The 55,423-nt window shown below is 69.4% G+C and carries 56 protein-coding genes (2 of these 56 only partly in view); 16 read left to right on the top strand and 40 right to left on the bottom strand.

All coding sequences use genetic code 11. The features are described from left to right. A protein-coding gene (gene ctaD, locus BJ988_RS05530) for an aa3-type cytochrome oxidase subunit I (protein WP_179657099.1) crosses the window boundary here: on the bottom strand, window positions 1-1,223 show its 5' portion. 460 nt of this gene lie to the left of the window's left edge; 1,223 of the gene's 1,683 nt are visible here — the first part of the coding sequence; its start codon is at window positions 1,221-1,223; the stop codon falls past the left edge of the window. After that, complete coding sequence (gene ctaC, locus BJ988_RS05525; protein ID WP_179657098.1) at window positions 1,220-2,113, bottom strand: aa3-type cytochrome oxidase subunit II; 894 nt, start codon at window positions 2,111-2,113, stop codon at window positions 1,220-1,222. The genes ctaD and ctaC overlap by 4 nt, the downstream gene beginning before the upstream one ends. Window positions 2,114-2,288: 175 nt before the next feature. On the opposite strand from ctaC, the gene BJ988_RS05520 reads away from it, so the two are divergent. After that, entirely contained in the window at window positions 2,289-3,398 is a 1,110-nt protein-coding gene (locus tag BJ988_RS05520; protein WP_343051482.1) for a cysteine desulfurase family protein, read from the top strand. A gap of 79 nt (window positions 3,399-3,477) precedes the next feature. Beyond that, the gene (locus BJ988_RS05515; protein ID WP_179657096.1) at window positions 3,478-3,714 is read left to right on the top strand and encodes a sulfurtransferase TusA family protein; all 237 of its coding nucleotides are present in this window, start codon (window positions 3,478-3,480) and stop codon (window positions 3,712-3,714) included. Between the two features lie 86 nt (window positions 3,715-3,800). Here the strand turns inward: BJ988_RS05515 and BJ988_RS05510 are convergent, their stop codons facing one another. Continuing rightward, the gene (locus tag BJ988_RS05510; RefSeq protein WP_179657095.1) at window positions 3,801-4,784 is read right to left on the bottom strand and encodes a carbohydrate kinase family protein; all 984 of its coding nucleotides are present in this window, start codon (window positions 4,782-4,784) and stop codon (window positions 3,801-3,803) included. A gap of 118 nt (window positions 4,785-4,902) precedes the next feature. On the opposite strand from BJ988_RS05510, the gene BJ988_RS05505 reads away from it, so the two are divergent. Beyond that, entirely contained in the window at window positions 4,903-5,118 is a 216-nt protein-coding gene (locus tag BJ988_RS05505) for a hypothetical protein (protein WP_179657094.1), read from the top strand. A 92-nt stretch (window positions 5,119-5,210) separates the two neighbouring features. Here BJ988_RS05505 and erpA read toward each other — a convergent pair whose 3' ends face one another. Both erpA and BJ988_RS05495 read right to left on the bottom strand, forming a co-directional pair. After that, a complete protein-coding gene (gene erpA, locus BJ988_RS05500) occupies window positions 5,211-5,564 on the bottom strand; it encodes an iron-sulfur cluster insertion protein ErpA (protein ID WP_179657093.1) in 354 nt (117 codons plus the stop codon). Between the two features lie 65 nt (window positions 5,565-5,629). Then, window positions 5,630-6,715: a glycerate kinase family protein gene (locus BJ988_RS05495; protein WP_179657092.1), complete on the bottom strand. Its 1,086-nt coding sequence runs from the start codon at window positions 6,713-6,715 to the stop codon at window positions 5,630-5,632. Between the two features lie 93 nt (window positions 6,716-6,808). On the opposite strand from BJ988_RS05495, the gene BJ988_RS31265 reads away from it, so the two are divergent. Both BJ988_RS31265 and nadA read left to right on the top strand, forming a co-directional pair. Then, window positions 6,809-7,858: a DUF695 domain-containing protein gene (locus BJ988_RS31265; RefSeq protein ID WP_179657091.1), complete on the top strand. Its 1,050-nt coding sequence runs from the start codon at window positions 6,809-6,811 to the stop codon at window positions 7,856-7,858. Between the two features lie 63 nt (window positions 7,859-7,921). Continuing rightward, on the top strand, window positions 7,922-9,106 hold the full coding sequence (gene nadA, locus BJ988_RS05485) for a quinolinate synthase NadA (protein WP_179657090.1): 1,185 nt from the start codon (window positions 7,922-7,924) through the stop codon (window positions 9,104-9,106). A 184-nt stretch (window positions 9,107-9,290) separates the two neighbouring features. Here nadA and BJ988_RS05480 read toward each other — a convergent pair whose 3' ends face one another. The 11 genes from BJ988_RS05480 to BJ988_RS05430 all read right to left on the bottom strand — a co-directional run bounded on the left by BJ988_RS05480 (window position 9,291) and on the right by BJ988_RS05430 (window position 19,073). Then, the gene (locus BJ988_RS05480) at window positions 9,291-9,932 is read right to left on the bottom strand and encodes a LuxR C-terminal-related transcriptional regulator (protein WP_179661342.1); all 642 of its coding nucleotides are present in this window, start codon (window positions 9,930-9,932) and stop codon (window positions 9,291-9,293) included. Further along, complete coding sequence (locus BJ988_RS05475) at window positions 9,929-11,161, bottom strand: sensor histidine kinase (protein ID WP_179657089.1); 1,233 nt, start codon at window positions 11,159-11,161, stop codon at window positions 9,929-9,931. Before BJ988_RS05475 ends, BJ988_RS05480 begins: the two co-directional genes overlap by 4 nt. Before the next feature lie 17 nt (window positions 11,162-11,178). Continuing rightward, window positions 11,179-12,528, bottom strand: a complete 1,350-nt coding sequence (locus BJ988_RS05470) for an FtsX-like permease family protein (protein ID WP_179657088.1) — start codon at window positions 12,526-12,528, stop codon at window positions 11,179-11,181. Further along, window positions 12,528-13,307 carry an ABC transporter ATP-binding protein gene (locus BJ988_RS05465; RefSeq protein ID WP_179657087.1) on the bottom strand — a complete coding sequence of 260 codons (780 nt, stop codon included), beginning with the start codon at window positions 13,305-13,307 and terminating at the stop codon, window positions 12,528-12,530. Before BJ988_RS05465 ends, BJ988_RS05470 begins: the two co-directional genes overlap by 1 nt. A 110-nt stretch (window positions 13,308-13,417) precedes the next feature. Continuing rightward, window positions 13,418-14,878 (bottom strand): sensor histidine kinase, encoded by a 1,461-nt coding sequence (locus BJ988_RS05460; protein WP_343051481.1) that lies wholly within the window; start codon window positions 14,876-14,878, stop codon window positions 13,418-13,420. Further along, complete coding sequence (locus BJ988_RS05455; protein ID WP_281365468.1) at window positions 14,875-15,600, bottom strand: response regulator transcription factor; 726 nt, start codon at window positions 15,598-15,600, stop codon at window positions 14,875-14,877. The genes BJ988_RS05460 and BJ988_RS05455 overlap by 4 nt, the downstream gene beginning before the upstream one ends. Before the next feature lie 100 nt (window positions 15,601-15,700). Further along, window positions 15,701-16,474: a class I SAM-dependent methyltransferase gene (locus BJ988_RS05450; RefSeq protein ID WP_179657086.1), complete on the bottom strand. Its 774-nt coding sequence runs from the start codon at window positions 16,472-16,474 to the stop codon at window positions 15,701-15,703. A 28-nt stretch (window positions 16,475-16,502) separates the two neighbouring features. Next, window positions 16,503-17,090, bottom strand: a complete 588-nt coding sequence (gene pspAB / locus BJ988_RS05445) for a PspA-associated protein PspAB (protein WP_179657085.1) — start codon at window positions 17,088-17,090, stop codon at window positions 16,503-16,505. A gap of 17 nt (window positions 17,091-17,107) precedes the next feature. After that, complete coding sequence (htpX, locus tag BJ988_RS05440; protein ID WP_179657084.1) at window positions 17,108-18,016, bottom strand: zinc metalloprotease HtpX; 909 nt, start codon at window positions 18,014-18,016, stop codon at window positions 17,108-17,110. Then, window positions 18,016-18,294 (bottom strand): PspA-associated protein PspAA, encoded by a 279-nt coding sequence (pspAA, locus tag BJ988_RS05435; protein ID WP_179657083.1) that lies wholly within the window; start codon window positions 18,292-18,294, stop codon window positions 18,016-18,018. The genes htpX and pspAA overlap by 1 nt, the downstream gene beginning before the upstream one ends. Further along, window positions 18,291-19,073: a PspA/IM30 family protein gene (locus BJ988_RS05430; protein ID WP_179657082.1), complete on the bottom strand. Its 783-nt coding sequence runs from the start codon at window positions 19,071-19,073 to the stop codon at window positions 18,291-18,293. Before BJ988_RS05430 ends, pspAA begins: the two co-directional genes overlap by 4 nt. 250 nt (window positions 19,074-19,323) lie before the next feature. Here BJ988_RS05430 and BJ988_RS05425 point away from each other — a divergent pair, with 250 nt between their 5' ends. Further along, window positions 19,324-19,908 (top strand): DUF3043 domain-containing protein, encoded by a 585-nt coding sequence (locus BJ988_RS05425; RefSeq protein WP_179657081.1) that lies wholly within the window; start codon window positions 19,324-19,326, stop codon window positions 19,906-19,908. Window positions 19,909-19,915: 7 nt separating this feature from the next. Here the strand turns inward: BJ988_RS05425 and BJ988_RS05420 are convergent, their stop codons facing one another. Both BJ988_RS05420 and BJ988_RS05415 read right to left on the bottom strand, forming a co-directional pair. Then, on the bottom strand, window positions 19,916-20,305 hold the full coding sequence (locus tag BJ988_RS05420; RefSeq protein WP_179657080.1) for a hypothetical protein: 390 nt from the start codon (window positions 20,303-20,305) through the stop codon (window positions 19,916-19,918). Further along, a complete protein-coding gene (locus BJ988_RS05415; protein ID WP_179657079.1) occupies window positions 20,305-20,649 on the bottom strand; it encodes an STAS domain-containing protein in 345 nt (114 codons plus the stop codon). The genes BJ988_RS05420 and BJ988_RS05415 overlap by 1 nt, the downstream gene beginning before the upstream one ends. A 115-nt stretch (window positions 20,650-20,764) precedes the next feature. On the opposite strand from BJ988_RS05415, the gene BJ988_RS05410 reads away from it, so the two are divergent. Genes BJ988_RS05410 through BJ988_RS05400 form a run of 3 tightly spaced genes read left to right on the top strand, consistent with a single transcriptional unit; the run spans window position 20,765 to window position 23,531 of the window. After that, window positions 20,765-21,499 carry a response regulator transcription factor gene (locus BJ988_RS05410; protein WP_179657078.1) on the top strand — a complete coding sequence of 245 codons (735 nt, stop codon included), beginning with the start codon at window positions 20,765-20,767 and terminating at the stop codon, window positions 21,497-21,499. After that, window positions 21,496-22,884, top strand: coding sequence for a sensor histidine kinase (locus BJ988_RS05405; protein ID WP_179657077.1), 1,389 nt, complete (start codon window positions 21,496-21,498; stop codon window positions 22,882-22,884). Before BJ988_RS05410 ends, BJ988_RS05405 begins: the two co-directional genes overlap by 4 nt. Next, entirely contained in the window at window positions 22,881-23,531 is a 651-nt protein-coding gene (locus BJ988_RS05400; protein WP_179657076.1) for a GerMN domain-containing protein, read from the top strand. The genes BJ988_RS05405 and BJ988_RS05400 overlap by 4 nt, the downstream gene beginning before the upstream one ends. A 36-nt stretch (window positions 23,532-23,567) precedes the next feature. On the opposite strand, the gene dapB is transcribed toward BJ988_RS05400, so the two are convergent. Continuing rightward, the gene (dapB, locus tag BJ988_RS05395) at window positions 23,568-24,314 is read right to left on the bottom strand and encodes a 4-hydroxy-tetrahydrodipicolinate reductase (RefSeq protein WP_179657075.1); all 747 of its coding nucleotides are present in this window, start codon (window positions 24,312-24,314) and stop codon (window positions 23,568-23,570) included. Between the two features lie 193 nt (window positions 24,315-24,507). On the opposite strand from dapB, the gene BJ988_RS05390 reads away from it, so the two are divergent. Then, window positions 24,508-24,975 (top strand): class I SAM-dependent methyltransferase, encoded by a 468-nt coding sequence (locus BJ988_RS05390; RefSeq protein ID WP_246321406.1) that lies wholly within the window; start codon window positions 24,508-24,510, stop codon window positions 24,973-24,975. A gap of 123 nt (window positions 24,976-25,098) precedes the next feature. Here BJ988_RS05390 and BJ988_RS05385 read toward each other — a convergent pair whose 3' ends face one another. The 7 genes from BJ988_RS05385 to BJ988_RS05355 all read right to left on the bottom strand — a co-directional run bounded on the left by BJ988_RS05385 (window position 25,099) and on the right by BJ988_RS05355 (window position 33,311). Beyond that, window positions 25,099-26,460: an insulinase family protein gene (locus tag BJ988_RS05385; RefSeq protein ID WP_179657073.1), complete on the bottom strand. Its 1,362-nt coding sequence runs from the start codon at window positions 26,458-26,460 to the stop codon at window positions 25,099-25,101. 5 nt (window positions 26,461-26,465) lie between these two features. Beyond that, a complete protein-coding gene (locus BJ988_RS05380) occupies window positions 26,466-28,727 on the bottom strand; it encodes a polyribonucleotide nucleotidyltransferase (RefSeq protein WP_179657072.1) in 2,262 nt (753 codons plus the stop codon). A gap of 481 nt (window positions 28,728-29,208) precedes the next feature. Continuing rightward, on the bottom strand, window positions 29,209-29,484 hold the full coding sequence (gene rpsO, locus BJ988_RS05375; protein ID WP_179657071.1) for a 30S ribosomal protein S15: 276 nt from the start codon (window positions 29,482-29,484) through the stop codon (window positions 29,209-29,211). Window positions 29,485-29,785: 301 nt separating this feature from the next. Further along, complete coding sequence (locus BJ988_RS05370) at window positions 29,786-30,964, bottom strand: HAAS signaling domain-containing protein (protein ID WP_179657070.1); 1,179 nt, start codon at window positions 30,962-30,964, stop codon at window positions 29,786-29,788. 79 nt (window positions 30,965-31,043) lie between these two features. After that, window positions 31,044-31,370: a PadR family transcriptional regulator gene (locus BJ988_RS05365; RefSeq protein WP_179657069.1), complete on the bottom strand. Its 327-nt coding sequence runs from the start codon at window positions 31,368-31,370 to the stop codon at window positions 31,044-31,046. 103 nt (window positions 31,371-31,473) lie between these two features. After that, entirely contained in the window at window positions 31,474-32,313 is an 840-nt protein-coding gene (locus BJ988_RS05360; RefSeq protein WP_179657068.1) for a hypothetical protein, read from the bottom strand. Window positions 32,314-32,375: 62 nt separating this feature from the next. Continuing rightward, window positions 32,376-33,311 (bottom strand): bifunctional riboflavin kinase/FAD synthetase, encoded by a 936-nt coding sequence (locus BJ988_RS05355; RefSeq protein WP_343051479.1) that lies wholly within the window; start codon window positions 33,309-33,311, stop codon window positions 32,376-32,378. Between the two features lie 122 nt (window positions 33,312-33,433). On the opposite strand from BJ988_RS05355, the gene BJ988_RS05350 reads away from it, so the two are divergent. Continuing rightward, window positions 33,434-35,818, top strand: coding sequence for a penicillin acylase family protein (locus tag BJ988_RS05350; protein WP_246321405.1), 2,385 nt, complete (start codon window positions 33,434-33,436; stop codon window positions 35,816-35,818). A gap of 110 nt (window positions 35,819-35,928) precedes the next feature. Here BJ988_RS05350 and truB read toward each other — a convergent pair whose 3' ends face one another. The 7 genes from truB to rimP all read right to left on the bottom strand — a co-directional run bounded on the left by truB (window position 35,929) and on the right by rimP (window position 43,144). Continuing rightward, window positions 35,929-36,801 carry a tRNA pseudouridine(55) synthase TruB gene (gene truB, locus BJ988_RS05345; protein ID WP_179657066.1) on the bottom strand — a complete coding sequence of 291 codons (873 nt, stop codon included), beginning with the start codon at window positions 36,799-36,801 and terminating at the stop codon, window positions 35,929-35,931. Then, entirely contained in the window at window positions 36,798-37,253 is a 456-nt protein-coding gene (gene rbfA, locus BJ988_RS05340) for a 30S ribosome-binding factor RbfA (protein ID WP_179657065.1), read from the bottom strand. Before rbfA ends, truB begins: the two co-directional genes overlap by 4 nt. An 82-nt stretch (window positions 37,254-37,335) precedes the next feature. Further along, window positions 37,336-40,275: a translation initiation factor IF-2 gene (gene infB / locus BJ988_RS30890; RefSeq protein ID WP_179657064.1), complete on the bottom strand. Its 2,940-nt coding sequence runs from the start codon at window positions 40,273-40,275 to the stop codon at window positions 37,336-37,338. A 92-nt stretch (window positions 40,276-40,367) separates the two neighbouring features. Beyond that, the gene (locus tag BJ988_RS05330; RefSeq protein ID WP_179657063.1) at window positions 40,368-40,730 is read right to left on the bottom strand and encodes a DUF448 domain-containing protein; all 363 of its coding nucleotides are present in this window, start codon (window positions 40,728-40,730) and stop codon (window positions 40,368-40,370) included. 77 nt (window positions 40,731-40,807) lie between these two features. After that, the gene (locus BJ988_RS05325; RefSeq protein WP_179657062.1) at window positions 40,808-41,653 is read right to left on the bottom strand and encodes an alpha/beta fold hydrolase; all 846 of its coding nucleotides are present in this window, start codon (window positions 41,651-41,653) and stop codon (window positions 40,808-40,810) included. Window positions 41,654-41,680: 27 nt separating this feature from the next. Beyond that, a complete protein-coding gene (nusA, locus tag BJ988_RS05320; protein WP_179657061.1) occupies window positions 41,681-42,658 on the bottom strand; it encodes a transcription termination factor NusA in 978 nt (325 codons plus the stop codon). Window positions 42,659-42,661: 3 nt separating this feature from the next. After that, complete coding sequence (gene rimP, locus BJ988_RS05315; protein WP_246321404.1) at window positions 42,662-43,144, bottom strand: ribosome maturation factor RimP; 483 nt, start codon at window positions 43,142-43,144, stop codon at window positions 42,662-42,664. Between the two features lie 181 nt (window positions 43,145-43,325). Between rimP and BJ988_RS05310 the strand changes: the two genes are divergently transcribed. Beyond that, on the top strand, window positions 43,326-43,748 hold the full coding sequence (locus BJ988_RS05310; protein ID WP_179657059.1) for a hypothetical protein: 423 nt from the start codon (window positions 43,326-43,328) through the stop codon (window positions 43,746-43,748). After that, window positions 43,745-44,176 (top strand): DUF4439 domain-containing protein, encoded by a 432-nt coding sequence (locus BJ988_RS05305; RefSeq protein ID WP_179657058.1) that lies wholly within the window; start codon window positions 43,745-43,747, stop codon window positions 44,174-44,176. Before BJ988_RS05310 ends, BJ988_RS05305 begins: the two co-directional genes overlap by 4 nt. A gap of 365 nt (window positions 44,177-44,541) precedes the next feature. Here BJ988_RS05305 and scpC read toward each other — a convergent pair whose 3' ends face one another. Both scpC and BJ988_RS05295 read right to left on the bottom strand, forming a co-directional pair. Continuing rightward, on the bottom strand, window positions 44,542-46,053 hold the full coding sequence (gene scpC, locus BJ988_RS05300; protein WP_179657057.1) for a succinyl-CoA:acetate CoA-transferase ScpC: 1,512 nt from the start codon (window positions 46,051-46,053) through the stop codon (window positions 44,542-44,544). 132 nt (window positions 46,054-46,185) lie between these two features. Beyond that, entirely contained in the window at window positions 46,186-47,946 is a 1,761-nt protein-coding gene (locus BJ988_RS05295) for a proline--tRNA ligase (RefSeq protein WP_179657056.1), read from the bottom strand. Between the two features lie 89 nt (window positions 47,947-48,035). On the opposite strand from BJ988_RS05295, the gene BJ988_RS05290 reads away from it, so the two are divergent. Continuing rightward, a complete protein-coding gene (locus BJ988_RS05290; protein ID WP_179657055.1) occupies window positions 48,036-49,040 on the top strand; it encodes a hypothetical protein in 1,005 nt (334 codons plus the stop codon). A 25-nt stretch (window positions 49,041-49,065) separates the two neighbouring features. Here the strand turns inward: BJ988_RS05290 and BJ988_RS05285 are convergent, their stop codons facing one another. The 4 genes from BJ988_RS05285 to BJ988_RS05270 form a co-directional block, all read right to left on the bottom strand. After that, entirely contained in the window at window positions 49,066-49,911 is an 846-nt protein-coding gene (locus BJ988_RS05285; protein ID WP_179657054.1) for a GNAT family N-acetyltransferase, read from the bottom strand. A gap of 56 nt (window positions 49,912-49,967) precedes the next feature. Then, on the bottom strand, window positions 49,968-50,627 hold the full coding sequence (locus BJ988_RS05280) for a hypothetical protein (protein ID WP_179657053.1): 660 nt from the start codon (window positions 50,625-50,627) through the stop codon (window positions 49,968-49,970). 121 nt (window positions 50,628-50,748) lie between these two features. Then, on the bottom strand, window positions 50,749-51,531 hold the full coding sequence (locus BJ988_RS05275) for an SDR family NAD(P)-dependent oxidoreductase (RefSeq protein ID WP_179657052.1): 783 nt from the start codon (window positions 51,529-51,531) through the stop codon (window positions 50,749-50,751). Beyond that, complete coding sequence (locus tag BJ988_RS05270) at window positions 51,515-53,554, bottom strand: P-loop NTPase family protein (protein WP_179657051.1); 2,040 nt, start codon at window positions 53,552-53,554, stop codon at window positions 51,515-51,517. The genes BJ988_RS05275 and BJ988_RS05270 overlap by 17 nt, the downstream gene beginning before the upstream one ends. A gap of 222 nt (window positions 53,555-53,776) precedes the next feature. On the opposite strand from BJ988_RS05270, the gene BJ988_RS05265 reads away from it, so the two are divergent. Then, window positions 53,777-53,929 (top strand): hypothetical protein, encoded by a 153-nt coding sequence (locus BJ988_RS05265; protein ID WP_179657050.1) that lies wholly within the window; start codon window positions 53,777-53,779, stop codon window positions 53,927-53,929. Then, window positions 53,926-54,336 carry a hypothetical protein gene (locus tag BJ988_RS05260; RefSeq protein ID WP_179657049.1) on the top strand — a complete coding sequence of 137 codons (411 nt, stop codon included), beginning with the start codon at window positions 53,926-53,928 and terminating at the stop codon, window positions 54,334-54,336. Before BJ988_RS05265 ends, BJ988_RS05260 begins: the two co-directional genes overlap by 4 nt. A gap of 95 nt (window positions 54,337-54,431) precedes the next feature. Here BJ988_RS05260 and ispG read toward each other — a convergent pair whose 3' ends face one another. Continuing rightward, window positions 54,432-55,423: the 3' portion of a flavodoxin-dependent (E)-4-hydroxy-3-methylbut-2-enyl-diphosphate synthase gene (gene ispG, locus BJ988_RS05255; RefSeq protein WP_179657048.1), read on the bottom strand. It continues 163 nt past the right edge of the window; only the last 992 of its 1,155 coding nucleotides appear in the window; the start codon falls outside the window, past its right edge — the gene reads right to left on this strand; its stop codon occupies window positions 54,432-54,434.

The raw sequence follows: 55,423 nt of genomic DNA, 5'->3' as shown, positions 1-55,423 counted from the left end.
AAGTAGAACCCGGCGAACATCGCGAACACGACGGTCCCGAAGACCACGTAGTGGAAGTGCGCGACCACGAAGTAGGAGTCGGAGACCTGGAAGTCGAGCGGCGGGCTCGCCAGGATGATGCCGGTCAGACCACCGAAGAGGAAGGTCGTCAGGAAGCCGATCGACCACAGCATCGGGGTGTCGAAGCTGACCGACCCGCCCCACATCGTGCCGATCCAGTTGAAGAACTTCACGCCTGTCGGCACCGCGATCAGGAACGTCATCCCGGAGAAGAACGGCAGGTTGACCGCACCGGTCACGAACATGTGGTGCGCCCAGACCGCCACCGAGAGGATCGCGATGCCGAGGGTCGCGGCCACCAGACCGACGTAGCCGAAGATCGGCTTGCGGCTGAAGACCGGGAGGATCTCGGAGATGATGCCGAAGAACGGCAGCGCGATGATGTAGACCTCGGGGTGGCCGAAGAACCAGAACAGGTGCTGCCACAGGATCGGTCCGCCGTGAGAGGCGTCGAAGACGTGGGACCCGAACTGCCGGTCGGACTCGAGCATCAGCAGCGCGGCGGCGAGGATCGGGAACGCGATCAGCGCGAGCAGCGCCGTGATCAGGGTGTTCCACGTGAAGATCGGCATCCGGAACATGGTCATGCCCGGCGCGCGCATGCAGATGATCGTGGTGATGAAGTTGACCGAGCCGAGGATCGTGCCCAGACCGGCCATGTAGAGACCCATGATCCACAGGTCGCCACCGACGCCCGGCGAGTACTGCGCGCTGGAGAGCGGTGTGTAGGCGAACCAGCCGAAGTCGGCCGCGCCGGTCGGGGTGAGGAAGCCGCTGGCGGCGATCAGGCTGCCGAAGAGGTAGAGCCAGTAGCTGAACATGTTGAGCCGCGGGAAGGCGACGTCAGGTGCGCCGATCTGCAGCGGCATGATCACGTTGGAGAAGCCGAAGAACAGCGGCGTCGCGAAGAGCAGCAGCATGATCGTGCCGTGCATCGTGAACAGCTGGTTGAACAGCTCGTCGTTGACGACCTGCTGTCCCGGGAACGCCAGCTCCGAACGCATCAGCAGCGCCATCAGGCCGCCGATCAGGAACCAGACGAACGACGTGACCAGGTACATCTTCCCGATCAGCTTGTGATCGGTGGTGGTCAGCAGCTGGTAGATCTGCTTGCCGAGCGGCTTGGGGCCCCCGGCGACCGGGCGCGCAGCGGTGGCGGTCACTCGCCCTCCTCCTCGTTGTGGCTGGCGATGTCGTCGGTGCTGCGGGTGGACTTGCCGCCACCGAGCAGCGGGCGCTCGGCCTCGAAGCCGTTCTGCGCCAACGTGTCGACGTAGGACTTGTAGTCGTCCTCGGAGACGATCGCGACCTTGAAGATCATCCGGGCGTGGTAGACGCCGCAGAGCTCGTAGCAGGCGCCACGGAAGGTGGTGCCGTCGATCAGGTCCTCGGCGTTCGGGTCGAAGGTGGCCGTGGCCTCCTTCGTGGTGATCGAGTAGTGGTTCACCCGACCCGGGACGACGTCCATCCTCATGCCGAAGTCCGGGACACCGAAGTTGTGGATGACATCGGCCGAACGCAGGTTGAACCGCGTGGTGGTCTTCTCTGGGAGGACCAGCGTCGGGATGTGCGAGCCGGTGCCCACGACGTAGCCGTAGCGGTCGTAGGGGTACTCGTCGTCGACGAGGTTCTCGTCCGCGCTGACGTCGGGCTCACCGATGCCGTGGTTGAAGGTCCACTGCCACTGCTGGCCGGTCACCTCGACCACGTTCGTCGGGTTGCCGTTGTCCAGCATCTCGTTCTGGACCGTGACGGTGTGGTCGAAGAACACAATCACCATCATGACCGGGGCGATCGTGTAGAAGATCTCCAACGGCAGGTTGTAACGCGTCTGGACCGGGATGTCGGCGTCGCTGCGGCGCCGGTAGCGCCAGATCGCCCAGAAGATGAGCCCCCAGGTCAGAACACCTGTGATCAATGCGGCCCACCACGCTCCCTGCCACAGGGCGAGGTTGTGCTCCCCCTGCTCAGAACGTGGCTCGGGGAAGCCGAAACGCGCCGCCTCGTCCGAACAGCCACTCAGCAGGAGGGCGCCGGCCGTCAGCGTCGCCACCAGCGCACCACGTCGGGCGCGGGCGTGGGACGGATTCGATCCGTTCCCTGGCAAGTGCAGACCCACTACGAGCCTCTCTCTCATGCGAACACTCAGATGTCGGCAGACTACCGCGAGCGCCTTCGGTTTCATCTTCAGGGGTTCCTCATGTCGCGCTTGGCTACCGTTGTCTTCCGTGACCGAACCCTTCACCTACCTCGACGCCGCATCGGCCGAACCACTCCATCCCGCCGCGCGGGAAGTGCTTCTGGCCGCGGCTGATCAGGGGTATGCCGACCCCCGCCGTCTGCACCGGCCGGCGCGCAACGCGGGGCTGCTGCTCTCGAACGCCCGCGAGGTCGTGGCCGAGGCGTTGGGAGTGCGCCGAGATGAGGTGCTTTTCACATCTTCGGGGACCGCCGCCGTGCACGCGGGCCTGCTGGGTCTCGGATCCCGTGGCATCGGTCACACTGCCGTCGAGCACCAGGCTGTCGTCGACGCCGCGAGCTGGTCTCGGCGCTCCCCCGTCACCGAGCTCGCCGTCGACGACGAGGCACGAGTCGATGTCAGCGCCGTGCAGGACGCGGTCCGCGCCGGGGACGTCGACGCGATCGCCGTCCAGCAGGCCAACCACGAGGTGGGCACGCTTCAGCCTCTCGACGAGGTCGCCGCAGCCGCCGGCCCGGTGCCGCTCTTCGTCGACGCCTGCGCCTCCATGGGGCGGCTGCCCCTGCCCCCGGTCGGCGACGCGGTCGCCGGCTCTGCCCGCAAGTGGGGCGGCCCCGGCGGTGTGGGGGTGCTGGTCGTGCGCAGGGCCGCGCGGTGGCGCTGGCCGTTCCCGGGCGACGAGTGGTCTCGTACGGACCAGGGGTTCTCCAACATCCCCGGAGCGCTGGCCGCCGCGGCGGCGCTCCAAGCGGTGGTCGCCGAGCGGGAGGAGGTCAACGCCCGCCAGCACGAGCTGATCTCACTGGTCAGGGAGCGCGTTCAGGCGGAGATCCCGGACGTGGACGTGGCCGGGCCCGCCGATGGACGGCTCCCCCACCTGGTGACGTTCTCGGCGCTGTACGTCGACGGCGAGGCGCTGGTGACCGCGCTGGACCGCTTCGGCGCCGGTGTCGCGAGCGGCTCCGCCTGCACCTCCGACACTCGCGAGCCGTCTCGCGTGCTCGCTGCCATGGGAGCGTTGACACACGGTAACGTTCGGCTGTCGCTGACCCGCGACACGACGCGAGAGGATGTGGAGCGCGTGCTCGATGCACTGCCCGGAATCGTCAAGGACCTACGCGCCGAGGCGGGATTATGAGCGAGCGACAGCGAGTGAACCATCAAGACAACACACGACGGCGCTCGTATCCTGGCGCCTGCGCTACGGGCGTGGTCGTGTGAGCGCGCCGAACCTCACCCTCGACTGTCGTGGCCAGGCCTGCCCGCGACCCATCATCGAGCTCGGCCGACACCTCGGTGACGTCGAGGTCGGCGAGGTGATCGCGGTAGCCGCCGACGACGTCGCCGCCCACCACGACGTGCCCGCCTGGGCCCGGATGCGCGGTCAGGAGTTCGTCGGCGAGGTGGAAGCAGAAGACGGCGTACCCGTCTATCGGATACGCCGCCTGAGCTGAGCCTGAAGGAATACCCGGTTAACCGGTTATTGCTGCACTTCTCAGGTGTTGCATTGCCTGAGAAGTGCAGCAATTGCCAGAGAAGTTCAGCTCTTGAGGTGCGGAGCGATCTGGTCCGCGGCGGTGTCGCCGTAGGACTCGCGGACTCGAGCCACGAACCCCTCCGCGGTGAAGGAGTACTCCTGCGGCCCGACGGTCTCGACGCAGTAGGCGGCCAGGACACAGCCGACCTCGGCGGCCTGCTCCAGCTCGCAGTCCCAGGCCAGGGCGGCCAGGAAGCCGGCCCGGAAGGCGTCGCCGACGCCGGTGGGCTCGACGGCGTTCACGTTCTTCGCGGCCGGCACCTCGATGGCGTCCTCGCCCTTGCGCTGGATGCGCGCGCCGTCCTTGCCGAGGGTGGTGACCTGGGTGCCGACGCGGGCCAGGACCTCCTCGGCCGACCAGCCGGTCTTCTGCTCGAGGACGTGGGACTCGTACTCGTTGGTGAACAGGTAGGCGGCGCCGTCGACGAGCTCGCGGATGAGCTCACCGTCGCCGAAGGCGAGCTGCTGGCTCGGGTCGGAGATGAAGGTGTAGCCGCGCTGGCGCGCCTCCTGGGTGTGGCGCTTCATCGCGTCGGGGTCGTCGGGCGCGACCAGCACGAACGACGGCTCGCCGACCTTCTCCGCGATCGGGCCGAGCTCGATCTCGCGGGCCTCGGCCATCGCGCCCGGGTAGAAGCTGGCGAACTGCGCCATCGCGGTGTCCGTGGTGCACACGAAACGCGCGGTGTGCAGCGTCTCCGAGACCCGCAGGTGGTCGCAGTTGACGCCGTGGCGCTCGAGCCAGGAACGGTAGTCGGCGAAGTCCTCGCCGACCGCCCCGACCAGCACAGGGTCGAGACCGAGGTTGGCCAGGCCGAAGGAGATGTTGGCCCCGACACCACCGCGGCGGATCTCGAGGTCGTTGACCAGGAAGCTCACCGAGAGCTTGTCGAGCTGGTCGGCGACCAGCGAGTCGGCGAACTTTCCACCGAAACTCATCAGGTGGTCGGTGGCGATGGAGCCTGCGATCAGGAGTGAACCGGACATGCGCGGAACCCTACCGGCGAGACCTCGGACGATGTTAAGACTCGGCCGTGGACGGGAGATGAATATTACCGCTGAGTCGGCCTTCTGCTACCGGTTGGTAGTGCTTACCGTCGTTTGTATGACAGAAACGCGCGTTCCGTACGACGACCTCGACAGCCCGGCGCAGCTCTGCGTCGACTGTGCCGCCGCCGACAGCGCGTTGAGCCTGCCCGCGCCGAGAGTGCGTGCGGCCGAGCGGCCGGCGCCGACGGTCCGGATGCAGGCTCGCGAGCCGGGCGACACCGCGATGCTCGCGGCCTGCGAGCACGCCGCCGACGACCTCGCCCTGATCTGATCGAACTCGGCCTCCCTCACCGAGGAGGCCACAGATGCCAGCAGCCCCTGCCTACGCGGCAGGGGCTGCTGACGTACTGGACCAGGTTCGGCTCAGTGGAAGGAGTCTCCACAGGCGCAAGACCCTGTGGCGTTGGGGTTGTCGATGGTGAACCCCTGCTTCTCGATGCTGTCCACGAAGTCGATCATGGCGCCGTTGAGGTAGGGAACGCTCATCCGGTCGACGACGACGGACACGCCGTCGAAGTCGGTGACCTCGTCACCGTCGAGGGTGCGCTCGTCGAAGAAGAGCTGGTAGCGCAGGCCGGAGCAGCCACCAGGCTGCACGGAGATGCGCAGGCTCAGGTCGTCGCGGCCTTCCTGCTCCAGGAGGCTCTTCACCTTCGCGGCGGCGACGTCGCTCAGGTTGATGGAGTCGGCGCGGCGTTCGGTCGTCTGCTCGGTCATGTAGCTGGGCTCCCTGTGCGTGGGTGCGGGTTGTGTCTTAAGGCTCAATCGTCGCACATCCTCGGTTATTCCCGATGGTCGGCGGACCAGGTCCGGGCCACCCGGGCGGCGACCTGAACCAAGGAGTCGTACGCCTCGGCGAGCGCCCGCTCCTCGCCGACGCTGTCGACGAGGGAGTAGGCGGCGTCGATGCCGAGCGTCCGCAGCTCCCGTCCGCTCATGCTGGCCTTCCCTGCCAGCACGATGCAGGGCCTCAGCGACTGCTCGGCCAGGCGCGCCACCCCGACCGGAACCTTTCCGGCGGTGCTCTGCGGGTCGAAAGACCCCTCGCCGGTGATCACCAGGTCGGCCCAGGAGGCCAGCTCGGGCAGCCCGAGCAGATCGGCGACGACCTCGAACCCCGGCCGCCGCGTGCCTCCGAGGAGCAGCAGCGCGAAGCCCATGCCGCCGGCCGCTCCGGCGCCCTTCTCGGTCGCGGTCTTGCGCGAGGTGGCGGCTGCCAGGTCCTGGAGCACACCGTCCCAGCGGGGCATGGCCTCCTCCATCAGCCCCTTCTGCTCCCCGTAGACCTTGATCGCACCGAAGAGACCGGTCAGTGGGTTGTCGACGTCGCTGGCGATCACGATCTCGAGACCGAGCGGCTCGGGCAGCGTGACCTCGGTGACGCCCTCGAGCCCGACGAGGCCGGCGTCGAGCGGCCGGTCCGCGGTGGCACCCAGCGCTGCGAGCAGGCCCGCTCCCCCGTCGCTCGTGCCCGAGCCACCGAGGCCGACCACGACCTTGCTGGCTCCGGCTTCGCGAGCAGCGAGGATCAGCTGCCCCACGCCGTACGAGGTCGCCTGCTCGACGCCCTTCCCGCCGGTCAGGTGCAGACCGGCTGCCTGAGCTGACTCGACATAGGCGGTCCCGCCCTCGACCAGGACCTGTGCGGCCACGGGCTCGCCGTGCGGGCCACTGACCTCGAGCTGGCGGAGGTCACCGCCGAGGGACTCGTGCAGCAGCGCGAGGAACCCCGGTCCCCCGTCCGCCATCGGCACCAGCGAGAGCTCGTCGCGTGGAGCCGTACGCCGCCAGCCCTCCGCGATCGCGGCGGCCGCCTGGGAGGCGGAGAGCGTGCCTGCGTACTTGTCGGGGGCGATCAGGACTCGCATGGCCGCAACCTACCCGCGCGCCGAAGGGTCCGGGCTTCCCACCGCCTCTTCAAAGCCACGACCATTGCGGATGCGTCGGGTTAAGGTCGTTTCGTGCGGTTCTTCCGACGGCGCGCGGCCAGCGACCCAGAGACCAGGCGGATCCGTGGCTTCTGGACCTGGTGGGCGCAGAAGGGTGCGCTCGCCTGTGGTGCCGCGCTCGATGCCGACGATCAGGACGCTCTGGTCGGTCTGCTGGCCAGACGGGTCGACGCGATCGAGACGGGTCTGAGCTGGGAGGTCGGCCCCGGGCCGCTGGGCGGACGGCTGCTGGTCGTCTCGGCCGGCAGCAACCCGGACCATCGCGCGCTGGCTCGCCGCTGGCTGCTCGCCGCCCCCGAGCCCGACGAGGTCTCGCCGTGGGAGTTCAGCGACCAGCGGCCGCCGGTCGACGATCCGGTCCAGACGGTGCTCACCACCTCCGGCGGAGCCACGATCCGGCTGGCCGACGTGCTGGTGAGCGGCCGGCAGAGCGGCGCTCACTTCGACATCAAGCTCTTCCATCCCGCTTTCCCGGAGCTCGTCGACGACGCTCGGTTGCAGGTCGCCTTCCACGCCCTCGACACCACGCTGGGCGAGTCCAGCACCGAGCTGTGGATCGGCGAGGTCGAGACGACCACGGCCCGCCCTCGCAACGGCTTCGGCCTCGACGGGCTGCGCACCGCCGTACGCAACCTCCGCAAGGAGTACGTCGACCCCGACGGCAACCCGGCCTGGGTGCTGCTCCGCGGGGAGAGCCCGCAGGGCCCGGTGGAGGCGAGCGCGGTCGTCCCCCTGCACCCGGTCATGGCCCCCAACCTGACCCAGCATGTCGGCGTGATGATCCCCTACGTCGGCTTCGCCGAGCGTGGGCTCCCCTCGGCCGACGCCCTGCGCGACCTCGGCCGGCTCGAGGACCGTCTGGCCTCGACCCTCGGGCCTGACGGCCGCGTCGTCGCCCACGAGACCACCAACGGCGTACGTCTTCTGCACGCCTATGTCGACCCGACCACCTCGGCCCCGCAGCGGCTGGAGGAGACGGTCGGCGACTGGGCCCACGGCGACGTCGTCACCCGGGTCGACACCGACCCGGCCTGGGAGGCCGTCCGACCGCTCCGCGCCTGAGGACGACCACCATGTGACGTACGCCACCGGATCGGGCAGCCCAAGACATGTATTATCGTCATCATGACGACTGTCGACCTCCCGCTGCTCCCCCTCGGGCGCGGCACCGACCTGAACTCCGAGCGTGGCGTCGAGTGTCCCGGCGACCTGCCGGCCGCCTCCGACCCCGACCTGGTCGAGCGCGCGCTCGCCGCCAAGGAGAAGCTCGGCGAACGCGTGTTCGTCCTCGGACACCACTACCAGCGCGACGAGGTCGTCCAGTTCGCCGACGTGATGGGCGACTCCTTCAAGCTCGCCCGCGACGCGGCCGCGCGGCCGGACGCGGAGTACATCGTCTTCTGCGGCGTGCACTTCATGGCCGAGTCGGCCGACATCCTCACCTCGCCGTCGCAGGCGGTCATCCTTCCGGACCTCGCCGCCGGGTGCTCGATGGCCGACATGGCGCGGCTGGGCCAGGTCGAGAAGGCCTGGGAGGCGCTCGCCGAGGCCGGCGTGGCCGAGCAGGTCGTACCGGTGACGTACATGAACTCCTCCGCCGACATCAAGGCGTTCTGTGGGCGCCACGACGGCGTCGTGTGCACCTCCTCCAACGCGCAGGCCGTGCTGGAGTGGGCCTTCGACCAGAAGGCTGATTCAGAGGGGGGCGCCAAGGTCCTCTTCTTCCCCGACCAGCACCTCGGCCGCAACACCGCGGTCCTGAAGCTCGGGCTGTCGCTGGACGACTGCATCGTCTGGGACCCGCACCAGCCCGGTGGCGGCGTGAGCGCCGAGGAGCTCCGGGCGGCGAAGGTGATCCTGTGGAAGGGCCACTGCTCGGTCCACGGCCGCTTCTCCCCCGACACCATCGACGAGCTGCGGGCCGAGATCCCGGGTGTGCAGATCCTGGTTCACCCCGAGTGCCAGCACGAGGTCGTCCTCAAGGCCGATCTGGTCGGCTCGACCGAGTTCATCATCTCGACCATCGAGGCCGCCCCTTCCGGGTCCGCCTGGGCGATCGGCACCGAGCTCAACCTGGTCAAGCGGCTCGCCGCCGCCCACCCCGACAAGCGGATCGCCTTCCTCGACCGCACCGTCTGCTACTGCTCGACGATGAACCGCATCGACCTGCCCCACCTCGTCTGGGCCCTGGAGTCCCTCGTCGACGGCCAGGTCGTCAACCGCATCGAGGTCGACCCCGACACCGCGCACTACGCCGAGCTCGCCCTCCAGCGAATGCTCGACCTCCCGGGCAAGACACAGGACGACTGACCCTCCTCGCCGAGGCGTCACCCCCGTCGGGCGAGGCGTCACCCCCGTCGGGCGAGGCGTCACCCCGGTCGGCCGAGTTGGCACCGGCGTGACGTCTCGGCCGACGTACATGACGTCTCGGCCGACGTACATGACGTCTCGGCCGACGTACGTGACGCCTCGGCCGACGGGAGTGACGCCTCGCTCAGGTGTCGTTGAGCCAGGTCAGGACGGCGAGTACGCGGCGGTTGTCATCGCTCGCCTGAGGCAGGTCGAGCTTGGTGAAGATCGAGCTGATGTGCTTGCCGACCGCCTTCTCCGTGACGAAGAGCCGGGCGGCGATCGCGGCGTTCGAGCGCCCTTCGGCGATCAGGGTCATCACCTCGCGCTCCCGCTCGGTCAACCGATCGAGCGGGCGTTCGCGGCGGGTGATGAGGGCGGCGACGACCTCCGGGTCGAGAACGGTCCCGCCGCCCGCGACTTGGCCGACCGCTCCGAGGAAGGCGTCGACGTCGGCGACGCGGTCCTTGAGCAGATAACCGACCGCGCCCTCTCCCCCGGCGAGCAGGTCGCGCGCGTAGAGCGGCTCGACGTACTGGCTCAGCACCAGCACAGGAAACCCCGGTCGCACCCGTCTGACCTCGATCGCGGCGGTGAGGCCCTCGGTGGTGAAGGACGGCGGAAGACGTACGTCGACCACCGCTGCGTCCACATCCGGCCGGACCAGCGCCCGCGCCAGCGCGGGTGCGTTGTCGACTGCCTCGACGACCTCGATCCCGCCCGCTTCGAGGATCCGGGTGAGGCCGACGCGGAGCAGCGCCTGGTCCTCGGCCAGAACCACCCTCAGATCCGGCAAGGCACCTCCAACGTGATCAGGGTCGGTCCGCCGGACGGACTATCGACCTCGACGGTGCCGTCGAAGGCGGCCAGTCGGGTCGCGATCCCGGCGAGCCCGTGTCCGGTGGCATCGGCACCGCCGCGGCCACTGTCGCCGACCACGATCCGCAGCCGTTGCCCGTTGTGGCTGCCGCGTACGAACGCCCGGTCGGCACCGGAGTGCTTGACCGTGTTGGCCAGGCACTCGGCCACCGCGAAGTAGGCCGCCGACTCGACCGGGTCGGGCAGACGACCGGGCAGCTCGATGGCGACGGTGACCGGCAGCGGCAGTCCGGCAGTGAGGGCTTCGACGGCCCCCACGAGACCACGGTCGGCGAGCACGGGCGGCAGGATGCCGCGTACGACTCCACGCAGGTCCTCCAGCGCGGACACCGTGGTCTCGCGGGCCTCCCGCAGCAGCGCGGCGGCGGCATCGGGGTCGGTCGCCATCAGCTTCTCGGCCAGCCCGACGCTCATCCCGACGGCGGCGATCCGGGCTTGGGCGCCGTCGTGGAGGTCACGCTCGATCCGACGCAGCTCGGCCGCCGAATGGTCCAGCGTCTCGGCGCGGGTCGACTCGACCGTCTCGACCCTGGCGGTCAGTTCGGCGACCTGTCCCTGACCGAAGATGCCGCGCTCGGCCAGCGCCCGTGCTCGGACGAGGGCTGGGGTGGTCACCCACCAGGCCAGGAGCAGCGGACCGGTGAGCAGGATCAGTAGCCAGGCGACCCAGCCGATGCCGGTGAGGGCCAGGATCAGCCAGGTCAGCGGCACGGTCAGGAACGCCGCGGGGAGCAGGGAGAGCACGAAGCCACCGGTCGCGGAGAAACAGCAGAGGGAGAAGTCGCGCCACCGTGCCTTCTCCCTGACCCACCGGAACGGCCGACCGAGGACCGGCAGGGCACTCAGGTCCGCGTACGTCTCGAAGATGGTCTCCCCGAGAAGCCTCCCGCTCACCCGGCGGTGCACACCGGCGACGGCCTGGGTGGCCGGCACCACGCCCAGAGCGACCCCGACGCCGACCCCGAAGACCAGCCCGAGGGGGATCGAGAGCACGGTGAGGATGGCCAGCACCAGGGCTGGCGCCATCATCAGGGCATAGCCCAGCGACAGTCCGGTCAGCCGGAGCCGCTCGACGAGCGCCTGCCCGCTGAACGGCTCCGGTCGCACGGTCCGGATCGGTGCATCCCACTCGGCCATCAGGAGTGAGTGTGACATCAGCGGGTGCCGGACGTCGTGCGTAATGCTCGACTCGTCGCGCCGACCGCGGAGGCCAGCGTCAGTGCCACAGCTCCGCCGAGCAGCAGGGGCGGCAGCCAGAGCTGCTCGTCGGGAAGCAGACCCTCGCCCCGGACGAAGGCGAACGGGACGATCGTCGCCTGGGCGGCGATCAGACCGACGAAGTTGCCGACCGCGGCGACGATGCCGGCCTCGGCGAGGACGGAGCCGCGCACCTGACCGGGAGTGGCGCCCAGCAGCATCAGCCTGCGTAGCTCCAGGCGCCGGTCGGCGAGGACGGCGGCGAAGGCGTTGACGACCATGATCGCCGCGAACGCGCAGATCATCGCGGTGACCACGTTGTTGAGCAGGTTGATCGTCTCGAACTCCTCGGCGATCTCCGGGGACAGACCGACGGGCATCGTTCGCTCGTCGATCCCGACCAGCATCAGGATGCTGACCGCGGCCGCCGAGAGCACCATCACCGGCGCGAGCACCCCGGCGAGCAGGTGAGACCTCCGTGAGGTGTTGTACGCCGCCAGGTGACCGCTCGTCCCGACCAGGAGCGGTCGCAGCAGCCAGCTGCCGGCCCGCAGCAGCAGCGGTGCCAGTGCCGCGAGCCCCACCGCGAGCAGGAGACCAAGAGAACCGGTCATCGCCATCGCGTCGTAGGGGTTGGCAGCGTCCTTGCCCGTGGCCATCGTCATCGCGACCATGGTCGCCGTCTGGCCGACTGCGACCAGGGCCACCGCCCAACGCCACCAGGCGATCCGTCCGGAGCCCGCCCGGCCTTCGGCGGGGGCGACCGTCGCCGGTCCTCGGGAGGCGCGCGACCCGGCCATCCCGGCCGCCGCCAGGGAGACGAGCAGGAGCAGGACGACGGTCGCGGCGAGCGCGACCCAGCCGCCCGAGTGGGAGACCTGTTCGCCCACGACGCCACCGGACTGCAGCAGGTCGAGGAGCGCCCGGCTGGTCAGGCTCGCCACGAGGGCGCCGAGAGTCGCGGCCACGAGCGCGACCACGAGCGTCTCCGCCCGTACCAGCGTACGGACCTGACGAGGCTCGGCGCCGACCGTGCGAAGCAGACCGATCTCGACCTCACGCTGTCGCACGGTGACCCCGACGGTCGAGACGATCGAGAATAGCGCGATGACGGTGCCCCAGGCGCCGACCACTCCCCCGAGGACGAGCAGGGTCTCCTGCTCGGCGGCCGGCGTGCCGGGTTCGAGCGCGACCTGGATCAGCGGCGTGAACGAACCCATCACCGCCGTGCCGAGCAGGATCGCGACGAAGGTCGCGGTCATGGCGGTGGCGCGGTGTCGCAGCGAGCGCAGTGCCAAGCTGAACATCACACCATCTCCCGCTCGGCCCGGGCTGCGAGCTCGTCGGTGAGCTCGTCGAGATGTGCCATCTGGCCGGCGACGGCCTCGGCGTCGGGATTGTCCATCCGCCCCACGGCGCGGCCGTCGACGAGGAAGACCACGCTGTCCGAGTACGCAGCCGCAACCGGGTCGTGGGTCACCATCACGACCGTCGCGCCGAGATCGCGGACGAGGCTCCGGAGCAGGGTGAGCACCGAGGCGGCAGTGCGGGAATCGAGAGCCCCCGTGGGTTCGTCGGCGAGGACGATGTCGGGGCCGGTCACCAGCGCGCGGGCGATCGCGACCCGCTGCTGCTGGCCGCCGGAGAGCTGTGCCGGCAGATGGCCGGCGCGCTCACCCAGGTCGACGCGGTCGAGGAGATCACGGACCCGACGGCGGGCCGCCGAGTCGATCCGGTGCCCGGCCAGCCGTAGCGGGAGCGCGACGTTCTGCTCGGCGGTGAGGTAGGGCAGCAGGTGAAAGCTCTGGAAGACGAACCCGATCCGCTCGCGGCGCATCCTGGTCCGGCGTGCCTCGGACAGCTCCGTGACATCCTGCCCCGCGATGACGACCCGGCCGCCGGTCGGCTGCTCCAGCGCTCCGGCGCAGGTCAGAAAGGTGGACTTGCCGGAGCCGGAGGGCCCCATCACGGCGGTGAACGTGCCCGGCGCGCACGTCAGATCGAGGCCGTCGAGCGCGGCCATGGAGGCCGCTCCCGTGCCGTAGGTCCTGGTGAGGCCGGTGACCTCGAGGGCGTGGGTGGTCATGGGGTGGCTCCTGGGGTTTCGGGTGGCTGATGTCACCCTTCGACGCTAGGGAACGCGTCGCTTGGCCACGATGGGCTCAAGGAGCCGACCCGGGTAGGGAAAACCCCACCTCACCTGTCGGAGGAGCGCGGGAGGCGTACGGCGATCGTGGTGTCGCCGGGGACGCTGGTCAGCTTCACGGCGCCGCCGTGGGCGGTGACGATGGCGTGGACCAGGGCCAGCCCCAGGCCTGCGCCGCCGTCGCGCTGACGGGCCTCGTCGGCGCGGGTGAAGCGCTCGAAGGCGCGTGGGACGAGGTCCGGCGGGAAGCCCGGTCCGTCGTCGTGGACGTCGAAACCGTCACGACGTACGCGGACGGTGACCGTGGTGCCGGCGGGCGTGTGCCGGCGCTCGTTGGTGAGCAGGTTGCTGATCACCTGGTGGAGTCGCTGGTCGTCGCCGGTCACGATCACCTCGGCGGCGTCGGAGTCGGCGTCGACGTCGGCCGGCAGCTCGAGCCGCCAACTGTGCGACGGGGCGACGACCCGGGCGTCGTCGACGGCCTCGAGGAGCAGCCGGGTCAGGTCGACCGGCTCTCGGGCGAGCGGGCGGCCCTGGTCTAGGCGGGCGAGCAGGAGCAGATCCTCGACCAGCGTGGTCATCCGCAGCGACTCCTCCTCCACCTTGCCGAGCGCCATCGGGACCGCTTCGGGCCGCTGCTGGGCCAGCTCGGTGTAGCCGCGGATGGTGGTCAACGGCGTGCGCAGCTCGTGGGAGGCGTCGGCGACGAACTGGCGTACCTGCTGCTCGCTGCGGTGACGCTCGGCCAGGGAGGTCTCGACGTGGTCGAGCAGCGAGTTGAGCGCGGCCCCGACCTGGCCGACCTCGGTGTCCTCGTCGGTGAGCCGTTCGGGTACCCGTTCGGTCACCGAGACCTCGCCGGAGGACATGGGGAGGCCGGCGACGGCATGCGCGGTGGCGGCGACCTCTCGCAACGGGCTGAGCTGGCGGCGTACGACGATGTAGCCCACGCCCGCGGCGGCCAGCACGCCGAGCAGGGTCAGCAGTGCCTCCCAGAAGATCAGGCTCCCGATGGTCTTCTCGACCTCACCTGTGGAGTGACCTGTGACGACGATAACCGTCTGGCCGGTGCTCGTGTTGAGGACGGCCTGGGCGATCACCCGGTAGGTGCCGTGATCGGGCAGCTCGACGTAGTGGGCGCGGGCGTCGACGCTCACCTTCTGCAGCGTCTCGAGGTCGGCCACGGTGAGCGGCTCCACCTCGTCCGGGTCGAAGTCGCCGAGGGTGCCTCGAGCCTCGCCATTCTCGGGGAACTCCGCGAAGACCGAGTCCGGGGCCAGGTTCAACCGGACGGCCGGCCCCGGCCCGGCGACACCTCGTGCCATGTCGCGTACGTCCCTGTCGAGGCGGTCCAACAAGGTCTCGCGCAGCGCGATCGTGGCCACGGTGGCGATCAGCAGCGAGACGACCAGCACCAGGGAGACCGCGGTGATGACCAGCCGCGAGGTGAGCGGCGCGACCAGTCGGCCGAGCCGGTTGGACCGGCGGGTCACTCGCTGGCGCTCGTTCACTCAGCGGCCTTCAGCACGTAGCCCGCGCCGCGCATCGTGTGGATCATCGGCTTCCGGCCGGCGTCGATCTTCTTGCGCAGGTAGGAGATGTAGAGCTCGACGACGTTGGCCTGACCACCAAAGTCGTAGGACCAGACCCGATCGAGGATCTGAGCCTTCGAGAGCACCCGGCGCGGGTTGCGCATCAGGTAGCGGAGCAGCTCGAACTCGGTCGCGGTGAGCATGATCTCGTCCCCCGCACGGTGCACCTCACGCGAGTCCTCGTCCATCGACAGGTCGCCGACGCGGATCACCGAGTGCTCCTCGACCCGGGTCGCCCCGGCCCGGCGCATCAAGCCTCGCAGCCGCGCGACGAGCTCCTCGAGAGAGAACGGCTTGGTCACATAGTCGTCACCGCCCGCGGTCAGCCCGGCGACCCGGTCCTCGACCGCGTCCTTGGCGGTGAGGAACAGGACGGGTACGACCGGCTGGGTGCTGCGTACCCGACGCAGGACCTCCAGCCCGTCGAAGTCGGGCAGCATCCAGTCGAGCACGATCGCGTCGGGCGAGGTCTCCTTCGCCGCGCTGACGGCCTTGGAACCGGAGTGGGCCATGGTGACCTCCCAGCCCTCGAACCGCAGCGCCATCGCGATCAGCTCGGCGATGTTCACCTCGTCATCGACGACGAGCACCCGCAGCGGCGACCCGTCGGGACGGGTCAGGTCCTGTGCTCCAGCAGTCATGACTCCATCATGCGGCTGTTTGCTGTGTGTTGCTTGTGAAGCCGCTGAAGCGTGTCGATGTCTTCGCCGACGAGCCGCCGTCTGGACGGCTCCGCCCCGCTCAGACGCTGACGTCGACTCGGCGTGCGGTGTGCACCATCAGGTCCGCACGTACCTTGACCTGGTCCGGGAGAGCTCCTGCCAAGTCGGCGAAGAGGGCAGACCGGTCGGCGGCCGGGAGGATCCGGATCGCTGAGATGGTGTCGAGGTGGCGCAGGTAGTCATCGCGAGCGAAGGTGAACCGGCGCGGCACCTCGCGCTCGCGCACGTCGATCAGTCGATCGTCGGCGAGCATCTCGTCCCCGGGAAACAGCATCGGCGCATCCGCCGCGGACGGCGGCGGGATGTGGCGACCCGCCGGGGCGTACGCCGCGACCATCCCTTCCTCGACGGCAGCGAGCTTGTCGTCGGCCAGCACGAACGGGCCGCCGAAGAACGCCACGGCTCCCCCGAGGCGGACCAGGGCGGTGGCACGGTCCCACCGAGTCGCCGGCGCGGTCCAGTGCCAGGCGGCGGCAGCGAAGAGCAGGTCGAATGGCTCGTACGCCGCCGGATCGAGCTCCTCCACGGTGGCGCGCACAGTGGTCACCGGCAGGCCCGCACACTCGCGCCGGAGAACGGCGAGCATGTCGGCATCGGGATCGGTCGCGACCACGTCGATCCCGGCCGCGGCGAACACCCGGGTCGCCTTTCCGGTCCCGGCACCGATCTCGATTGCCCGTCGCACCGAGCCCTCGGCGACTTCGCTCACCAGCGCGACCAGGTCGTCTGGATAGCCGGGACGGTAGCGCTCGTAGTCCTCCGCGACCGCGCCGAAGCTCAATGCCCGTTCCATGTCGGTCTCACAATCTCTCGGATCGACCTCAGAGCCCCGGAGCGCCCCAGACCGCGAGCCAGCGGGAGAGGTCCTTCTCGACCGGGAGATCGCCCTCGATCGCGGTGCGGACGTTGATCTCGAGAAGGTTGTCACGCTGCTGCGGACCGGTCGGGACGAAGGGGTAGAAGGTGCCCTGCTTGTAGAGGTAGATCAGGCCCACGCTGCGCCCGTCGGCACCCTCGAAGCCGATCAGCGAGCAGAGCAGCCCCGGCCCGAAGCCGTTCATCTCCAACGTGGTGTTGACCGCGTGGAGGTCGGTGACCAGACCGGTGATGTCGGGGTTGGCCGGGTCCAGGGGCTCGTGGTCGACGCTGAGCCAGGTGAAGCCGAACTCGTCGACGCTCGTGGACACCTTCGGCGCTGCCTCGGAGGCCCCGAGCAGCTCGACGACGTCGTCCTGCGTGCCGGCGAACCCTGCCCCTGCGGCGGCGCGGTAGCAGACCGCCCCGTCCCCCGTCGGGACCAGCCCGAGCGAGGTCTGCATGGTGAGTGCGGCGGTCGGCACTGCGAACAGCGCGTCGAGGTTGGCCTGCTTCGGTCGCGTACGACCCGTGATGACATCCCAGAAACCCACAGAGCGACCTTACGTCGTCACTGCGCCGGACGGCCGAGCTCGGCCTCGATCCGGGCGAGCTGCTCCAGGCGCTGCTCCAGCGAGGGGTGCGTCGAGGTCAGCGTACGCAGCGACTGACCGCTGATCGCCGGTGCGATGAAGAACGCGTTCATCGCCTGCGAGGATCGCAGGTCCCGGCTCGGGATCGCGGAGATCTCGCCGGTGATCTTCTGCAGCGCGCTGGCCAGCGCGCCCGGCTTCATGGTCAGGTGCGCGCCGGCACGGTCGGCGGCCAGCTCGCGGTAGCGCGACAGCATCCGCAGCAGCACCCATGACACGGCGTAGACGGCCAGCGACACCAGCAGCACCACCAGCCACACCGGGAGAGCGTTGTTGCCGTCGCGGCGGCCGCCACCCGCGTACGCGCCGTACTGGGAGCCCCGGCTCAGCATCCCGGCCACGATGCCTGCCGAGGAGGCGACCGTCATCACGAGCACGTCGCGGTGGGCGACATGAGAGAGCTCGTGAGCGAGCACGCCCTCCAGCTCCTCGGCGCTCAGCCGCTGCATGATGCCGGTGGTCACCACGACCGCGGAGCGCTTGGGCGAGCGGCCGGTGGCGAAGGCGTTGGGCATGTCGGTGTGGGCGATCCCAACCCGAGGCTTCGGCATGTCGGCCAGGGTGCACAGCCGGTCGATCATCGCGTGCAGCTCGGGCGCCTCCTGGACCGACACCTCGCGCGCGCCCATGGCGCGCATCGCGAGGGTGTCGGAGGAGTACCACTGCCACCAGGCGATGCCGAGACCGATGATGCCGATGATCGGCGCCCACTGCGCCGGCATCACGAACATCAGCGCCACGATGAGCCCGACGAACAGCGCGCCGAGCAGGAACATCACCGTGGTCATCCGGACGGTCAGCCCGGCATCCCCCTGGAAGCGTGACATCAGCCGGGGATGAGGCCCTCGTCGCCCAGCATCTCGGAGACCTCGGCGAGCGTGGAGCCGGGTCCGGGGAGGATCAGGTCGGAGGAGTCGATCGCGTCGACCGGGTGGGCGGTGCCCATTGACCGTACGCCATCGAGCAACGCGGCCAGGGCCGCGTCGAAGACGTCCTCGTCGGTGCCCTTGCAGGCAGCTTCGACCGCGGCGTCGAGCTCGTTGAGCTTGTCGACAGAGGCCTCGTCGAGGTCGTACTGGCCCTCGCCCATGATGCGTACGATCACTGCTCGGCCTTCTTCTCGGTCGACTCCACGTCGATGACCGGCGCGTTGGCGTCGGCACTGGGCAGCGCCTGCGTCTGCTGCGGGGAGCTGAGGCCCTTGAGCGCGGCGAGCTCCGCCTCGACGTCGTTGGTCGAGCTGAGCGCGTCGAGCTGGCGGGTGATGTCGTCGGTGGGACCGGCGGTGAGGTCGTCGAGAGCACCGGAGGCGAGCAGCTCGTCGACGGCACCGGCGCGAGCCTGCATCTCCAGGGTCTTGTCCTCGGCACGCTGCATGGCCATGCCGACGTCGCCCATCTCCTCGCCGATGCCGGAGATCGCCTCGTTGATCCGGGTCTGCGCCTCGGCAGCGGTGTAGGTCGCCTTGATGGTCTCCTTCTTGGTGCGGAAGGACTCCACCTTGGCCTGCAGCCGCTGCTGCGCGAGGGTGAGCTTCTCCTCCTCGCCCTGAAGGGTCCCCAGCTGGGTGTTGAGGTCGTTCATCTGCTGGGTGAGGCCGCTCTTGCGCGTGAGGGCCTCGCGGGCAAGATCCTCACGGTTCATCTCGATGGCCTTCTGGGCCTGCGTGGTGAGCTTGTCGGACTGCTGCTTGAGCCCGTTGATCTGCAGCTCGACGCGCTTGCGGCTGGTCGCGACGTCCGCGACGCCACGACGCACCTGCTGCAGCATCTGAAGCTGCTTCTGGTAGCTGTAGTCGAGCACCTCCCGTGGGTCCTCGGCCTTGTCGAGCGCCTTGTTTGCCTTCGCCTTGAAGACCAGGCTCAGCCGCTTCATCACACTCATCGGTTCCCTTTACGCCTCTCATATGCGGCCGACCGCCGGCCGCCCCGCGTCGTCGCTTGCCGCTGGACTCTCGCCGTCCTGGGACAAGTGTTGCCTCTCACCTTAGGCCGGGTCCACAAAACTCGTAGTCCGGGTCCCTCGGGATATCCTGTACGTGTCCTAGCCAACACTGTTTTTGCTTCGGGCTCCGCTCAGCAAGACTCAGTTGCTTCGGGCTCCCGCTTCAGCAGATACGTAAGAGGTCCCTTCGTTGTTCGGTCGCAAGTCCCCCGCCCAGCAGGTCGTCGAGCCCGAGACCCCGGTCAAAGAGACCGGCAAGGGTCGCCCGACCCCATCGCGCAAGGAAGCCGAAGCGGCTCGCAAGGCGCGTCTCAAGCAACCGCGTTCGCGCAAGGAGATCAACGCCGCCAACCGCGCCCAGCGCGCCGAGCACGGCGACAAGATGCGCCAGGCGATGAAGACCGGCGACGAGCGCTACCTGCCGCTGCGCGACAAGGGCCCGGTCAAGCGCTTCATCCGTGATTGGATCGACGCCCGGTTCACCTTCGCCGAGATTGTGCTCCCGGTGCTGATCATCGCGTTGGTGGTGCCCTACATCAGCCTCCAGCTGGCGATGTACTCCCAGCTCTTCACGCTCGTCGTGATGGCCACCGTGATCATCAACCTGATCACGCTGCGTTTCCTGCTCCGCAAGGAGCTCAAGCGCCGCTTCCCCGACAACGACCTCAAGGGCACCACCTACTACGCGATCATGCGGGCCATCCAGATCCGCCCGCTGCGTATGCCCAAGCCGCAGGTCAAGATCGGCTCGCAGCTCTCCGACGACTACCGCTGAGTCCGGGCTAGGCCTCGTCGGGCCTCGGCGGGTCCTCGACCTCGCAGACGAGGCTGGCCCCGCCGACACGCTCGTGGAAGCTCCATGAGCCGGCCAGGTCGGTGAGCTTCTCGGCGACGTAGGGCTCGGGCGCGGACGCCGGCATCGAGGTGAGCGTCCAGATCGTGGAGAGCTCGATCCGGGTCGGCGTACGCCACGCCAGCTTCACCCAGATCTCGCCGGGGAGGTTCGAGAGGGCCACGTGGATGCCGAATGCGGCGAGGACCTCGAGCCGGTTGGCGGCGCGGTCGCCGACGACCCGTGAGTCGGTCCACGCCCGCACCTGGTTCATCGCCTGGTCCGGCGTCAGCAGATCGAACGTCTGCTCGCGTTCCGTCTCGTGGACGTGGTTGCTCATCAGTTGGCCTTTCGGGTGGGGGTGGATGCGGCCGGAGCCGTCTGGATGTCCCAGATGGTGTCGAGACCGGCTCGGCGGAGCTGACCGGCGAGCGCCGGATCGGCGTTCCGGAGACGGAGCGGCACGCCCCTCGACCCGCAGCGACGCTTGGCCCACAGCAGCGCCGCGACGGTCGTCGAGGAGAACCCGGTCAGACCCGCGAGGTCGACCACGACCGCCTCGGGACCGCCCACGAGCATCTCGGCCAACCGCCATCGCAGGTTGTGGATCGCCCGCAGGCAGGTCGCGTCCGAGAACGGCACGATGATGGTCTCGTCCACCGGGTAGAACTCCGCCTCGCTCATGCCGTCCACCCTGCCTACGGTGTGTGGAGGTCCTTTCGCAGTTTCATGTCAGTCTCGTGTCACTTCCGGCCGGCGGCCCGCGACGGCTCTGTTTCCCGACCGTTCGGGTGAGACGATGCGGGACGTGCAAGAGGCAGCCAAGCGAGTGCTCATCCTGGAGGACGACTACGGGCTGCGTACGTCCCTTCGGCTCTTCCTCGAGCAGGAGGGGTACGCGGTCGGCGAAGCCGACGACGCCGAGATCGCCCTCGATCTCGACGCCCAGGAGCCGTTCGACGTGATGCTCGTCGACCTGATGCTCGGTGGCATCGACGGGTTCACCTTCATCCGGAGCGTGCGCCCCCGAACGACCGCGCCGATCATCGTGATCAGCGCCCGAGACGGCGCCAAGGACGTGGTCACCGCGCTCGAGGCGGGGGCCGACGACTACGTGCGCAAGCCGTTCGACGTGGCGGAGGTCAGGGCCCGGATCCGGGCCGCGCTGCGGCGCCCCGACTTTCCCCTCGTCCCTGTCCAGGGCGGCTACACCCCTGCCAGCGGCATCGTGCTCGACTCGACCGACGGCCCGCTGGTCTTCGACCCGGAGGCCGCGACCCTCCGCCGGGGCGCTGAGGACCTGCACCTGACCAGCACGGAGTTCAAGCTCCTGCTCGCGCTGACGAACAGCCCCGGCAGGGTGATGACCCGCGAGAACCTGGTCAACCAGATGTGGCCCGAGGGCCATCACGGCGACGTCCGGGTCGTCGACGTGCACGTCAGCCGCCTGCGCAACAAGGTCGACACGGACCCGGAGGCAGGCGGCGTCATCTCCACCGTCCGCGGCCTGGGCTATCGGCTGGACCCGCGATGAACCGGAGACCGAGCCGGCGCGGTCTCCGCGCCAACGTCGTGGCGGCGTTCGCGGCCGGCGCGCTGATGATCAGCCTGATCCTCGCCTTCAGCACCTACTTCTCGGCACGTCACTACCTGATCGCGCAGCGCGAGCGGAACGCACTGCAGCAGGCCTACATCGACGCCGCTCTCGTCAAGGAGCGGCTGCGCACGAACGGGGTCAACGTCGCCGAGGTTCTCGCCGAGATCGCCCAACCGAGCCGCACCACGGTGTTCGTCCACAAGGACGGTCAGTGGTACTCCTCCGACCTCACCACCCAGGTCCACGACGCCACCAGCGACGTCGCCTCGAGCGTCCGGGCCGGAGACGTCGCGCTGACCTGGACCGACACCGGCGACCGGCCAAACATCGTCGTCGGGATCCCGCTCGAGGGGGTGGGTGCCGACTACTACGAGGTCACCTACGCCAAGGAGCTCAGCGAGACCCTCGACACGATGGGCTACGCCCTCGCCATCTCGGCGGCGGTCACCACCATCGCCGGCGGCGTGCTCGGCTGGTACGCCGCCCGGCGGGTCCTGCGGCCGCTGCGCCAGGTCGCCCTGGCCGCGGCGCGGATCTCCGCCGGCGAGCTCGACACCCGGGTCGAGGCAACCGACGACCCCGACCTGGCGACCCTGACCGGGTCGTTCAACACCATGGTCGACACCGTGGTCGAGCGGCTCGACCACGATGCCCGCTTCGCAGCCGACGTCAGTCACGAGCTTCGTACGCCGGTGGCCACCCTCACCACCAGCCTCGGTGTCCTGCAGGGCGACAAGCACCTCTCCCCCAGCTCCGCGACCGCAGTGGACCTGATGGCCGGCGAGCTGGAACGGTTCCGCGGGGCGCTCGAAGACCTCATCGCGCTGGGGCGTCTCGACGCGGGCGTGCGGGAGTCGGAGTGGGAGGTGCTGAGAGTCGCCGACCTAGTCACGGCGACTCTCGCGGACAACGGCATCGACGACGTGGTCATCGAGGTCCCCGACGACCTGGAGATCTACGGCGACCGGCTCCAGCTCCACCGAGCCTTGGCCAACCTGGTCCGCAACGCCCAGACCCATGGCGGCGGCCTCACCTCGGTGCGTGCCATCGCGCGCCGCGGTGACGCCGAGATCCACGTCGCGGACTCCGGGCCCGGGGTGCCCGTCGAGTCGCGCGAGCACATCTTCGACCGGTTCTCCCGGATGGGGGCGCGGGGCGCGACGACCGGGAGCGGGCTGGGCCTGAGCATCGTGGAGCGGACCGCTCAGCTGCACGACGGGTCGGTCTGGTGTCGCGATGCGGACCCGAGCGGCGCGGACTTCGTGCTCTCGCTCCCCCTCGCTCCCACGGCGCGGACCGCATCGGGCCGGGAGGTGACATGAGGACGGCGCGTACGTCATGGGCGGCGGTGCTCTCCGGCCTGCTGCTGGCCGGCGCGGCGGCGTGCGGAGTCCCGAGCAGCGACGATGTGCGGACCGTCGATCCCGCCGAGGTTCCCTACCATCTGCTCGACGACGCCTCCGCCGTCGCTCCGGGCGCAGCGCAGGGCGCCACCGGGCCGCGGCTCTACTGGGTCAACGGCGAGGACCGTCTCGTCAGTCGCCCCACCGCCAGCTTCTGCTCCAAGACCGTCGACGGGGTCGCGGAGCACATCCTCGACCAGCTCGGCGACGGTCCGTCGGAGGTCGACCTGGCCTCAGGTCTCGGCACTGCCCTGCCGCCGGAGGGATGGCTGGAGCTCCTGGAGATCACCGACCGCACCGCCCACCTCCGCATCGCCACCGACGACACGATCGCCACCAACCGGGTCGTGCTCGCCACCGCGCAGACCGTGCTGTCGCTGACCTCGATCCCCGGCGTGGACCGGGTGAAGATGGAGTACGACGCCGAGCCGCTGCAGGTGCCGAAGTCCTCGGGCGAGCTCGCGGACGGGCCGTTGCGCCACGACGACTACCGCAGCCTGCTGGCCGACCCGACCGAGCCGCCCAAGGATGAACGGCTACGCCGCCGGGACCTCTGCCCCAGCTGAGCCCGCCCAGCAGTCCTGAGCAGCTCTGAGGAGTCCTCAGCCGAGCCCGAGGACGTCCTCCAGGCCGACCGTGAGCCCAGGGCGCGAGCCGATGCCGCGGATCGCGGCGAGCACGCCGTGAGCGAAGGAGGCGTGCGAGAGCGAGTCGTGGCGGATGGTCAAGAGCTCGCCGACACCGCCGAGGACGACCTCCTGGTGGGCGACCGAGCCGGCCATCCGCAGGGAGTGGACCGGGATGCCCTCCACAGCGGCGCCACGGGCGCCCTGGAGGGCCGACGTGGTCGCGTCCGGCGCCGGGGCCACCCCGGCCTCCCGGCGCGCGGCAGCGACGAGCTCAGCGGTCCTGCGGGCGGTGCCCGAAGGCGCGTCAGCCTTCCGCTCGTGGTGGGTCTCGACGATCTCCACGGACGGGAAGTGGGCGGCCGCGAGCTCGGCGAAACGCATCATCAGCACAGCGCCGACCGAGAAGTTGGGGACCACCATCGCGCCGACCCCCGGAGCCTCGGCCAGCCAGGCCCCGAGCTGCTCGACGCGGTCGGGACCGAACCCCGAGGTGCCGATCACGGTGTGCACGCCGTGGGACAGGCAGAACTCCGCGTTGCCCATCACCGCCTCGAGAGTGGTGACGTCGACAGCCACCTCGGCGCCGGCGTCGGTGATCGTCGAAAGCACGTCGCCGCGCCCGATCCGCGCCACCAGCTCCAGGTCGTCGGCGGACTCGACCGCCTCGCAGACCGCCGAACCGAGCTTGCCACCTGCACCGAGAACAGCCACCTTGATCATGGCGAGCAACCTTATGCGAAGCGGCCCGGGACGAAGCGACCGACCGCATAGATCACGCTCCAGCAACGATCTACCACTATCCGGTGAACACTGTCCGGCGAGGGCTGTGAGCGGAACCGTATGGGGATCTGGCAGTCTTGGACCCATGGTGGTGCAGACGATCCCTGCTCGGATCCGTTGGGCCGTTGATTTCATGGACATTCAACCGAACGATCATGTCCTTGAGATCGGCTGTGGCCCGGGGGCTGGTGCCGAGCTGATCTGTAGCCGGCTGGAGACCGGAAAACTATTTGCGATCGATCGCTCGGAGTCGGGCGTCGATCGTACGAAGCGACGGTGCGCGCAGTATCTGGAGGCAGGACGCCTCACGGTCCGTCAGATCGATCTCGCGACGCTGCGGGTCCCGGTCAAGCGGCTGACGAAGGTCTTCGCGTTCAACGTCAACCTGTTCTGGGTGCGTGACGCATCCGCCGAGATCGCCCTGCTCCACGAGCGCGTGCTCCCCGGCGGCACCGTCAACCTCTTCTACGAGGCCACCCAGCGCGAGCAGGTCCCCGAGATCATCGAGAAGGCGAGCAAGGCCCTGGCCGACGGCGGTTTCCGGGTCTCCATCGTCGACTCCAAGGTCCCGGCCGCCGTCGGGATCATCGGTAAGCGCTGACCCCCAGCATCCACATGGTGGGATGCGTCCGGGAACTGGACGGGGAGTTCTTGGGGTTGTGGGGTGTTTCAGTGCCCGTCAACCCCAGGGATACCCGGTCGACCGGGTATCCCTGGAGCAACGTCAGGCCGGCCCCACGACCGCGAGGATCTCGGGTCGGCTGAGGATCTCGGCCGCGACCTCACGGCACTCCTCGAGGGTGACCCCGTCGATCCGGGCGAGGACCTCGTCGATCGAGTAGAGCTCGCGATGGACCAGCTCGGCACGGCCGATGCGGGACATCCGGGAGGCAGAGTCCTCGAGGCCGAGCACGAGGCCACCACGCAACTGCCCCTTGCCGAGCTCGAGCTCCTCGGCGGTGATGCCGTCGCGTGCGACGGCGGCCAGCTCGGAGCGTACGACCTCGAGCACCTCGCCGAGCTTGGCCGGCAGGCAGCCGACCTGGACTCCGAAGAGACCCGTCTCGGCGTGGCTGTAGGCGTAGGAATAGACCGAGTAGGCCAGGCCCCGGTGCTCGCGGACCTCCTGGAAGAGCCGCGAGGAGGTCGCGCCGCCGACGGCGGTGTTGACCACCTCGAACGCGAAGCGACGGTCATCGCCACGCTGCAGACCCTGGCGGGCCAGGATCACGTTGACCTGCTCCAGCGGGCGCTCGGCTCTGGTCTCGCCGGGCACGACGTCGATCGGCGACCCCTCGCGAGGAGGCACCGGAGCGGCGGAGGCCCCTAGGAAGCCCGACCCGGAGAACGCCTTCTCCACCATCGCCACGACCTCGTCGTGCTCGATGTTGCCGGCTACCGCGACGACCATCCTGGGCGCCACGTAGTGGGCCTTGTAGAACTCGTCGATCTCGTCGCGGGTCAAGGCGGCGATCGACTCCTCCGTGCCGGCGATGCCCCGTCCCAGCGGCGTCTCTGCGCCCCATGCCTGCGCGGCGACGAGGTTGTGGATGACATCGTCGGGATCGTCGTCGTGCATCGCGATCTCGTCGAGGATGACGTCCCGCTCGGCCTCGACGTCCTCCTCCGTGACCAGCGAGGAGGTCAGCATGTCGCCCATGACGTCGACCGCCAGCGGCAGGTCGTCGTCGAGCACGCGCGCGTGGAAGCACGTGTACTCCTTGGCCGTGTAGGCGTTGAACTCCCCGCCCACACGGTCCAGCGAGGAGGAGATCTCCAAGGCCGTACGCGACGGGGTGCCCTTGAACAGCAGGTGCTCGAGGAAGTGGGAGCAGCCGTGCTGACGCGCGGTCTCGTCCCGGGAACCGACGCCGATGAAGACGCCGATCGTCGCTGAGCGAACCCCGGCCATCTGCTCGGTCACGATCCGCAGGCCGGACGGGTGGACCGTACGACGCACCAACGACGTCACCGCGCCGTTGACCTCGGTCTGCTCGAGCGTGACGGTGGTGCCAGGCTCCTGGTCATAGCCGGAGGACCGGCCGACACCTTCGTGTCGACCGGTCCCCCGGGTGTTGGGTGACACCAAGGTCACTCCTCGTCTGCAGCCTCGGTGGCGGTCTCCGCAGGAGCCTCCTCGGAGGAGGCCTCCTCCTCGAGCACCGGGGCGAGCGAGAGCTTGCCGCGGTCGTCGATCTCGGCGATCTCGACCTGGATCTTCTGGCCGACCTCGACGACGTCATCCACCGACTCGACCCGCTTGCCGCCATTGAGGGCGCGCAGCTTGGTGATGTGGAGCAGGCCGTCCTTGCCCGGGAGCAGGGCGACGAACGCACCGAAGTTGGTCGTCTTCACGACCGTGCCGAGGTAGCGCTCGCCGACCTCGGGCATGGTCGGGTTGGCGATCGCGTTGACCGCCGCACGGGCGGCCTCGGCCGCGCCGCCTTCGGTCGCGCCGATGAGCACGGTGCCGTCGTCCTCGATGGAGATCTGGGCGCCGGTGTCGTCCTGGATCTGGTTGATGACCTTGCCCTTGGGCCCGATCAGCTCGCCGATCTTGTCGACGGGCACCTTCACGGTGATGATCCGGGGTGCGGTCGGAGCCATCTCCTCGACACCGCCGATGGCCTCGTGCATGACGTCCAGGATGGTCGTACGCGCGTCCTTGGCCTGGTTGAGGGCCTGGGCGAGGACCTCGGCCGGGATGCCGTCGAGCTTGGTGTCGAGCTGCAGCGCGGTCACGAACTCCGAGGTGCCGGCGACCTTGAAGTCCATGTCGCCGAAGGCGTCCTCGGCACCGAGGATGTCGGTGAGCGCGACGTACTTCGTCTCGCCGTCGATCTCACCGGAGATCAGACCCATCGCGATACCGGCGACCGGGGCCTTCAGCGGCACACCGGCGTTGAGCAGCGACATGGTCGAGGCGCAGACCGAACCCATCGAGGTGGAGCCGTTCGACCCCATCGCCTCGGAGAGCTGGCGGATCGCGTAGGGGAACTCCTCGCGGCTCGGCAGCACCGGCAGGAGCGCGCGGCGGGCGAGCGCACCGTGGCCGACCTCGCGGCGCTTGGGCGAGCCGACCCGGCCGGTCTCACCGGTGGAGAACGGCGGGAAGATGTACTTGTGGATGTAGCGGCGGTGCTTCTCCGGGGAGAGCGTGTCGAGCTGCTGCTCCATCTTGAGCATGTCGAGGGTGGTGACACCCAGGATCTGGGTCTCGCCGCGCTCGAACAGCGCCGAGCCGTGGACCCGCGGGATCACACCGACCTCGGAGTGCAGCGGACGGAGGTCGGCCAGGCCGCGACCGTCGATGCGGACCTGGTCGCGCAGGACCTGCTCGCGGATGGCCTTCTTGGTCAGAGCGCGGAAGGCAGCGCCGATCTCACCCTCGCGGCCCTCGAACTGCGGGCCGAGCTTCTCGAGCAGCGCAGCCTTGATCCGGTCGGCCTCTTCGTCGCGCTCCTGCTTGCCGAGCGTGCGCTCGCGCTTGCCACCGACGGTGTAGAGGTCGGTGATGTCAGCGCCGACGGTGGCCTCGACGGCCTCGTAGACGTCGTCCTGGTAGTCCAGGAAGATCGGGAAGTCCTGGACCGGCTTGGCGGCCAGCTTGGCCAGCTCGGCCTGGGCCTCGACAAGCTGCTTGATGAACGGCTTGGCAGCGTCCAGACCGCCGGCCACGATCGGCTCGGTCGGCGCCTGGGCGCCGGAGGCGACCAGGTCCCAGGTCTGCTCGGTGGACTCGGCCTCGACCATCATGATGGCGACGTCGCCGGAGTCGGTGACGCGGCCGGCGACGACCATGTCGAAGACGGCGTTCTCGAGCTGGCTGTGGCTCGGGAAGGCGACCCACTGGCCTTCGATCAGGGCGACGCGAACGGCGCCGACCGGGCCGGAGAACGGCAGGCCGGAGAGCTGGGTGGACATCGACGCGGCGTTGATCGCGAGCACGTCGTAGGGCTGGTCGGGGTCGAGCGCCATGACGGTGATGACGACCTGGACCTCGTTGCGCAGACCCTTCTTGAAGGTCGGGCGCAGCGGGCGGTCGATCAGACGGCAGGTGAGGATCGCGTCCTCGCCCGGGCGACCCTCGGAACGGAAGAAGGAGCCGGGGATCTTGCCCGCGGCGTACATCCGCTCCTCGACGTCGACGGTCAGCGGGAAGAAGTCGAGGTGCTCCTTCGGGTGCTTCGAGGCGGTGGTCGCAGACAGCAGCATCGTCTCGTCATCGAGGTAGGCGGTCACGGAACCCGCGGCCTGCCGGGCGAGCAGCCCGGTCTCGAACTTGACGGTGCGGGTGCCGAACTTGCCGTTGTCGATGGTCGTCTCGACGGCAGTGATGACTGGTTCGGTCAAGGAATTCGTCCTTAGTCTTTATCGCGGAGCGTCCCCGCGCCGGGCGTGTGCGCTCGCTGCGCACAGGGCCGGTCTTCGATCGAGACCCTCAGGTCACGACGGACCTGGGAATCACTACCGAGGACCGAGCCGGACGGGCGGGCCGCTCCTGGTGATGTGTTTCGTTTTACGAGTGCCTGCGCGGCTGGCGCTAGCACTCATCCCTCAGCCTATCCGTCCCTTGCCCGAAATGCGGAACGGAGGCACGCGCGTGCCGCCCGCGCCCGGACCGGAGCCCACCCCGTCACGCCGGACTGCGCGTCCCGTCAGGGCCGCGATCCAGCTTCAGGAGGCACCGGCGCTGGTTGGTACGTCACCGCGTCGACAAGCGCGGGACGGGGTCACCGCTTCCGTGCGGTGACGCCGACCGCACAGCGACAAATGGCGAACGGGCCGCCTCCCAAGTGGGAGGCGACCCGTTGCGTACGCGTTGAGAACCAGATCAGCGACGAAGGCCGAGCTTCTCGATGATCGAGCGGTAGCGCTCGATGTCCTTCTTCTGAAGGTAGTTGAGAAGGCGGCGGCGCTGGCCGACGAGCAGCAGCAGACCACGACGGCTGTGGTGGTCGTGCTTGTGCTCCTTGAGGTGGTCGGTCAGGTGGGAGATACGGTGCGACAGCAGCGCGATCTGCACCTCCGGCGAGCCGGTGTCACCCTCGGTCGTGGCGTGCTCGGCGATGATCTTCTTCTTGGTCTCCGCGTCAGTTCCAACTGCCATGCGAAGGCTCCCTTCCGGCCCGTGGGCCTAACTCGTTGCGCGGCGCGCCCGGGCCTGTTCACCGGGGCACTCTTGATCCGCGGCCGATTTCACGGCTTGAGCTGCCGATCCCCATGGACCGACAACCCGAGAAGATTAACAGCGAGCCGGCATACCCCCCGAATCGTCGCCGGATCAGGCCACGAGCACGAGCCGTGCCACCCGCCGACGCAACCTCCACCAGAACTTCATCGCTCTCCCCCTCGACTCTCTCGTCATCGAGTAAGACGTTGTGGAGCCGGGTCCGGTTGCATCGGTCAGCTCACGGCGTCTCAGGAGCGCTCGGCGAGGCGGACGGCGAGACTGTCGGCGAGGCGCTCGGCGAGCTCGCCGCGATCCCGGGCAGCGAGACCTTCGGCACGGTCGCCAGGGGCGGCTCCTGGATCGTCGGCGCGTCCTCGCCCCCGTCCGCGAACGCGTTCGGGTCGAGCGTGGTGTCCGGCTGGACCCGGCTGGGCAGCGGGAAGACGTTGTAGAGCTGCGCGGCGCCGTTGGACCACGGGTAGAAGATCCGCGGCTGCACCGGCTCCCCCGTACGCTCGTCCAGGCACACCTCGGAGAGGATCCCGTCCTCGTCGGCCACAGCCGGCGGGAGCGGGTCGGCGACAGTCGAGGTGCAGTCAGGCTGAGCGGCCACGTCGATCGGCTTCCCGTCCTGGTCGAAGAGCTGCACCCCGGTCAGCGGCTTACCCGAGGTGTCGTACGGGTAGATGTTGGTGACCGTCTTGCCGCCCGCATAGATGCCGGCCTGCTCACCGACCGGGCCACCATCATTGGTCGCCCCGACCACCTCGTTGTAGCCGTCCTGCCAGCCTTGGTCGTACTCCATGCTGCTCCCGACGACGCCGTTCGCCCAGCTCATGAAGAGCGCGAACCCGGCGAAGGCGTTCAGGCCGAGGAGCACGACGCGTGCGCCGGTCCCCCGCTCGCCGCCCGGCCAGACCCGGCCGGCGCCGACGAACATGCTGATCGCCACCGCGACGATGAGCAGCAGGACCGACGGCGCGCTCGACATCGTCCAGCCGAACATCGCCGAGACCAGCCAGACCGCGGCCCAGGCACGCACGATCCACCACAGCGGCCGCAGCCAGGCGACCACAGGCCTCAGATCCGTACGCAGCAGCTCACCGGCCTTGGCGACCGTCCGGTCGAACCGGTCGTGACCGGCGTCCAGGAGCCCGTCGACCTGCGCAGCTAGACCGCGGTGCGGCTTCGGCCCTGCCGGTATCCCGGCCGCGGCGCGGAGCTCCTTGGCGTACTCGACCGGGTCGCCGAGCGCATCGGGCCCACGCTCCTCGACCAGCTCGGCGAAGTCGGCCTCGAGCCCGTCGGTGATGTCGCTGAGCACCTCGGGGTCGAGGTCTGCGAGTTCGCGGCGCACCCGAGCCAGGAAGAGCCGCACCTCCGGTGCGACGTTCGGCTCTGCATCTGTGGTCGTCATGCCGCCACCTCCGTAGCGCAAGCGCCAGAATACGGACGCGACGGCATGATGTTCTCGTTGTTCGCTCGCTGACGCTCGCTCATGCGCGCACCCCTTGGAGGATCTCGGTGACAGTGGTGGAGAAGTGGGACCAGTCCTCGCTCTGTTGCTTGAGCTGGCCTTGCCCGGCAGGCGTGATGCCGTAGTACTTGCGGTGGGGGCCGGACTCTGACGGCACGACGTAGGAGGTCAGGGCGCCTGCGGCGTACAGCCGCCGCAAGGTGCCGTAGACCGAAGCGTCCCCGACGTCCGTGAGCCCGCTGTCGCGGAGCTTGCGGACGATGTCATAGCCGTACGCGTCCTCGCCGTCGACGACGGCCAGGACGGTCAGGTCGAGCACCCCTTTGAGCAGCTGGGTGGTATCCATGCTTCGCACACTACTACGCAGTGCGCACTACTCGCTACAGCATTGCACCGCGCGCCGCCGAGGATGTCGGCAGGCGACGAGCAGCCGGCTCAGGACCGACCGGTCAGGACCGGCCGCGCACGTCCCGTACGAAGTCCTTCCAGGCGGCCGTGTCGCCGGCCGGCCCGGAGGCACGAGCGGGCCCGGTGAAGGTGCGGACCTGGACGGGCTGGGCGGGCCGCCCCGACGGCGAGGCGGACACCAGCCTGGTCTGGGCGGTCGGCACGGCGACACTCGAGCGCAGCTGCTGACCGTAGCCGCCGGGCGCGCCCCCGGAGCTGCCCTGGATGAGCGCCGACATCGGCGCGTACTCGTCCACCACCTCGGGCCTCTTTCCCGGCACCGCGAGCCAGATCAGCGCGATCAGGAACCCGGTCGCCCATCCATAGGTCAGCCCGTACGCAGCGCCCGACTCGAGCACGTCGCCCAGCGTCGCCACCAGCCAGCCGGAGCGGCCGTCGGAGAGGTAGGCGTAGAGGCTCTCGGCGACCTGGCCGACGGCCGTGGCGACGATCGCGGCGAACCAGCACCCGAGGAACACCGGCCAGAACGCCCTCGGCCAGATGCCGATGGTGCCGAGCCAGGTCAGCAGCCAGGTCAGCACGAAGACGGTCGCGGTGAGGATGACGGAGTGCACCAGGGCGTCACCGGAGAAGAGGTCACCGAAGGAGCCGTTGCCGAAGTAGGCGAGCCGGTCCCCCAGCAGCGCGGGCAGCCAGCCCGCCGAGTTGGTGCCGTTCTCGTCGGCCCAGGTGGACAGCGGCGCGGAGCCGGAGAAGAACTGGAGGGCCCAGAGCCCGCCGGTGACCAGGACAGCGTTGAGGACGGCCGGGATGCCGCCGCGGGCGCGCTCGGCCTCGACCTCGGTCTCGTAGACGGACGTGGGGGTGGAGTGGGGATCCATGGCGAGACATTCAACCGCACCGGGTCCCCGCTGGATAGGGCGCCGGGGTCGGAGGTCGACCTCTACTGCTCCGTCAAGATCTCGCGCGCCCGCACCACGTCGGCGCGCATCTGCTCCACGAGCGCGTCGATCCCCTCGAAGGCGACCATGCCGCGTAGCCGCTCCACGAAGGCGACCTCGACCTCGACGCCGTAGAGCTCGAGGTCGTCACGGTCGAGCACGTAGGACTCGACCCGGCGCCCGACCACGCCCTCGAAGGTGGGGTTGGTGCCGACCGAGATCGCCGCCGGGAATCGCTCGCCGGTGTCGCGCCGGGTGAGCCAGCCCGCGTAGATGCCGTCGGGCGGCACCGCGGTCAGCGAGTCGGTGGGCACGTTCGCCGTCGGGAAGCCGAGCTCCCGGCCGCGCTGGTCGCCCTTGACGACGATCCCGCGCACGGAGTAGGGGCGACCCAGGGCCTCGGCGGCACCGGTGACGTCGCCGGCCGCCAGACACGTACGGATGTAGGTCGAGGACCAGACCTGGGGGCCGCCGTCGAGCGGGATCCCCTCGGCGGAGAAGTGGTGGACCTTGCCGTAGGCGATCAGGTCGGCCACGTCGCCGGCAGCCTTGCACCCGTAGCGGAAGTTGGCGCCGACCACGCACGCCTCGGCGTGCAGCGCGTCGACGAGGACCCGCTGGGCGAAGTCCTCGGGTGACCAGTTGGCCATCTCCATGTCGAACGGCAGCGCGAGCACCGCGTCGGCGCCGGCCGCGAGCAGCAGCTCGGCGCGGACCTCCATCGTGGTGAGCACACCGGGGGCGTGCTCGGGCCGCAGCACCGCCATCGGGTGCGGGTCGAAGGTGACCGCCACCAGGGTGAGCTCCTTGGCGTCCGCCACCTCGCGCCCTCGGCGCAGCACATGCTGGTGCCCGAGGTGGACGCCGTCGAAATTGCCGACCACGACGCAGGTGCGGCCGAGGTCGGCGGGCACCTCGCTCAGACTTCTCCAGAACACGCCGCCAGAATATCCATCCTCGGTCCCCTTCCCGGGATCCGGGCCACCTGGCAACCAAACAGTAACCTGTTCTACCCATCCTCGTTGGTCGAGGCATGGAGAGCCTCGTACGCAGAGCCACCATGTCCCTCGCACCGCTGGCCCTTCTCGCGGGCGCGCTCAGCGCTCCGGCAGAGGCCGCCGAGCCGCCGCCTGCGTACGACGCGAAGGTGCGGATCACCGAGCACGGGATCCCGCACATCACGGCCCGCGACTGGGGCTCCCTGGGCTACGGCAGCGGCTGGGCGACCGCCGGTGAGGCCACCTGCACCCTGGCCGACATCCTGCTCAGCGCCCGCGGCGAACGCTCCCGCTGGCTCGGCGCGGACAAGATCTACGACGACGGCGTCTCCAAGCCGACCACCAACCTCGACTCCGACGTGCTCGTGGGTGATCTCCACAACCGGCAGGTGGTCGAGCGCCTGCTCGACTCCCCGGCCGGGCCCTCGGCGCGGGCGAAGCAGATGGTGCGCGGCTACGCGGCCGGGGTCAACGAGTGGCTGCGTACGCACGAGGTCACCGACCCGGCCTGTGCGGACGCGCCCTACCTCCGCCCCGACGTCACCGAGACCGACGTCTGGTACGGCGTCTATCTCGCCAACCTGATCGCCTCGGCCGGTCAGTTCGTCGGCGAGATGAACGCCGCCTCTCCCCCGTCTCTGACCGACCCTGGCCTGCCCGATCTGCCCGGCGCCCTGGGGCTGCCGTCGCTGCCCACCACCGCAGCCGAGGTGCCGGCTGCGGCCGCGAAGGTGGACAAGCAGAAGCTGCTGGCCTCGTTCGGCCGCGACCCCGAGCGCGCCTTCGGGTCGAACGCGACCGCGATCGGCGGCGATGCCAGCTCGACCGGTGCCGGGATACTGCTCGGCAACCCGCACTTCCCGTGGCAGGGCCGCTACCGGTTCACCCAGCAGCATCTGACGATCCCCGGTGAGTACGACGTCGCCGGCGCGTCGCTGATCGGCTCACCGGCGGTGAACATCGGCTGGAACGACGACGTCGCCTGGAGCCACACGGTGTCCACGGCCTACCGGTTCACACCGTACGAGTACACCACCCTCGGGCCGGGCACCCGCTACCCCACACCGGACGGCGTGAAGCGCGCCGAGCGGCGGGAGGTGGAGGTCGAGGTCAAGACCGCCTCGGGCACGACCACGGTCACCGAGGATCTCTACCGCACGCCCGAGGGCTACGTCATCGACTCGCCCTCGCAGCTGATGGCCTGGGGACCGCAGAGCTTCTGGGCGATCCGGGACGCCAACGCCGAGCACCTGCGCACCATCGACACCTTCCTCGGCATGGGCTCCGCCTCCTCGGTCGGGGACCTGCTGGAGCGCCAGGACGCCGGTGGCGGGATGCCGTGGGTCAACACGATCGCGGCCGACCGCCACGGTGACACCCTCTACGCCGACCACTCGGTCGTCCCGCACGTCACCGACAGGCTCGCCTCGCGCTGCATGACGGTCGTCGGCCGGCTGCTCAACACAGTCGCCGGCCTGCCCGGTCTCGACGGCAACCGCGCCGGGTCCTCCTGCGCCTGGGGAGCCGACGCCGGTGCCCAGCGCGCCGGAATCCTCGGCGACGAGCACCTTCCCGACGTCGTACGCCGCGACTGGGTGATGAACGCCAACGACTCCCACTGGCTGCCCAACCCGGAGGCCCCGCTGGAGGGCTACCCCGCGATCCTCGGCTGTGAGCGGTGCGAGCGGACGATGCGTACGCAGATGGTGGCCCGCTACGTCATCGACCAGCTCGCCGCGCACGGCGTCGAGACGCCCGCCTCGCTGGCGGACCACGAGTACGACAACCGGCAGCGGACGGCGGAGGTGATGAAGGCCGACGGCGCGCTCGACCGGGTCTGCCGGCTGACCGGCGAGAAGCAGGCCTGCGCCGTCCTGGCCGGATGGGACGGACGGTCGGACGCGACCTCGGTCGGCACCGCGATCTTCACCGAGTTCGTCGAGCGCGCCCCGACCGGCCTGCAGCTGTGGCGGGTGCCGTTCGACGCCGACGACCCGCTCGACACGCCGCGCGGGCTGCGCACCACGCCGAGCACGATCAAGGCGATGGAGGACGCGATCGCGGCCGTGGAGGCCACCGGTCTGCCGATCGACTCGCCGTGGGGCGCCTACCAGGTCGCCGCCGACCGCGGCGCTCCCCCGCTGCCCCTCGGCGGCGGCGAGGGCAACCTGGCCGGCAACGCCAACGCGCTCGCCTCCCGCAGCCCGGTGCAAAACACCGGCTACGCCCGGCCGATCACCTACGGCTCCTCCCACATCCAGGCCGTCTCGTTCGGCCCGGACGGCGTCGAACCGCGCACGATCCTGACCTACGGCCAGTACGAGGACCCCACCTCGCCGTGGTCCAGCGACCAGACCCGCCTCTTCTCCGAGGAGAAGTGGGTCGACTTCCCCTGGACCGACGAGGAGATCAAGGCAGACCTGGTCGAGACCGTGCGCCTGCGCTGACCCATCCCTGCCGAGGCGTCACCCCCGTCGCCCGAAGCGTCACTCCGGTCGGCCGAGTTGGCACAGGTGTGCCAACTCGGCCGACCGGAGTGACGTCTCGGCGTGGGGTGTCAGCCGACGAAGACGGCGCTCGCCTTGGCGAGCTCGGGCGCGATCGGCTCGTAGAGAGCGAGGAACTCGCCGTCGGGGGCGAAGACAGCGGTGAGCCCGTCGAGCGACAGCCCGAGCTTGCGCCCGTAGCGGACGTCCTGGGCCTGCTCCTCGGAGAGGTCGTACGCCGGGAACGCTGCACGAGCGGCCTCGGCCAACGGAAGCACGGCGAACTCGTCGCCGAGCTCGTCGAGCGTCCTCGCCACATCGAGGTCGTATGGTCCCACCGCGGTGCGGCGCAGCGCCGTCAGGTGTCCACCGACCCCGAGCGCCTCGCCGACATCGCGGGCGATCGCGCGGATGTAGGTGCCGCTCGAGCAGCGCACCGAGATGTCGACATCGACCACATCGCCGGCTACGCGGAGATCGCCGACAGTGAGCTCGTGCACCGTGACCCGCCGGGCCTTCAGCTCGACCTGCTCCCCGTCGCGTACGCGCTGGTAGGCGCGCTTGCCGTCGACCTTGATCGCCGAGACGGCGGTCGGAACCTGCAGGATGTCGCCGACCTGGGTGACGAAGGCGCTGCGTACGTCCCCGGCGACCAGGCCGCTGGCGACCGTCTCCGAGACGAGCTCGCCCTCGGCGTCATCGGTCGTGGTGCTCTGCCCGAGCCGCACCGTCGCGTCGTAGGACTTCTCGGTCAGCATCAGGTGGCCGAGGAGCCGGGTGGCGCGCTCGACCCCGAGGACGAGTACGCCGGTGGCCATCGGGTCCAGGGTGCCGGCGTGCCCGACCTTGCGGGTGCCGGCCATGCGCCGAACGCGCGCGACGACGTCGTGGGAGGTGACCCCGGCAGGCTTGTCGACGATGACAAGACTCGAGGGGGCACTCACTCCTCGTCGTCCTCGTCCCACTCGTCCCCATCCTCACGAGGCTTCTTGTAGGGGTCGGGCTCCCCGGCGTAGCTCTCCACCCGGGCGGCCGCGACCGCATCGTCCTGCGCCTTGGCGCGGGCGAGCACGTCGTCGAGGTGGCGGGCCGTCTCCGGCAGCGCATCGTGCATGAACTCCAGCGTCGGGGCGGTGCGCGTGCCGAGCTGCTTGGCGACCTCGGAGCGGATCAGCCCCTTGGCCGACTCCAGCGCCGCTGCCGTGTCGGCGAGCGCGGCCTCCGAGTCCGCACCCAATACCGTGTAGAAGATCGTCGCGTTCTGGCTGTCACCGGTCACCCGGACATCGGTGATGGTGACGAAGCCGATCCGCGGATCTTTGATCCGCCGCTCCAGCATCTGAGCGACAACGACCTTGATCCGGTCAGCGATGCGACGCACCCGTGGGCTACTCATGTTCACACTCTCTCAAATAATCGAAGCAAATCGAGACGTTGGCCGGGCCGCGACTGCGACCCGGCCAACGTCAGAGGCTCGTTCAGCCCCTCGGAATCTCCACCATCTCGAAGGCTTCGATGAAGTCGCCTTCCTTGATGTCCTGGAAGTTCTTCAGGACGAGACCGCACTCGAAGCCCTCGCGGACCTCGGAGGCGTCGTCCTTCTCGCGGCGCAGCGAGGCGAGGTCGAGGTTGTCGGCCACCACGGCGCCGTCGCGCAGGACGCGAACCTTGGCGTTGCGGCGGATGAGGCCCTCGGTGACCATACAGCCGGCGATGTTTCCGGCCTTCGACGAGCGGAAGATCGCGCGGATCTCCGCCTTGCCGAGGCTCTTCTCCTCGTACTCCGGCTTGAGCATGCCCTTGAGGGCCGCCTCGATCTCCTCGATCGCCTGGTAGATGACCGAGTAGTAGCGGATCTCGACACCTTCGCGGTCAGCCAGCTCCGTCGCCTTGCCCTGCGGGCGGACGTTGAAGCCGATGATGATCGCGTCGGAGGCAGCAGCCAGGTCGACGTTGGTCTCGGTGATCGCACCGACACCGCGGTCGATGACCCGGATCGAGACCTCGTCGCCACCCACATCGATCTTGGCCAGTGCGTCCTCGAGCGCCTCGACCGAACCGGACACGTCGCCCTTGAGGATGAGGTTGAGCTCTTGGCTCTCGCCCTTCTCCATGGAGGCCATGAAGTCCTCAAGCGTGCGGCGTACGCGGCGCTTGGCCTGCTGCGCGGCACGCTCGCGTGCCTCGCGCTTCTCGGCGATCTGGCGAGCCATCCGGTCGTCCTCGACGACCAGGAAGCTCTGACCGGCACCCGGCACCGCCGAGAGACCCAGGACCATCGCCGGACGCGACGGGGTCGCCTCGGTGATCTCGTGGCCGTACTCGTCGATCATCGCGCGGACACGGCCATGAGCCGGACCGGCGACGATGGACTCGCCCACACGCAGCGTGCCGCGCTGGACCAAGACGGTCGCGACCGGGCCACGGCCACGGTCGAGGTGAGCCTCGATGACGATGCCCTGCGCGTCCTGGCCGGCGTTGGCCTGCAGGTCGAGCGATGCGTCGGCGGTCAGCACGACCGCCTCGAGGAGGCCCTCGATGTTGATCCGCGACTTCGCCGAGATCTCGACGAACATGGTGTCGCCGCCGTACTCCTCGGGGATGACGCCGTACTCGGTCAGCTGGCCACGGATCTTGGTCGGGTCCGCCTCCGGCTTGTCGATCTTGTTGATCGCGACCACGATCGGGACACCGGCCGCCTTGGCGTGGTTGAGCGCCTCGATCGTCTGCGGCATCACGCCGTCATCGGCCGCAACCACGAGGACCGCGAGGTCCGAGGACTGCGAACCACGAGCACGCATGGCGGTGAACGCCTCGTGGCCTGGGGTGTCGATGAAGGTGATCTTGCGCTCTTGGCCGTCGACCTCGGTCGCGACCTGGTAGGCACCGATGTGCTGGGTGATGCCACCGGCCTCGCCCTCGATGACGTTGGCGTCACGGATGGCGTCGAGCAGCTTGGTCTTACCGTGGTCGACGTGACCCATGACGGTGACGACGGGCGGACGGACCGTCCAGTCGGACTCGTCGCCCTCGTCGCCGAGCTCGATGTCGAAGGACTCCAGCAGCTCGCGGTCCTCGTCCTCGGGGGAGACGACCGAGACGATGTAGTTGAGCTCCTCACCGAGCAGCTCGAGGGTCTCGTCGTTGACGGACTCGGTCGCGGTGACCATCTCGCCCAGACCGAACAGCATCTGCACCAGCTGGGCCGGGTCGACGCCGATCTTCTCGGCGAAGTCGGTCAGCGAGGAACCACGGGCGAGACGCACGGTCTCGCCGTTGCCCTTGCGGACGCGGATGCCACCGATCGTCGGGGCCTCCATGGCCTCGAACTCCTGGCGACGCGCCCGCTTCGACTTCCGACCACGGCGCGAGGGACCACCCGGGCGACCGAAGGCACCCTGGGTCGTTCCGCGACCACCGGGACGACCGGCACCCGGACGACCGCCGAAGCCACCGCCACCGGGACGACCCGGAGCACCGCCGCCACCGCCACCGGGACGCCCACCGGCACCGGGACGGCCACCGCCGCCGGGACGACCCGGAGCACCGGCACGGCCGCCGCCACCGCCGCCGGGACCGCCACCAGGACGGGCACCGAACGCGGCCGGGGACTTCGGCATCATCGCGGGGTTGGGACGCGGCATGCCGGGACGGCCACCACCCTGGCCACCCTCACGGGCAGCAGCAGGACGCGGCGGACGCTGGTCGCCGCCACCAGCCGGGGCACCGCCCTGGCCGCCTTGACCACCCTGACCGCCCTGGCCACCACCCTGGCCGCCGGGACGCGGACGCCCCATGCCCTGGTTGGAGGAGAACGGGTTGTTGCCCGGGCGCGGAGCGCCGGGCTTGCCGACCGGACGAGGTCCGGGACGACCGGCACCGCCAGAGCCGCCGCGAGCCGCGGGGGTCTGCGGACGAGCACCGGGCTTCGGCGCACCAGGCTTGGGCGCGCCCGGCTTGGGCGCGGCCGGGCGTCGCTCGCCGCGGTCGGTGCCTGCCGGCTCGCTCGGGCTGGTCTCGGGAGCGGCCGGAGCCGACTCCGCGGGGGCTACCGGCGGAGCCTCGGCCTTCTGGGCCGGGGCCTTCGGGCCGGGCCTGGGGGCGGCCGGCTTGGACGCCGCAGGCGCCTCAGCAGGCTTCTCGGGCGCCTTGTCCGCGGCCTTCTTCGGGGCAGCAGGCCTAGGGGCCGGCTTGGGACCGGGCTTGGGGGCGGGCTTCTCGTCCGCGGACGAGGATCCACCATTGCCACCGGTCTTCAGGCCGGGGCCGATCTCCTTGCGGAAACGCATCTCCGCAGGGAGCTCGACGGTCGAGCTCGCCGACTTGACGAACTCACCCATCTCCTTGAACTTCTCGAGAACGAACTTGCTCTCGACTCCGAACTCTTTGGCGAGTTCGTGGACTCGGGTCTTAGCCACGTTTCTCCTTCTGGCCACAGACCCAAATCCGGGTGAAACTGTGACCACTAATGGTTGTAGAACACGCTCATCGCGAAGTACTCATCGAGTGCTCATGAGCTTTTGCTCCAGTTCCTGGTCGGTTGACCGTCTGTGACGGTCGTGGATATCGGGCGCGTGTCGAGGTAGTCCTCCACCGGTGCGCTGGAAAGCCCGCCCGCGGCCCCCCTGCCTTTCGGGAACAGGGCCCGGATGAACGCCTTCCGGCGCACCGCGAGTTCGTAGCACTCACGCGTGGGATGCACATGCGCCCCTCGCCCGGGTGCGGTGGCTGTCGGATCGGGCACCACGGCCGGCTGGCCGTCGTGGTCCGAGCCGGCGGTCACCCGCAACAACTCGCGCTTGGCGGCTCGCTTCCGGCAACCAACGCACGTACGGACAGGTCCGTGCTGCGTAGTTTCTTCGAGGCGTGCCACCGATACTCAACACTACCGCTTCCGGGGTTCGGGAGACTAAACCGGGGCACAGGTCGTTCCTATTCCGTGACCCGACCTCACAGGACGGCGGCGATCTCCGGCCAGGCCAGCAGGCCGAGCTCGCGGTCGGCCTCCTCCGAACCGCCCCAGTCGAGCCTCTGGCTGAGCGCGAGCGCGGGCTCGCCGGGCAGCACGACCCGATGACCGGCGTCGGGATGGGTGACCACGATCGTCTCCAGGTCGTGAGCCGTACGCCGGCGCCGGACCGCCTCCGCGAAGAGGACCGACGGCCACAGCGCGTCACCGCCCCCGGCGACCAGGACGACCTCACCGGCGATGCGCTCGACCGGGATGGTCGCGGCGGGCACCCGGTCGGCGTACCTCTCCAGTGCCGAGAGGTAGGCCTCGCAGAACGACGGGAGCTCCCCGTCCGCCCCCTCGACGGCCTCCTCGACGGCCTCCTCGATCGCCTCGTCGTCGAAGGGCACGAACGGCACCTGCTCGCCGCGCAACGTCCATGAGGACCGCTGCGGCCGCTCGTCGCTGAGGCCGGCCCAGGAGACGTACGTCGGGGAGATCCCGACCACCGCGTCGATCTCGGGGTGCAGCGTGCCGAGCAGCAGTGCCGCCTGGGCGCCCCAGGACGTGCCCAGCACCACCAGCCGCTGGTAGCGGGAGTGGAGCTCGGCGAGGACGTCGTCGAACGTCTCCAGCGGCATCAGGCGGGCCTCGCCCGGCTGTCCGGGGCCACCGAAGTAACGGATCGACGCAGCTGCCACCCCGTGCGAGGCGAGCAGCCGGCACCGATCGGTCTCGATCCGCCCCGAGGACCCGGACAGGACGAGGACGCCGGTGGTGGCACCTTCCGGCTCCAGCAGGACGCCCTCGGAGCCGGTCAGGGCTGTCTCACGCACGTTCGGCATGCCGCACAGGCTAACGAGCCGCGAGGCTCAGGCGACCGGGGTCTCCTCGTCGGAGCGGATGTCGATGCGCCACCCGGTGAGGCGAGCGGCGAGACGGGCGTTCTGCCCCTCCTTGCCGATGGCCAGCGAGAGCTGGTAGTCGGGCACGACGACACGGGCGGACTTGGTCGCCTCGTCGATGATCTGGACCGAGGAGACCCGGGCCGGCGAGAGCGCGGAGGCGACGAGCACCTTCGGGTCCTCGGACCAGTCGACGATGTCGATCTTCTCGCCCTGCAGCTCGGACATGACCTGGCGGACCCGCTGACCCATCGGGCCGATGCAGGCGCCCTTGGCGTTGACGCCGGCGACGGTCGATATGACCGCGATCTTGGTGCGGTGGCCGGCCTCGCGGGCGATCGCGGAGATCTCCACGGTGCCGTCGGCGATCTCGGGGACCTCGAAGGAGAAGAGCTTCTTGACCAGGTTGGGGTGGGAGCGCGAGAGCGTGATCTGCGGGCCCCGCATGCCCTTGCGCACGCTCACCACGAGCGCCTTGATCCGGGTGCCGTGGCTGTAGTCCTCACCAGGCACACGCTCCGAGATCGGGATGACACCCTCGAGCCGGCCCAGGTCGACGAGCACGTCGTCGGGGTTGCGGCCCTGCTGGATGACGCCGGAGAGGATGTCGCCCTCCTTGCCGGAGAACTCACCGAACTTCACGTCGTCCTCGGCGTCGCGCAGCCGCTGCAGCACGATCTGCTTGGCGGTGGTGGCGGCGATCCGGCCGAAGCCCTCGGGCGTGTCGTCGTACTCCCCGACGACGTTGCCCTCGTCGTCGACCTCGGCAGCCAGCACGCGTACGTGCCCGGTCTTGCGGTCCAGGTCGACCCGCGCCTTCGTCTGGGAGTCGCCGTTCTTGTGGTAGGCCGTCAGCAGGCCCTGTTCGATCGCCTCGACGAGCACATCGAGCGAGATCTCCCGCTCCCGCTCCAGCATCCGCAGGATGCTCATATCGATGTCCATGGCCTACTCCCCCTCGTCGATCCGCTTGAACTCGATCTGCACAAGCGCCTTCTTCACTTCCGCGTACGCCACCTCGCGGCGCTTGCCGCTCACCTCGAGGCTGGCGCGCTCCTCGTCGGACTCCTTGACGCGGCCGGTGAACGTGGAGCCGTCGACGGTGGTGACCTTGACCAGGCGACTCTTGTTGCGGCGCCAGTGGCGCGGCAGGGTCAGCGGCCGGTCGACACCGGGAGACGTCACCTCGAGGGTGTAGGGCTGCTCACCCATGACGTCGGACTCGTCGAGGACCCGGTTGACCTCACGGGTCGCCTCGGTGACGCCGTCATGGTTGATCCCGCCGTCCTTGTCGACGGCGATCCGCAGGATCCGGCGCTTGCCGGCCGGCGTGATCTCCACGGCCTCGACGTCGAGGCCCAGGGCCAGAAGCGGGTCGACAAGGGCCTCCTCGATGGCACTCGCGATCGCGTCCTTCTGCTCAGCACTCAACGCGATCTCCCCCTGCATCCTGTTGTCTGATCCTGTTGATTGGTCCAACTGTGTGGGCCGCCCGGGCACGCGGCGCCGCCGATGACACCTTACCTGTACGCCTCGGGTGTCTCGAACAGCACGCGGCTGTGTTTGAAAGCCGCTGACGCGACTCCCGCCGGGTGTGGTTAGGGTTCCTCACGTGATCCGGATGCTCTCGCGCCGCACCGCTGTGGCCGTCGCCGTGGTTGCGCCAATGACCGCCTCGGCGTGTTCGGCCTCGGAGATGCTCGATCCTGTCAAAGCACCACCGCCGAGCACTCCCCCGGCCCCCGCCAACCCTGACCAGAATGTGATCGACGCCACGGTCGCGGAGATCCTCGGCGCCGACGAGGGTGCGCCGGCGGCCTTCGTCCAGCTCCATCGTGTCCACATCGAGGCGCTGGCTCCGTCCGAGGGTGTCACGGCCGCGCCGGCGGAGGGCCGCTGGCAGGAACGCCAGCTCGCCCTGGTCACGGCGCTCACCACCGCCGCCGGGCGCGCGGCTGACCCGCAGCTGATCACGCTGCTCGCCTCGATCGCCGCCGGCCAGCAGCAGCTGCTGCACGGGCGGGGCCTGGCATGACGGCGGCGGACTCGATCTCGACAGAGGCCATCCAGGCTGCGCTCGCGGTCGAGCACGCCTCGATCTACATCCTCGGTGCCCTGGGCGGGCGCACCTCCGCCTCGTCCGCACCGGCGCTGGCACGCGCGCTCGAGGTCGCGTACGCCGACCACGTGAACGCCCGCGAGGCCCTGGCCGTCCGTGTGGTGGCCGCGGGGCTCGAGCCGGTCGCGTCCTCCGCCGTCTACGACCTGCCCCGCCGGACCGGGTCGCCGGAGGGCATCGGCGCCGCGGCTCTGCGCCTGGAGCGGGACACCACCGCGACCTATCTCTCTTTGGTCCCGAAGGCGACCGGCACCGACCGCACGCTGCTCGTCCAGCTGCTCTGCCGGGCGGCCGCGCGGCAGCTCGACCTCGGCGCCAAGCCGACGGCGTTCCCGGGGACCTAGCGCAGGCGCCACCAAAAGCCGAGATGGCCCGCGAACCGTCCGGCGCGGGAGACTCCCGAGATGTCTCCCGAGTCCGGGCGGCTCGCGGGCCAGGTTTTGGCCTGGACACGAGGCCTGAGAAGCCGCCTGGGGGCGAACCTCTCTTGCAGAAGTATGCAATCCCCGCTCAGAATGGCCCAGACCCGCAAAAGCGCATTGCAAGAACTTGCAACTTTCCTGGCGTCATTCCCAGGAGCGAACGGTCTGGTGTATGCCGCTCAGCCGCCGGGCGACGGGGCACAGGGAGCTCTTCAGCACCGTACCGATCTTCGAAGAGCCTGTCCGCCCCGGCAGACACATCGAGACGGATCCGAGACCTTCACGGCTCACATGTGTCCGGTCTCCACATAGGAGCGGTGCCAGGAGAGCGCCTCACCGAGCAGATGCGGCGTATGCATGGCATCGGGACGCTCGCGCTGGGCGCGCTCGAAGTAGTCGGCGAGCCGGTCGCGGTAGTCGGGGTGTGCGCATCGGTCGATGATCTTCCGCGCCCGTGCCCGCGGCGAGAGTCCGCGCAGGTCGGCCAGCCCCTGCTCGGTGATCACGACCTGCACGTCGTGCTCGGTGTGGTCGACGTGGCTGACGAAGGGCACGATCGAGGAGATCGCGCCGTTCTTGGCGGTCGAGGCAGAGACGAAGAAGTTGAGATACGCGTTGCGGGCGAAGTCACCCGAGCCGCCGATGCCGTTGACGATCGAGGAGCCGGCGACGTGGGTGGAGTTCACGTTGCCGTAGATGTCGGCCTCGACCATGCCGTTGATCGCGATCAGACCCAGCCGTCGCACGACCTCGGGATGGTTCGAGATCTCCTGCGGTCGCAGCAGGATCCGGCCCTTGTAGTGGTGGATGTCGTCGTTGAACCGCCGGGCGCCCTCCTCGGAGAGCCCGAAGGACGTCGACGAGACGCCGATCAGCTTGCCCGAGTCGAGGAGGTCGAGGAGGCCGTCCTGGATCGTCTCGGTGTAGGCCGTCAGGTGCTCGAACTCGCTCTCCTGGAGACCGGCCAGGACCGCGTTGGCGACGTTGCCGACGCCGGCCTGGAGCGGCAGCAGGCTCCGGTGCAGCCGGTCGTTGCGTACCTCGTGCCGGAGGAAGTCCACGAGGAGGTCCGCCATCGCGCGGCTGTCGTCGTCCACCGGGCGTAGCGGGGTGTTGCGGTCGGGGTGGTCGGTCTCGACGACGGCGACCACCTTCGCCGGGTCGACCCGGAGGTAGGGGTCGCCGATCCGCTGCATCGGCGTGGTCAGCTGGATCGGCGCCCGCTGAGGCGGCAGGCGGGTGCCGTAGTAGATGTCGTGGAAGCCCTCGAACCCTCGCGGCTGCCAGCTGTTGACCTCGAGGATCACCCTGTCGGCGTTCTCCAGCCAGGTCTTGTTGTTCCCCACGCTCGAGGTGGGGACGAGCAGCCCGTTGGGGAGCACCGCCGCCACCTCGACGACGGCGACGTCGAGGCCGCCGTAGAAGCCGAACCAGCTGTGCTGGGCGACGTGGGACAGATGCACGTCGACGTACTCGACCTCTCCCGAGTTGATCTGCCGGCGTAGCAGCGGGTCGCCGTTGTAGGGCAGCCGCTTGGAGAGCCCGTGCGCCTCGGCGAGGACGCCGTCGAGGTCGGGCGCCGTCGAGGCGCCGGTCCACGCCTGGACCCGGAACTCCTCGCCGCGCTCATGAGCCGCCCGCATACGTCGCGCCAGCGCTGCCGGCACCGCCTTCGGGTGCCCGGCCCCGGTGAACCCCGAGAACCCCACGGTCTCCCCCGGGCCGATCTGCTCGGCCGCCTCCGCGGCACTCATCACCCGCCTGGCGAGCGTACGGTCAAGGATCCTGAGCCCCGTCATGGGGTCGATCTTGCCTCATTCGCGGCGGTCGGAATCCCCGGTTAACCGGGCTCTACGAATTTCGGGGCCTGCGCTTCTCAGGCATTGCAACACCCGAGAAGCGCAGGAAACACCGGAGAAGCTCCGGTTATGTCAGCCGCGGACGACCTCGATCAGGTGAGCGACCACGTCGTCCAGAGCGACCTCGGTCTTCTCGCCGCTCTTGCGGTCCTTGACCTCGATCTTGCCCTCGACCAGCCCCTTGCCGACAGTGACGATGGTCGGGACCCCGATGAGCTCGGCGTCCTTGAACTTCACACCGGGCGAGACCTTGGGGCGGTCGTCGTAGAGCACGTCGACGCCGGCGGCCTCGAGCTCGCCGGCAAGCTTCTCGGCGGCCTCGAAGATCGCGGCGTCCTTGCCGGTGGCGACGAGGTGGATGTCGTACGGAGCGACGTTGCGGGGCCACGCCAGACCGATGTCGTCGAGGGTGCCCTCGGCGACGGCGGCCACGGCACGGGTGACACCGACGCCGTAGGAGCCCATGGTGACCGTGACGAGCTTGCCGTTCTCGTCGAGGACCTGCAGGCCGAGCGCGTCGGCGTACTTGCGGCCGAGCTGGAAGACATGGCCCATCTCGATGCCGCGGGCCAGCGTCAGCGGGCCGGAGCCGTCAGGGGCCGGGTCGCCCTCACGCACCTCGGCGGCCTCGATGGTGCCGTCGGGGGTGAAGTCGCGGCCGGCGACCAGGTCGATGACGTGCTTGCCCTCGACGTTGGCGCCGGTGACCCAGCGGGTGCCGGTGACCACGCGCGGGTCGACCAGGTAGCGGATCCCGGAGGCGGACTCCTCACCCAGAGCCTGGGGGCCGATGTAGCCCTTGACCAGCTCGGGGTGCTTCTTGAGCTCCACGTCGTCCATGGGCTCGACCTCGATCGGCTCCAGCTGCCCCTCGAGACGCTTGATGTCGACGTCGCGGTCACCGGGCACGCCAACGGCGAGCGGCTCGACCGTCCCGTCGGGGTGGCGCAGCGTCAGCAGCACGTTCTTCAGTGTGTCGCCGGCCTCCCAGGGACGGTCCTCGCGCGGGTACGCCTCGTTGAGGTGGTCCACCAGCGTCTGGATCGTCGGGGTGTCGGGGGTGTCCTCGGCGTGGGCGGCGGGCACGCCCTCGTAGGAGATCGGCTCGGGGGCCAGGGTCGTGACCGCCTCGACGTTGGCGGCGTAGCCGCCGGGCGAGCGGACGAAGGTGTCCTCGCCGGCCTCGGAGACGGCCAGGAACTCCTCGGAGGCCGAGCCGCCCATCGCACCGGAGGTCGCCTTGACGACGACGTACTCGAACCCGAGGCGGTCGAAGACCTTGACGTACGCCGCACGGTGGGCCTGGTAGGCAGCCTCGAGACCCTCGTCGGTGTAGTCGAAGGAGTAGGAGTCCTTCATGATGAACTCGCGCCCGCGCAGCAGCCCCGCACGGGGACGCGCCTCGTCGCGGTACTTCGTCTGGATCTGGTAGATCGCCAGCGGCAGGTCCTTGTAGGAGCCGTAGAGATCCTTGACCAGGAGCGTGAACATCTCCTCGTGCGTGGGGCCGAGCAGGTAGTCGGCCCCCTTGCGGTCCTCGAGCCGGAAGATGCCGTCGCCGTACTCCGTCCAGCGACCGGTCGCCTCGTAGGGCTCGCGCGGCAGCAGCGCGGGGAAGTGCACCTCCTGGGACCCGATCGCGGCCATCTCCTCGCGGATGATCCCCTCGACCTTGCCGAGCACGCGCAGCCCCAGCGGCAGCCAGGAGTAGATCCCCGGAGCGGCGCGGCGGATGTAGCCGGCACGGACAAGCAGCTTGTGGCTCGCGACCTCGGCATCCGCGGGACTCTCACGAAGAGTCCGCACGAACAGGGTCGACATACGGGCGATCATGCGGGCAAGCGTACGGCGCACCGGACCGCTCCCGCGAACCGGTCAGAAGCGTGTTGCAACCGGCCGCCGCCTGCACGCGTCATCCCTCCATGAGACGTATCCGAATCCCGGCACTGGCCACGGCCATCCTCGTTGCTCTCATGCTCCCGGTCTCACTGACGACACCGGCTTCTGCGGCGGCTCCGACCGTCGACGTGCGTCCCCTACCCCTGCCCATCGGCGAGAGCCCGACGGTTCCCTACCTCCACCGCCCGTCGTCAGAGTCGGTCTCGGTGGTCGACCCGGCGACCGGCATGAAGACACCGGTCGCCCTCGTCGGTGACGACCTCGACGAGTTCACCCTTCTGGGCCGCTCAGGCAGCGGGTTCGTGCTCCGGGTCCGCAACCGCAACATCGACCAGATCATCCGGGTGCAGCTCGATGTCGCGCAGAGATCGCTCACCGACATGTACTACGCGGACAAGGCCCGGTTGTCGGCCGACGGCCGCTACCTGCTCAAGACGGCCACCCTGAGCAGCGGTGGGATCCAGGCCCAGGTGCGTAGCGCCACCACTGGCGCGGTCGTCGCCCGCCACACTTTCAGGTCAGCGACGAGGCCCGACCCGATCGATGTGAGCGGCACCCGGGTGCTCCTGGGTGCCTACAGCACCCCGCGCACACTGGTGTGGGACTGGAAGGCCGGCACGGTCAAGACGATCGCCTCCCGGGCAGCGTACGCAGGCGGCTTCGCCACCAACCGACTGGCGACGTACACGAAGGACCCGTCACAGGTCGACGCCTGTTCGGTGGTCTCGACCGTCACCGCGCCCGCCACGACGCTCTGGCGTGGGTGCCTGGAGGCGGTCGCGTCGTTCTCGCCCGACGGCGCCCGTTTCGCGACCAACGCGATCGAGCACGAGAACCATGCCGACGTGGTCCGCCGCCGCAGTCTCCGCGGCACCCTGCTGACCACCTACCGCAACCCGAACGGGCTGTGGGCGTACGCCTGGGAGACCAACACCCGGATCCTGATGCGGTCCCACCCGAGCAGCGGCACGCCATGGCTCGTACGCTGCGAGGCCGCTGACTGCGAGCGAGCCTGGCGGGCGTACTGAACCAGCTGATCAGAACATCGCCAGATCAGAACATGATGGTGGAGAAGCGGGCCGTCTCGAGGAAGCCGGCCCGCTCGTAGGCGCGACGCGCGGGGGCGTTCCACTCGTTGACGTAGAGGGAGATGCGGGGGGCGATCTCGCGTCGGACGATGTCGCAGACCGCGGCCATCCCGCGGGCGGCGAGGCCCTCGCCGCGTCGGTGCTCGGGCACCCAGACCCCCTGGATCTGCGCGGCGCCCGGCGTCGCGCAGGCGACCTCGGCCTTGAAGACGACCTCGCCGTCCTCGATCCGCGCGAAGGACCATCCGCGCGAGATCAGCTGGAGCACCCGGGCGCGGTAGAGGTCACGGCCACCGCCGGTCTCGGGCGAGATCCCGACCTCCTCGGTGTACATCGCCACGCACGCCGGATAGAGGACCTCCATGTCGGCGCGGACCGTGCGGCGTACGAACGGGTCCGGCTCGACCAGGCTCTGCAGCTGCTGCTCGAGATGAGGCTGCTCCCAGCGCTCGTCGCGCGGTGTCCCCCAGGAGTCGCTGATCGAGCTCCACAGCGAGCGCACCGCGGGCTGTCGACCGACGATCGTCGAGACGGTGCGTACGCGGTTGCGGGCCCGCTCACCGAAGGCGTACGCATCCTCCTGGGTGGCCTGGATGGGGACCAGGTTGGCGCCGACATGGCAGGCCGCGACCAGGTCGCCACCGTCCCAGCGCCCCCAGATCTCGCCGCCGAGCCAGCGCGGCTCGAGGTTGGTGGTGCGCGCCCGGTATTCCGCGAACACGTTGACCACCGGATCCTGACCGGTCAGCTCCAGGAACGCACTCAGATCCCCCGCATGCAGCGGGCGGATCCCCTGGCGCGTCGTCAGCATGTCAACGAGCCTAGGGCCAATCTGGTTGTACGTCGCCCCGCGGCTCGCAGACCGGATCAAGCAAAGACGCGCTCGATCGTGTGCATCCGCTCGCGGACGGTCTTGAGCAGTACGTCCTGGCCGGCCGCGCCGGTGTCGCCCCACACCGCCCGGCCCACCATCACGCCTCCGGCACCGAGCGCTCGGACGTGCGGCAGACGCCCGTTGAAGTCGTCCCAGGTCATCCCGTCCGACCGCGCGACCCAGGGCGCTCCCCCGATGTCAGCCCGCTCGATGGCCGCGAGGCCCTCGTCGTTGACCTTGAGCTTGAGCACGATGCCGCTCTCCCCCGAGCGCTCGGCGAGAGCGGCCAGAGCCTCGAGACAGCCCGGTCTCGCACAGTAGGGCTCGAGGAAGACCCGGTCATAGCCCGGCAGGCGTTCGAGCACGGCCCGCGCGATCGGCGCGCAGCCCGCCTGGTGGTCCTGGAAGCCGACCTTCACGGCGTCGGTCGACCTCTCGGGGACGACGAGCTCGTCGACGGTGTCGATGTCCGGGAGCCCGGCGCAGGCGAGCTCCGGGCGTACCTCACCGTGCCCCTGCGCAGGACGCACGACGATGCCCCAGCCGGGGGTGTCGGCCACCAGATCGAGGAGCTCGGACCTGATGTCGGAGGAGTCCGGGGTGCGGAACAGCACATCGTTCGCGTGATCGATGGCAAGCCAGAGATTGGTCACTGTTGTCGCCAGTCTGAGGAGGGAACAAGAGACGTGTGGAGGCGCTAGGCGAAGCCTAAGCAGTGCGACCGAGGATCAGCCGCAACTCGCGTGAGCTGCAGGCTTCGGGTCGCGTCGACCCTCAGTATTCGCCGCCGTCGGCGACCAAACACTGACCGTTGATGGCACTGGCGCCGTCGGAGGTGAGGAAGACACAGACCTTGGCGACGGCGTCGGCGGTGACGAACCGGTGCCCGGGGATGCGCGCCGCCCGGTAGGAGATGTACTGGTCGACCGTGACCCCCTCCTTGCGAGCATGCTTGACGAACACCTGCCGGGAGGACTCGCTCCACATCGGTCCCGGGGCGACGACGTTGGCGCGGACGACGCCCTCCTCCTCCTGCGCGATCGCCTGGGCGAGACCGGTCAACGCGTGCTTGGACACGCCGTAGGCGGCCCGTCGTGACGGCGTACGGATTCCGAAGACCGAGCTGACCAGGACGACCGCGCCGGACCGGGCCGCCCGCAGCTTCGGGAGGGCGAGCGAGGCCGTGCGCCACACCGAGGTCAGATTGAGGTCGAGGGTGAGCTGCCACTCGGACCGGTCGATCTCGGCGACCGTGTCGGGGCTGGGGTTGATGCCGGAGCAGTTGATGAGACCCGACAGCGTGTCGAAGCCGGCGAGCGTCTCGGCCAGGGCGTCCACCCCGTCGTCGGTGGTCAGGTCGGCCTCGACCCGCGCCACCGCTCCGGTCTCGTCGGCGAGGTAGGCGAGCTCGGTGGTGCGGCTGTAGCCGTGCACGATCACCGGGGTGCCATCGGCGCTCAGCCGGCGCGCGACGGCACTTCCGAGGTCGCCGGTGGCTCCGAGGACGAGCACTGGTGGCCGAGGCTGTGCACCCGGCGACTCAGGCAGTGTGCTCATGGCGCTCCTTGATCCGTTGGATCGCCGTCCTCACCACTACCTCGTGGGTGGACGGCAGACCAGTGAGACCTTCAAGATGGCTCAGGCAAGTGATATCACCCATTTGCCCGAGCCGATATGCGGTTATCGGAATCGCCGGCGTGAGCACCGGGTGATGCAGCCTACGGACCAGCGCCTCGGTGATGTCGGTGTCCACACGGAGCGCGTCGCGCTCTCGGCCGACGGTCCGTGGATCCTCCTCACGGTCCAGGATCTGGAGGTAGCCGTCGACCGGCACCCGGCCGCGCAGGACCAGCTGATACATCGCCGCCTTCCGCAGGAACAGCGACTGGAAGGCCTCCAGCACGAACTCCAGCTCGTCCCAGTAGCGCTCCGGCGCCTGGTCGAGGTGCTCTCCGTAGTCCTCGCGCTCCTCGGTCAGGTAGAGGCAGATCAGCCGGTCCATCCAGGACAGGCTCTCGCGCACGCTGAGCCGGGCAACCGCGTCGAGGTCTCCGGGCTGGAACCCGGCCTTGAGGAAGCTCATCACCATCCCGCCGAGGTGCATGTGGACGAAGCGGGCACCGTCGAGCGCCATCGCGCGTCCGTCGCGCAGCCGGTCGCGGATGCTCTCGGCGACGAAGTAGCGGTAGAAGGTCTCGTGAGCGAACTCGGCCGACTCCACCGAGTCCCTGGTCCGCCCGCTCACCCCGAAGACCTCGGGATGGTCGAGCAGGTCGGCGATCCATTCGTACGTCAGGAAGTCACGCTGTCTGGTGATGTCGAGGTCACGCTGCAGGTTGGCGAAGAGCCATTCCGAGACGCGCGGGACCGGGATCAGGTCCTGCTCCTGCGAACCCGGTTCGTCCATCCCGGTGAACAGGTCCCAGGCGATGTCGCGGTAGGTCTGGAACCGCACCCTGCTGGGGATGCGTGAGCTCTTCCGGTCCCAGGGCTGACCGCAGATGTGCTTGAGGTGGACGGTGTAGCCGTCCCACAGCGTCCGGGGAGCAGGAGCGCCCTCCTCGATGGAGGCGTAGAGCTGCTTGAGGACCAACGGCGTCGCGGGGAAGAATCCGCCGCCACGCTCCATCTCGGCGGCCAGGCTGTTCAGCTTCTCATCGCCTCCGCGCTCCTCGCCGAGAGCTCGCACCTCGACCGGCGAGATCGGCTCGACGCGTACGACCACGGCTTCCTCGACGCCGAGATCCTCCAGGCGCGCGGGGCTGCGCAGCTGCTCGGCGAGCTCGTCGCGCTCGGTCTGCAGGTTGCGCTTGCTGATCACGACGAATCGGCCGCCCCGGCCGAACGCGGAGCGCAGCTCGCTCAGGTCGGGACGGGTGACGCCGTGCTCCTCGGCGCTGGAGGAGATCAGGTCGAAGTCGTCGATGACGATCGGCGAACGGTCCTCGTCGACCAGGTCCGCGTAGTCGACCGCCCCGTCGCGCAGGCTGATGTAGCGCACCTGCTCCTTGGACGCGGTCCACTCCCTGGCCTCGATCGTCTTTCCCGAACCCGAGGGGCCGGTGAGGAAGAAGAGGTTGGACTCGGGATTCTCGAGCCATCGGCCGAGCGCCTCGATGAGCGCGATAGTGGGCTGGTCCGTCGCCAGCCCGCTCAGCACCGCCACCCGTGCCCTCGGGAAGGTCAGCCGGGAGCTGGTGGCGGGCGGCGGCGCCTCGGTCGTCTCGGCTGCGAGGGTGAGCATCGGTTGAGCCGAGGCGGAGCCCGGGGCGATGGACCCGGGCAGTCCCGCGTGCTGATCACGCCAGGCGTACGCCTTCCACCACTTCGACTGCCAGATGCCGGTGTTCTTGCGGATCCACTCGCCCTGATGGGCCGGGTCTAGAGTGCGGGGCACCGCACCTCCCACGACGCGGATGAGCTCGTCGAGCGGCATCAGCTTCGAGCCGGACGTACGCCGGTAGAAGGTGCTTCTGGCCATGGCCACACCGGCGCCGCCATCGGCTTTGCCGGTGACCTGCCTGACCCAATCGCGCAGTTCGACGTTGAACTGCTCTGGAGAGAGCGCTTCGTCGGTCATTTCCCCTCGCCGAGTTGTCGCGACCGCGGGCTGTGAGTATCTCGCAGGTGTCCCAATTCTGTCCCAGAAACGTCTCAACTTCCCCGGGACTGTCTTTACTTCGTCCCCACTCCCACCCGCCTACTGGCGAGTTCGATGTGGCCTCCGCCACCTTGGAGACGTCCCCGACCGGGACAGCGCCGGCCCACCAGACGGGCCCCACCGCTGAAGGAGATGATGACCATGAGGAACCACAAGTTCAGCATCGCTACCTTCGCCGTCACGCTTCTTGTCGTGTTCGGCTTCAACCAGCTGCTCAGCGCCGAGCCGCCCAAGTGCGAGGCAGCCTCCGGCACCTCGTCCATGTCCGTCGTCGCGGAAGGGGTGCTGTCATGAACGGCTTCCTCCCGCGCCCCGGCGAAACCGTCCGGGCCCACGGCGGCACCCGCTCCGGAAAGCGCGGTGTCGTCGTCGCCACCACCGCGGGCCGCGCCAAGGTCCGCTTCGACGGCCGCAGCGGCACCCGCTGGGTTCGCAGCGGCAACCTGAGCTCGACCGGCGGCTCGCTGCCTTGGGTCCTTCCGGTCAAGGCCGCGCTCATCCTGTTCCTGGTCGTGCCGGGCGTCCGGTTCGTCATCGTCCACCTGTGGACCCACGGCGGACTGGACGGTTTCGCCACGGCTCTCGGAACCCAGATGGGCCAGGCGGCCCTCGCCTGGGGCCACCTGATCACCACGGACCCGGTCGGAGCACTGCTCCACCTCGGGTTCCTCGGCGTGGTCTCCAGGCTGATGCACTGGTGAGACCACAAAGACCTTCGAGGCGTACGCAGGGGGACGTCTCGGAGCACAAGAAGAAGCCCGGTCCGACTGACGGACCGGGCTTCCTGCGTTCGGCGTCAGCCGCTGACCGAGACCGACGCGCCGGCGCCCTCGACGGGCTCCATGCCCTCGGCGATCTTCATCGCCTCCTCGATCAGCGTCTCGACGATGGCGGCCTCGGGGACGGTCTTGATGACCTCGCCCTTGACGAAGATCTGGCCCTTGCCGTTGCCGGAGGCGACACCGAGGTCGGCCTCGCGGGCCTCGCCGGGACCGTTGACGACGCAGCCCATGACCGCGACCCGCAGCGGGACCTCGAGGCCGTCGAGGCCGGCGGTGACCTGCTCGGCGAGCGTGTAGACGTCCACCTGGGCGCGGCCGCAGGAGGGGCAGGAGACGATCTCGAGGCGGCGCGGCTTGAGGTTGAGCGACTCCAGGATCTGGATGCCGACCTTGACCTCCTCGACCGGCGGCGCCGAGAGCGAGACGCGGATGGTGTCTCCGATGCCCTGGCTGAGCAGGTGGCCGAAGGCGACCGCCGACTTGATCGTGCCCTGGAAGGCCGGGCCGGCCTCGGTGACACCGAGGTGGAGCGGCCAGTCACCGGACTCGGCGAGCAGCTCGTAGGCGCGCACCATCACGACCGGGTCGTTGTGCTTGACCGAGATCTTGAAGTCGTTGAAGCCGTGCTCCTCGAAGAGGCTCGCCTCCCACATCGCCGACTCCACCAGCGCCTCGGGCGTGGCCTTGCCGTACTTCTCCAGCAGTCGCTTGTCGAGCGAGCCCGCGTTGACGCCGATCCGGATGCTGGTGCCGTGGTCCTTGGCGGCCGCGGCGATCTCCTTGACCTGATCGTCGAACTTGCGGATGTTGCCCGGGTTGACCCGGACCGCCGCGCAACCGGCCTCGATGGCCGCGAAGACGTACTTCGGCTGGAAGTGGATGTCGGCGATCACCGGGATCTGCGACTTCCGCGCGATCGCCGGCAGCGCGTCGGCGTCGTCCTGGCTCGGGCACGCGACCCGGACGATGTCGCAGCCCGACGCGGTGAGCTCGGCGATCTGCTGCA

The organism is Nocardioides panzhihuensis, from assembly GCF_013408335.1.
Classification (GTDB): domain Bacteria; phylum Actinomycetota; class Actinomycetes; order Propionibacteriales; family Nocardioidaceae; genus Nocardioides; species Nocardioides panzhihuensis.
Note: the sequence above shows the minus strand (reverse complement) of the source record. Positions and strands in the feature narration are given on the sequence as shown.

Excerpts from the sequence above, each read along its gene's own strand:
- BJ988_RS05465 (WP_179657087.1), bottom strand. The coding sequence starts at position 13,307 with ATGACCACCCACGCCCTCGAGGTCACCGGCCTCACCAGGACCTACGGC.
- BJ988_RS05260 (WP_179657049.1), top strand. The coding sequence starts at position 53,926 with ATGAACGGCTTCCTCCCGCGCCCCGGCGAAACCGTCCGGGCCCACGGC.
- nadA (WP_179657090.1), top strand. The coding sequence starts at position 7,922 with ATGACGACTGTCGACCTCCCGCTGCTCCCCCTCGGGCGCGGCACCGAC.
- BJ988_RS05410 (WP_179657078.1), top strand. The coding sequence starts at position 20,765 with ATGCGGGACGTGCAAGAGGCAGCCAAGCGAGTGCTCATCCTGGAGGAC.
- BJ988_RS05305 (WP_179657058.1), top strand. The coding sequence starts at position 43,745 with ATGACGGCGGCGGACTCGATCTCGACAGAGGCCATCCAGGCTGCGCTC.
- BJ988_RS05275 (WP_179657052.1), bottom strand. The coding sequence starts at position 51,531 with ATGAGCACACTGCCTGAGTCGCCGGGTGCACAGCCTCGGCCACCAGTG.
- BJ988_RS05285 (WP_179657054.1), bottom strand. The coding sequence starts at position 49,911 with ATGCTGACGACGCGCCAGGGGATCCGCCCGCTGCATGCGGGGGATCTG.
- rpsO (WP_179657071.1), bottom strand. The coding sequence starts at position 29,484 with ATGGCAGTTGGAACTGACGCGGAGACCAAGAAGAAGATCATCGCCGAG.
- BJ988_RS05415 (WP_179657079.1), bottom strand. The coding sequence starts at position 20,649 with ATGAGCGAGGCGGAGTTCTACCCGGTGGACGAGACCATCATCGTGCCG.
- BJ988_RS05470 (WP_179657088.1), bottom strand. The coding sequence starts at position 12,528 with ATGTTCAGCTTGGCACTGCGCTCGCTGCGACACCGCGCCACCGCCATG.
- BJ988_RS05495 (WP_179657092.1), bottom strand. The coding sequence starts at position 6,715 with ATGCGAGTCCTGATCGCCCCCGACAAGTACGCAGGCACGCTCTCCGCC.
- BJ988_RS05390 (WP_246321406.1), top strand. The coding sequence starts at position 24,508 with ATGGACATTCAACCGAACGATCATGTCCTTGAGATCGGCTGTGGCCCG.
- BJ988_RS05450 (WP_179657086.1), bottom strand. The coding sequence starts at position 16,474 with ATGGAACGGGCATTGAGCTTCGGCGCGGTCGCGGAGGACTACGAGCGC.
- BJ988_RS05290 (WP_179657055.1), top strand. The coding sequence starts at position 48,036 with ATGAGACGTATCCGAATCCCGGCACTGGCCACGGCCATCCTCGTTGCT.
- BJ988_RS05505 (WP_179657094.1), top strand. The coding sequence starts at position 4,903 with ATGACAGAAACGCGCGTTCCGTACGACGACCTCGACAGCCCGGCGCAG.
- BJ988_RS05405 (WP_179657077.1), top strand. The coding sequence starts at position 21,496 with ATGAACCGGAGACCGAGCCGGCGCGGTCTCCGCGCCAACGTCGTGGCG.
- htpX (WP_179657084.1), bottom strand. The coding sequence starts at position 18,016 with ATGTCACGCTTCCAGGGGGATGCCGGGCTGACCGTCCGGATGACCACG.
- BJ988_RS05360 (WP_179657068.1), bottom strand. The coding sequence starts at position 32,313 with ATGGATCCCCACTCCACCCCCACGTCCGTCTACGAGACCGAGGTCGAG.
- rbfA (WP_179657065.1), bottom strand. The coding sequence starts at position 37,253 with ATGAGTAGCCCACGGGTGCGTCGCATCGCTGACCGGATCAAGGTCGTT.
- BJ988_RS05350 (WP_246321405.1), top strand. The coding sequence starts at position 33,434 with ATGTCCCTCGCACCGCTGGCCCTTCTCGCGGGCGCGCTCAGCGCTCCG.
- BJ988_RS05370 (WP_179657070.1), bottom strand. The coding sequence starts at position 30,964 with ATGACGACCACAGATGCAGAGCCGAACGTCGCACCGGAGGTGCGGCTC.
- dapB (WP_179657075.1), bottom strand. The coding sequence starts at position 24,314 with ATGATCAAGGTGGCTGTTCTCGGTGCAGGTGGCAAGCTCGGTTCGGCG.
- BJ988_RS05400 (WP_179657076.1), top strand. The coding sequence starts at position 22,881 with ATGAGGACGGCGCGTACGTCATGGGCGGCGGTGCTCTCCGGCCTGCTG.
- BJ988_RS05455 (WP_281365468.1), bottom strand. The coding sequence starts at position 15,600 with ATGACTGCTGGAGCACAGGACCTGACCCGTCCCGACGGGTCGCCGCTG.
- BJ988_RS05265 (WP_179657050.1), top strand. The coding sequence starts at position 53,777 with ATGAGGAACCACAAGTTCAGCATCGCTACCTTCGCCGTCACGCTTCTT.
- BJ988_RS05475 (WP_179657089.1), bottom strand. The coding sequence starts at position 11,161 with ATGGCCGAGTGGGATGCACCGATCCGGACCGTGCGACCGGAGCCGTTC.
- erpA (WP_179657093.1), bottom strand. The coding sequence starts at position 5,564 with ATGACCGAGCAGACGACCGAACGCCGCGCCGACTCCATCAACCTGAGC.
- BJ988_RS05430 (WP_179657082.1), bottom strand. The coding sequence starts at position 19,073 with ATGAGTGTGATGAAGCGGCTGAGCCTGGTCTTCAAGGCGAAGGCAAAC.
- nusA (WP_179657061.1), bottom strand. The coding sequence starts at position 42,658 with ATGGACATCGATATGAGCATCCTGCGGATGCTGGAGCGGGAGCGGGAG.
- scpC (WP_179657057.1), bottom strand. The coding sequence starts at position 46,053 with ATGACGGGGCTCAGGATCCTTGACCGTACGCTCGCCAGGCGGGTGATG.
- BJ988_RS05510 (WP_179657095.1), bottom strand. The coding sequence starts at position 4,784 with ATGTCCGGTTCACTCCTGATCGCAGGCTCCATCGCCACCGACCACCTG.
- BJ988_RS05295 (WP_179657056.1), bottom strand. The coding sequence starts at position 47,946 with ATGATCGCCCGTATGTCGACCCTGTTCGTGCGGACTCTTCGTGAGAGT.
- BJ988_RS05365 (WP_179657069.1), bottom strand. The coding sequence starts at position 31,370 with ATGGATACCACCCAGCTGCTCAAAGGGGTGCTCGACCTGACCGTCCTG.
- BJ988_RS05325 (WP_179657062.1), bottom strand. The coding sequence starts at position 41,653 with ATGCCGAACGTGCGTGAGACAGCCCTGACCGGCTCCGAGGGCGTCCTG.
- BJ988_RS05270 (WP_179657051.1), bottom strand. The coding sequence starts at position 53,554 with ATGACCGACGAAGCGCTCTCTCCAGAGCAGTTCAACGTCGAACTGCGC.
- BJ988_RS05420 (WP_179657080.1), bottom strand. The coding sequence starts at position 20,305 with ATGAGCAACCACGTCCACGAGACGGAACGCGAGCAGACGTTCGATCTG.